General features: G+C 66.8%; 45 protein-coding genes and 1 riboswitch (1 of these 46 cut by a window edge). Of the genes, 26 read left to right on the forward strand and 19 right to left on the reverse strand.

Annotation, left to right across the window (positions count from 1 at the left end):
* Positions 1 to 107: the 5' portion of a HypC/HybG/HupF family hydrogenase formation chaperone gene (locus EYB42_RS10120; protein WP_135449981.1), read on the reverse strand. The gene continues 214 nt to the left of window position 1, outside the view; only the first 107 of its 321 coding nucleotides appear in the window; the start codon lies at positions 105 to 107; its stop codon lies beyond the left edge, outside the window.
* A 235-nt stretch (positions 108 to 342) separates the two neighbouring features.
* A complete protein-coding gene (locus EYB42_RS10125) occupies positions 343 to 954 on the reverse strand; it encodes a HyaD/HybD family hydrogenase maturation endopeptidase (RefSeq protein ID WP_240784078.1) in 612 nt (203 codons plus the stop codon).
* Positions 955 to 1,240: 286 nt separating this feature from the next.
* Between EYB42_RS10125 and EYB42_RS10130 the strand changes: the two genes are divergently transcribed.
* The 9 genes from EYB42_RS10130 to EYB42_RS10170 all read left to right on the forward strand — a co-directional run bounded on the left by EYB42_RS10130 (position 1,241) and on the right by EYB42_RS10170 (position 13,423).
* Positions 1,241 to 2,569 (forward strand): sensor histidine kinase, encoded by a 1,329-nt coding sequence (locus tag EYB42_RS10130; protein ID WP_135449983.1) that lies wholly within the window; start codon positions 1,241 to 1,243, stop codon positions 2,567 to 2,569.
* On the forward strand, positions 2,566 to 3,552 hold the full coding sequence (locus tag EYB42_RS10135; protein ID WP_135449984.1) for an NADH-quinone oxidoreductase subunit B family protein: 987 nt from the start codon (positions 2,566 to 2,568) through the stop codon (positions 3,550 to 3,552). The genes EYB42_RS10130 and EYB42_RS10135 overlap by 4 nt, the downstream gene beginning before the upstream one ends.
* Positions 3,549 to 4,961: a nickel-dependent hydrogenase large subunit gene (locus tag EYB42_RS10140; RefSeq protein WP_135449985.1), complete on the forward strand. Its 1,413-nt coding sequence runs from the start codon at positions 3,549 to 3,551 to the stop codon at positions 4,959 to 4,961. The genes EYB42_RS10135 and EYB42_RS10140 overlap by 4 nt, the downstream gene beginning before the upstream one ends.
* A 63-nt stretch (positions 4,962 to 5,024) precedes the next feature.
* A complete protein-coding gene (gene hypF / locus EYB42_RS10145; RefSeq protein ID WP_135449986.1) occupies positions 5,025 to 7,259 on the forward strand; it encodes a carbamoyltransferase HypF in 2,235 nt (744 codons plus the stop codon).
* A gap of 190 nt (positions 7,260 to 7,449) precedes the next feature.
* Positions 7,450 to 8,535, forward strand: coding sequence for a hydrogenase small subunit (locus tag EYB42_RS10150; RefSeq protein WP_135449987.1), 1,086 nt, complete (start codon positions 7,450 to 7,452; stop codon positions 8,533 to 8,535).
* 3 nt (positions 8,536 to 8,538) lie between these two features.
* Positions 8,539 to 10,332: a nickel-dependent hydrogenase large subunit gene (locus tag EYB42_RS10155; protein ID WP_135449988.1), complete on the forward strand. Its 1,794-nt coding sequence runs from the start codon at positions 8,539 to 8,541 to the stop codon at positions 10,330 to 10,332.
* 15 nt (positions 10,333 to 10,347) lie between these two features.
* A complete protein-coding gene (locus EYB42_RS10160; RefSeq protein ID WP_135449989.1) occupies positions 10,348 to 10,920 on the forward strand; it encodes a HupE/UreJ family protein in 573 nt (190 codons plus the stop codon).
* A 4-nt stretch (positions 10,921 to 10,924) separates the two neighbouring features.
* Positions 10,925 to 11,665, forward strand: a complete 741-nt coding sequence (gene cybH / locus EYB42_RS10165) for a Ni/Fe-hydrogenase, b-type cytochrome subunit (RefSeq protein ID WP_135449990.1) — start codon at positions 10,925 to 10,927, stop codon at positions 11,663 to 11,665.
* 99 nt (positions 11,666 to 11,764) lie between these two features.
* Positions 11,765 to 13,423 carry a thiamine pyrophosphate-dependent enzyme gene (locus EYB42_RS10170; protein WP_135449991.1) on the forward strand — a complete coding sequence of 553 codons (1,659 nt, stop codon included), beginning with the start codon at positions 11,765 to 11,767 and terminating at the stop codon, positions 13,421 to 13,423.
* A gap of 80 nt (positions 13,424 to 13,503) precedes the next feature.
* Here the strand turns inward: EYB42_RS10170 and EYB42_RS10175 are convergent, their stop codons facing one another.
* Genes EYB42_RS10175 through EYB42_RS10185 form a run of 3 tightly spaced genes read right to left on the reverse strand, consistent with a single transcriptional unit; the run spans position 13,504 to position 17,481 of the window.
* Positions 13,504 to 14,919 (reverse strand): FGGY family carbohydrate kinase, encoded by a 1,416-nt coding sequence (locus EYB42_RS10175; RefSeq protein WP_205909973.1) that lies wholly within the window; start codon positions 14,917 to 14,919, stop codon positions 13,504 to 13,506.
* Entirely contained in the window at positions 14,916 to 16,106 is a 1,191-nt protein-coding gene (locus EYB42_RS10180) for an NAD(P)/FAD-dependent oxidoreductase (RefSeq protein WP_135449992.1), read from the reverse strand. The genes EYB42_RS10175 and EYB42_RS10180 overlap by 4 nt, the downstream gene beginning before the upstream one ends.
* Positions 16,099 to 17,481, reverse strand: coding sequence for an NAD(P)/FAD-dependent oxidoreductase (locus EYB42_RS10185; protein WP_167850985.1), 1,383 nt, complete (start codon positions 17,479 to 17,481; stop codon positions 16,099 to 16,101). Before EYB42_RS10185 ends, EYB42_RS10180 begins: the two co-directional genes overlap by 8 nt.
* 156 nt (positions 17,482 to 17,637) lie before the next feature.
* Here EYB42_RS10185 and EYB42_RS10190 point away from each other — a divergent pair, with 156 nt between their 5' ends.
* The 4 genes from EYB42_RS10190 to dctP are packed head-to-tail and all read left to right on the forward strand — an operon-like array spanning position 17,638 to position 21,412.
* A complete protein-coding gene (locus tag EYB42_RS10190) occupies positions 17,638 to 18,396 on the forward strand; it encodes a DeoR/GlpR family DNA-binding transcription regulator (protein ID WP_135449994.1) in 759 nt (252 codons plus the stop codon).
* A gap of 25 nt (positions 18,397 to 18,421) precedes the next feature.
* Positions 18,422 to 18,931, forward strand: coding sequence for a TRAP transporter small permease subunit (locus EYB42_RS10195; protein ID WP_135449995.1), 510 nt, complete (start codon positions 18,422 to 18,424; stop codon positions 18,929 to 18,931).
* Positions 18,932 to 20,269, forward strand: a complete 1,338-nt coding sequence (locus EYB42_RS10200; protein WP_135449996.1) for a TRAP transporter large permease — start codon at positions 18,932 to 18,934, stop codon at positions 20,267 to 20,269. It abuts the gene before it with no gap.
* A gap of 54 nt (positions 20,270 to 20,323) precedes the next feature.
* Positions 20,324 to 21,412, forward strand: a complete 1,089-nt coding sequence (gene dctP / locus EYB42_RS10205) for a TRAP transporter substrate-binding protein DctP (RefSeq protein WP_135449997.1) — start codon at positions 20,324 to 20,326, stop codon at positions 21,410 to 21,412.
* A 53-nt stretch (positions 21,413 to 21,465) separates the two neighbouring features.
* Here dctP and EYB42_RS10210 read toward each other — a convergent pair whose 3' ends face one another.
* Positions 21,466 to 22,035, reverse strand: a complete 570-nt coding sequence (locus EYB42_RS10210) for a flavin reductase family protein (protein ID WP_135449998.1) — start codon at positions 22,033 to 22,035, stop codon at positions 21,466 to 21,468.
* 83 nt (positions 22,036 to 22,118) lie between these two features.
* Between EYB42_RS10210 and EYB42_RS10215 the strand changes: the two genes are divergently transcribed.
* The 3 genes from EYB42_RS10215 to EYB42_RS10225 all read left to right on the forward strand — a co-directional run bounded on the left by EYB42_RS10215 (position 22,119) and on the right by EYB42_RS10225 (position 24,957).
* Positions 22,119 to 22,604, forward strand: a complete 486-nt coding sequence (locus EYB42_RS10215) for a GNAT family N-acetyltransferase (RefSeq protein ID WP_135450033.1) — start codon at positions 22,119 to 22,121, stop codon at positions 22,602 to 22,604.
* A gap of 57 nt (positions 22,605 to 22,661) precedes the next feature.
* On the forward strand, positions 22,662 to 23,396 hold the full coding sequence (locus EYB42_RS10220) for an EcsC family protein (protein WP_240784079.1): 735 nt from the start codon (positions 22,662 to 22,664) through the stop codon (positions 23,394 to 23,396).
* Positions 23,397 to 23,481: 85 nt separating this feature from the next.
* Positions 23,482 to 24,957, forward strand: coding sequence for an AMP-binding protein (locus EYB42_RS10225; RefSeq protein WP_135450000.1), 1,476 nt, complete (start codon positions 23,482 to 23,484; stop codon positions 24,955 to 24,957).
* Positions 24,958 to 25,214: 257 nt separating this feature from the next.
* On the opposite strand, the gene EYB42_RS17730 is transcribed toward EYB42_RS10225, so the two are convergent.
* Positions 25,215 to 25,343, reverse strand: a complete 129-nt coding sequence (locus EYB42_RS17730; protein WP_276605858.1) for a hypothetical protein — start codon at positions 25,341 to 25,343, stop codon at positions 25,215 to 25,217.
* A 112-nt stretch (positions 25,344 to 25,455) separates the two neighbouring features.
* Here EYB42_RS17730 and EYB42_RS10230 point away from each other — a divergent pair, with 112 nt between their 5' ends.
* Positions 25,456 to 26,646: a PqqD family peptide modification chaperone gene (locus EYB42_RS10230; protein ID WP_135450001.1), complete on the forward strand. Its 1,191-nt coding sequence runs from the start codon at positions 25,456 to 25,458 to the stop codon at positions 26,644 to 26,646.
* Between the two features lie 6 nt (positions 26,647 to 26,652).
* Here the strand turns inward: EYB42_RS10230 and ptsP are convergent, their stop codons facing one another.
* The 3 genes from ptsP to purD form a co-directional block, all read right to left on the reverse strand.
* Positions 26,653 to 28,899, reverse strand: a complete 2,247-nt coding sequence (ptsP, locus tag EYB42_RS10235) for a phosphoenolpyruvate--protein phosphotransferase (RefSeq protein WP_135450002.1) — start codon at positions 28,897 to 28,899, stop codon at positions 26,653 to 26,655.
* A gap of 306 nt (positions 28,900 to 29,205) precedes the next feature.
* Entirely contained in the window at positions 29,206 to 30,462 is a 1,257-nt protein-coding gene (locus EYB42_RS10240) for an aspartate kinase (RefSeq protein ID WP_135450003.1), read from the reverse strand.
* Between the two features lie 306 nt (positions 30,463 to 30,768).
* On the reverse strand, positions 30,769 to 32,037 hold the full coding sequence (purD, locus tag EYB42_RS10245; protein WP_135450034.1) for a phosphoribosylamine--glycine ligase: 1,269 nt from the start codon (positions 32,035 to 32,037) through the stop codon (positions 30,769 to 30,771).
* 64 nt (positions 32,038 to 32,101) lie between these two features.
* Here purD and xseA point away from each other — a divergent pair, with 64 nt between their 5' ends.
* Positions 32,102 to 33,664, forward strand: a complete 1,563-nt coding sequence (gene xseA / locus EYB42_RS10250; RefSeq protein WP_135450004.1) for an exodeoxyribonuclease VII large subunit — start codon at positions 32,102 to 32,104, stop codon at positions 33,662 to 33,664.
* Positions 33,665 to 34,011: 347 nt separating this feature from the next.
* On the opposite strand, the gene EYB42_RS10255 is transcribed toward xseA, so the two are convergent.
* Genes EYB42_RS10255 through EYB42_RS10270 form a run of 4 tightly spaced genes read right to left on the reverse strand, consistent with a single transcriptional unit; the run spans position 34,012 to position 36,322 of the window.
* Complete coding sequence (locus tag EYB42_RS10255) at positions 34,012 to 34,401, reverse strand: hypothetical protein (RefSeq protein ID WP_135450005.1); 390 nt, start codon at positions 34,399 to 34,401, stop codon at positions 34,012 to 34,014.
* A gap of 1 nt (position 34,402) precedes the next feature.
* Entirely contained in the window at positions 34,403 to 34,795 is a 393-nt protein-coding gene (locus EYB42_RS10260) for a hypothetical protein (protein ID WP_135450006.1), read from the reverse strand.
* A gap of 4 nt (positions 34,796 to 34,799) precedes the next feature.
* Entirely contained in the window at positions 34,800 to 35,198 is a 399-nt protein-coding gene (locus tag EYB42_RS10265) for a hypothetical protein (protein WP_135450007.1), read from the reverse strand.
* Positions 35,199 to 35,254: 56 nt separating this feature from the next.
* Positions 35,255 to 36,322: an alkane 1-monooxygenase gene (locus EYB42_RS10270; RefSeq protein ID WP_135450008.1), complete on the reverse strand. Its 1,068-nt coding sequence runs from the start codon at positions 36,320 to 36,322 to the stop codon at positions 35,255 to 35,257.
* A 205-nt stretch (positions 36,323 to 36,527) separates the two neighbouring features.
* Between EYB42_RS10270 and ftsY the strand changes: the two genes are divergently transcribed.
* The 3 genes from ftsY to EYB42_RS10285 all read left to right on the forward strand — a co-directional run bounded on the left by ftsY (position 36,528) and on the right by EYB42_RS10285 (position 39,187).
* Positions 36,528 to 37,592: a signal recognition particle-docking protein FtsY gene (ftsY, locus tag EYB42_RS10275; RefSeq protein WP_135450009.1), complete on the forward strand. Its 1,065-nt coding sequence runs from the start codon at positions 36,528 to 36,530 to the stop codon at positions 37,590 to 37,592.
* A 251-nt stretch (positions 37,593 to 37,843) separates the two neighbouring features.
* Entirely contained in the window at positions 37,844 to 38,452 is a 609-nt protein-coding gene (locus EYB42_RS10280) for an inner membrane-spanning protein YciB (protein WP_135450010.1), read from the forward strand.
* A gap of 66 nt (positions 38,453 to 38,518) precedes the next feature.
* Positions 38,519 to 39,187 carry a hypothetical protein gene (locus EYB42_RS10285; RefSeq protein ID WP_135450011.1) on the forward strand — a complete coding sequence of 223 codons (669 nt, stop codon included), beginning with the start codon at positions 38,519 to 38,521 and terminating at the stop codon, positions 39,185 to 39,187.
* Between the two features lie 16 nt (positions 39,188 to 39,203).
* On the opposite strand, the gene EYB42_RS17350 is transcribed toward EYB42_RS10285, so the two are convergent.
* Genes EYB42_RS17350 through EYB42_RS10295 form a run of 3 tightly spaced genes read right to left on the reverse strand, consistent with a single transcriptional unit; the run spans position 39,204 to position 41,292 of the window.
* The gene (locus tag EYB42_RS17350) at positions 39,204 to 39,353 is read right to left on the reverse strand and encodes a hypothetical protein (RefSeq protein ID WP_167850986.1); all 150 of its coding nucleotides are present in this window, start codon (positions 39,351 to 39,353) and stop codon (positions 39,204 to 39,206) included.
* A gap of 18 nt (positions 39,354 to 39,371) precedes the next feature.
* On the reverse strand, positions 39,372 to 40,325 hold the full coding sequence (locus EYB42_RS10290) for a tetratricopeptide repeat protein (protein WP_167850987.1): 954 nt from the start codon (positions 40,323 to 40,325) through the stop codon (positions 39,372 to 39,374).
* Positions 40,326 to 40,383: 58 nt separating this feature from the next.
* Positions 40,384 to 41,292: an alpha/beta hydrolase gene (locus tag EYB42_RS10295; protein WP_135450013.1), complete on the reverse strand. Its 909-nt coding sequence runs from the start codon at positions 41,290 to 41,292 to the stop codon at positions 40,384 to 40,386.
* A gap of 128 nt (positions 41,293 to 41,420) precedes the next feature.
* Positions 41,421 to 41,498: riboswitch (SAM riboswitch) on the forward strand.
* A 62-nt stretch (positions 41,499 to 41,560) separates the two neighbouring features.
* On the opposite strand from EYB42_RS10295, the gene metZ reads away from it, so the two are divergent.
* From metZ to EYB42_RS10310, 3 genes are all read left to right on the forward strand, one after another.
* Positions 41,561 to 42,742 carry an O-succinylhomoserine sulfhydrylase gene (gene metZ, locus EYB42_RS10300; protein WP_135450014.1) on the forward strand — a complete coding sequence of 394 codons (1,182 nt, stop codon included), beginning with the start codon at positions 41,561 to 41,563 and terminating at the stop codon, positions 42,740 to 42,742.
* 153 nt (positions 42,743 to 42,895) lie between these two features.
* A complete protein-coding gene (folE2, locus tag EYB42_RS10305) occupies positions 42,896 to 43,981 on the forward strand; it encodes a GTP cyclohydrolase FolE2 (protein ID WP_135450015.1) in 1,086 nt (361 codons plus the stop codon).
* Between the two features lie 34 nt (positions 43,982 to 44,015).
* The gene (locus EYB42_RS10310) at positions 44,016 to 45,464 is read left to right on the forward strand and encodes a TrkH family potassium uptake protein (protein WP_135450016.1); all 1,449 of its coding nucleotides are present in this window, start codon (positions 44,016 to 44,018) and stop codon (positions 45,462 to 45,464) included.
* Between the two features lie 12 nt (positions 45,465 to 45,476).
* On the opposite strand, the gene EYB42_RS10315 is transcribed toward EYB42_RS10310, so the two are convergent.
* Together EYB42_RS10315 and EYB42_RS10320 are read right to left on the reverse strand one after the other, a co-directional pair.
* The gene (locus tag EYB42_RS10315) at positions 45,477 to 46,259 is read right to left on the reverse strand and encodes an enoyl-CoA hydratase (RefSeq protein WP_135450017.1); all 783 of its coding nucleotides are present in this window, start codon (positions 46,257 to 46,259) and stop codon (positions 45,477 to 45,479) included.
* Between the two features lies 1 nt (position 46,260).
* Positions 46,261 to 46,650: a bactofilin family protein gene (locus EYB42_RS10320; protein WP_135450018.1), complete on the reverse strand. Its 390-nt coding sequence runs from the start codon at positions 46,648 to 46,650 to the stop codon at positions 46,261 to 46,263.
* 164 nt (positions 46,651 to 46,814) lie between these two features.
* Here EYB42_RS10320 and EYB42_RS10325 point away from each other — a divergent pair, with 164 nt between their 5' ends.
* Together EYB42_RS10325 and EYB42_RS10330 are read left to right on the forward strand one after the other, a co-directional pair.
* On the forward strand, positions 46,815 to 47,780 hold the full coding sequence (locus tag EYB42_RS10325) for an agmatinase (protein ID WP_135450019.1): 966 nt from the start codon (positions 46,815 to 46,817) through the stop codon (positions 47,778 to 47,780).
* 50 nt (positions 47,781 to 47,830) lie between these two features.
* Positions 47,831 to 49,507 (forward strand): amidohydrolase, encoded by a 1,677-nt coding sequence (locus EYB42_RS10330; RefSeq protein ID WP_135450020.1) that lies wholly within the window; start codon positions 47,831 to 47,833, stop codon positions 49,505 to 49,507.
* The last annotated feature ends 184 nt before the right edge of the window (positions 49,508 to 49,691 follow it).

Raw genomic sequence — 49,691 nt, forward strand, 5'->3', positions numbered from 1 at the left:
GCCTCGGGGATGAGGGAGAGATCGACGGTTTCCACCCTTTCGCCGTCCAGGGTGGTGCCGACGATGCCGTCGCGCGCGGCGAGGCGCAGGGGAAGGCCGACACACATCAGCCGGTTTCCCTGTGGCAGCCATGCGGAGCCTCGCCGGGAATGCTTTCTTCGCATCCCTTCCGCACGCGGGTGAAAGGCGCAGCCACGCGCCGGTAGGTGCGCGCATCGGGCGGTATCTCGGATAGTGCGCCTTGCGGTGCGAGCCGGTGTCTCGCCTCTGCGCCCGCGGCGCAACCGGCTCGGTCCTGCCTCCGGTGGGGATACTTGGGCAGAGAGAAAGCGGCGCGGCGCGTCACGGCCGCTGCCCCGGAAAGAAGCGGGCGTCGCCGGTTCGGCAGGCTTCGGCCGCCGAGGGGCGACCCTGTTCGTAAGCGGCCTGGCGGATCGCGGGGTTGGCCAGAAGGTCGCTGGTGGTGCGACCGTCCGAAACCGTCACGCCCCAGCGGGCAAGCGTTTCGCGGGCGAGGCACAGGGCCTCGGGGATCCGTGCGGCGATTTCCGGGCGCAGGCCGCCGCCGTAATCGTCCAGCTCCGCCGGCTGGCAGCCGATCAGCACCATGTCGCGCGGGCGGTAGCCCATCAGCGTGGCTGTGGCGATCACGTCCTGAAAGCCGGTCTGATGCAGGCTCATCTTCTTGGCGCCCATGAAGGCGGGAACCTCGTCGTTCGTGACCACCTTCAGAGTGCCCGGGGGCAGGCCATAGTCGATGGCGTCGAAGACCAGAAGCGCGTCGGTGTCTTCCAGGAAGGGTAGGAGGTAGAGGCCCTGGGTGCCGCCGTCGAGAAGCCGCACGTTCGGGGGCAGTGCGTGGGTTTCGGCCATGGCCTCCACGCAGCGGACGCCGAAGCCCTCATCCGCCCACAGGACATTGCCGATACCGAGAATCAGGATGCGGATCGACACTGGCTTCCCCCCTCTTGGCTGGTCGAATGGCTTGCAGTTGTCTTTCCAAGTGAAAGCAGGGTTTGCAGGGCTTGACGCGGGGAAAGCCAGATCTGGGCAAAATTGGCGGTAAACGGTTGGAATTGCAGGCGAAAGCAGGGGTATGGCTTGCCTGGGTCCGGAAAAAATTGGAAAGAAGATGTCCATTCTGGCTGGAAGTCGGAAGGCTTGCTTCCGTTCGGCCCTGTGGGCCTGGACTGTGCCATTCCTGCTTCTCAGGATGCGGCAGCAAGACTAGATTCGTTTCATGGCCACTCATCCGCACCCCCCGGGTTCCGACAGCCCCGCGAAATTCTCGGACGACGCCTGGGTCGAGGTGTTGTCCGCGATGGACCGGACCTATGCCGATCTGGTCAGCTATCAGGAGCAACTGGAACGCCAGAATGCCGAGTTGCAGGAGATGCGGACCTTCCTCACGGCGATCCTATCCTCGGTGTCCGATGTGCTGATCGTGGCAGACCGCGGGGCGCGGGTCGCGCGGGTCAGCCGGTCGGTCGAGGCGCTGACCGGGGCGGGCGAGGCGGCGCTGGGCGGGCGGCCGCTGGTGGGGCTGTTCGCCGAAGCGGCCCGCGAGGCGGTGGAGGCGACGCTGGCGCGCGTGCGCGACAGCCGCAAGAGGGCGCAGGTCGAGGCCGAGCTGCTTACTGCGGGCGGAGTGGAGCCGCTGGACCTTTGGGTCGCGCCCAGGCTGGACGACCGTGGCCGGGTGGATGGGTTCGTGCTGTCCGGCCGACTCTTGGGCGCCTTGCGCAAGGCCTATGCCGAACTGTCAGAAAGCCATGACGCGCTGAAGACGGCGCAGGCCCAACTGGTGCGCAACGAGAAGCTGGCCAGCCTCGGGCGGCTTCTGGCCGGAGTGGCGCATGAACTGAACAACCCGATCAGCTTTGTCTATGCCAATGCGCATGCGCTGGAGCGCTATGCAGGCAAGTTCGAGACCTACTTCGCGCGTGTGCAGGAGGGGGCGAGCCGCGAGGAACTGATCGCGCTACGGCAGGAGTTGCGCCTTGACCGCGAGGTGGCGAACCTGCGCACGGCCATCGAAGGCGCAAGGGAAGGCGCCGAGCGGGTGCGCGATATCGTGGAGGATCTGCGGCGGCTCTCTTCGGACGGGTCGGGGGTGGCGGTGGTCTTTGACCTCGCGCAGACCGCGCGCACGGCGGCGGAATGGGTGATGCGGGGGATGAAACAGCCTGTGGTGCTGACGATCGAGACCGAGCCGGTGCAGGTGCTGGGCCGGCCCGGGCATGTGCAGCAGGTGGTGATGAACCTGGTTCAGAACGCGGTCGATGCGCTGGAAGGTCAGGCGGGCGCAGCGATCCGCCTGACCGTGCGTCCCGACGGCGACCGCGCGGTTCTGACCGTTTCCGACAACGGACCCGGTGTGCCAGAGGCGCTGCGGCCGGCGATCTTTGACCCCTTCTTCACCACCAAGCCGGTCGGGCGTGGCACCGGACTGGGCCTGTCGATCAGCCACAAGATCTCCGAGGAACATGGCGGCACGCTGACCCTGTGCGATGCGGGTCCTGGCGCTTGTTTCCGTCTGTACCTGCCGCGGGCCGAGGGGGGCGCATGACCAACGTCCTTTGGCTTCAGGCCTCGGGCTGCGGCGGCTGCACAATGTCGCTGCTGTGCGCCGAAAGCCCCGACCTGATCGAAACGCTGGAGGATGCCGGGATCCGGCTGTTGTGGCACCCGGCGCTGTCGGTGGAGACGGGGGCCGAGGCGCGGGCGCTGCTGGAGGATGTGGCGGCAGGAAGGGTTCTCCTGGACATCCTGTGTGTCGAGGGCGCGATTGCCCGAGGCCCGGCAGGAACCGGGCGGTTCCAGATGCTTTCGGTGACGGGCGAAAGCGTCATGGCCTGGGTCGCCCGACTGGCGCCGGTCGCGGGCCATGTGGTGGCTGTGGGATCATGCGCGGCCTATGGCGGGGTGACTGCGGCGGGGGGCAATCCGACCGATGCGGTGGGGCTGCAATATGATGGTGCCCATCCCGGGGGGCTGTTGGCCGAGGGCTGGCGGTCGCGCGCGGGTAGGCCGGTCATCAATGTCGCGGGCTGCCCCACGCATCCGGGCTGGGTGCTGGAGACGCTGATGCTGCTTGCTTCGGGTGAGGCGGTGGCGCTGGACGGGATGGGGCGGCCCCGGTTCTTTGCCGACCATCTGGTACATCACGGCTGCCCGAAGAACGAGTTCTACGAATACAAGGCCAGCGCGCGCGAACTGTCGGAAATCGGCTGCATGATGGAGAACCTGGGCTGCATCGGCACGCAGGCCGTGGGCGACTGCAACATCCGGCCGTGGAACGGGGAAGGATCCTGCACCCGGGGCGGATACCCGTGCATCAACTGCACCGCGCCGCGCTTCGAGGATCCGGCGCATGCCTTCGTGGAAACCCCGAAGATCGCAGGCATCCCGGTTGGCCTGCCAACCGACATGCCCAAGGCCTGGTTCATGGCGCTGGCCTCGCTGTCGAAGGCTGCCACGCCCGAGCGGATCGGGCGGAACGCGCGGGCCGACCGGGTGGTGGTGCCGCCCACCTTGCGCAGGCCGAAATGACGCGGCTGGTGATGGGCCCGTTCAACCGGGTCGAGGGCGATCTGGAAGTGACGCTGGACGTGGTAGATGGCCGGGTGGCCGAGGCGCGGGTCAATGCGCCGCTCTTTCGCGGGTTCGAGCGGATGCTGGAGGGGCGCGATCCGCGCGATGCGCTGGTGATAACGCCGCGCATCTGCGGCATCTGTTCAGTCAGCCAGTCGGCGGCGGCGGCGCAGGCACTGGCCGCGGCGATGGGGCTGGTGCCCGCGCCCGCCGGTGCGGCGATGGCAGCCTTGATCCATGCGGCCGAGAACGTGGCGGATCACCTGACGCATTTCCACCTGTTCTTCATGCCGGATTTCGCCCGCCCCGAATATGCCGGACGCCCATGGCACGAGCGGGCGGTCGAGCGGTTCACGGCAATGGAGGGTAGTGCACAGCGCCGTGCGGTGCAGGCGCGTGCCGAGCTGCTGCACGTCATGGGGCTTCTGGCCGGGAAATGGCCGCATACGCTGGCGATCCAGCCCGGGGGGGTGACGCGCGCGCCGGGGGTGCGGGAAAAGGCACGGCTGGCGGCAACCTTGCGCGCCTTCCGCCGCTATCTTGAGGAGGTGCTGTTCGGTGGCTCGCTGGGCGCTTTCGCGGCGCTGGCGACTGTTGATGACCTGCTGGCCTGGGGGCGGGGCGACGTGGGCCTTTTCCTGGAAATCGCCGCCGATCTGGGGCTGGAGCGGATGGGCGGCGGGTCGGGGCGCTACATGTCCTTCGGGGCCTATCCGCTGGCGACCGGGCCAGTCCTTGCGCGCGGCGTCTGGGACGGGAAGCTGCGCCCCCTGGACGAAGCCGCGATCGCCGAGGATCTGAGCCATGCCTGGATGAAGGGCGCCACGGCGCATCCGCGTGAAGGCCGGACCGAGCCGGACGAGTCGATGGCATCCCCGGCCTACAGCTGGTGCAAGGCGCCGCGACTGGCCGGCCAGACTGTCGAAGTCGGCGCACTTGCGCGGCAAGTGGTGGACGGACATCCCCTGGCGCGGGCTCTGTCCGGCGGCGGTGTGCTGGCGCGGGTGACGGGGCGGCTGCTGGAAATCGCACGGACACAGGAGGTGATGGAACGACTGATCGCCGGGATCGTGCCGGGGGCGGAATACATGGCGCGGGGCCACCTTCCCCGGCAGGGAGAGGGCGCGGGGCTGGTCGAGGCTGCGCGCGGGTCGCTGGGCCACTGGCTGCGGATCGAGGGGGGCCGCATCGCGGGCTATCAGATCATCGCACCAACGACATGGAATTTTTCGCCGCGCGATGGCTCGGGCGTGCCCGGGCCGCTGGAGGCGGCGCTGGTGGGGCTGGAGGTGGCGGGCGATGTGCCGCTGTCGGTGCAGCATGTGGTGCGCAGCTTCGATCCCTGCATGGTCTGCACGGTGCATTGACAGGAAGCCACGGACCGGGGGGCACACCCCCGGACCCCCGTGGAGTATTTGGGTAAGGAGCAAGTGCCAGAGGCGGTTGCGGTCAGGGTTCGGGGACAGGTGCAGGGGGTCGGGTTCCGGCCCTTCATCTGGCAGCTCGCGCACGAGTTCGGGTTGCGCGGTCGGGTCTGGAACGATGCACAGGGCGTCGGGATCGAAGCCGCCGGGACGGGCATTGATGCCTTCGTCGCGGCGATTTCCGCCCGGGCGCCGAAACTCGCCCGGGTCGATGCGGTGGAGGTGTCCCCCTTCGCGGGCGACCTGCCCGAGGGGTTCGAGATTGCCGAAAGCCGGGGCAAGGGGGCCGAGACCCGGGTGACGCCGGATGCCGCGACCTGCCCCGACTGTGCTGCCGAAATCCGGGCTGATGGGCGGCGACGTTCCTATGCCTTCACCAACTGCACCCATTGCGGGCCGCGTTTCACCATCCTGAAGGATTTGCCCTACGACCGCGCGCAAACCACGATGGCGGCCTTCCCGATGTGCCCCGAGTGCCGGGCTGAATATGTCGATCCTGCCGACCGCCGCTTTCACGCGCAGCCGGTGGCCTGTCCGGCCTGCGGCCCCCGCCTCTGGCTGGAGGTGGCAGGCGCCGAAGTGCCGGGCGATCCGGTGGCGCTGGCGGTTGCGCGGCTGAGGGCGGGCGAGGTGCTGGCGGTCAAGGGTCTGGGCGGGTTCCATCTGGCCTGCGATGCGGCCGATACGGCGGCGTTGGCGCGGCTGCGGGCGCGCAAGCACCGGCCGACGAAACCTTTTGCGCTGATGGGGCACGTGGCGGCCTTGGACCGGGTGGCGGTGCTGTCCGAGCCCGATCTGGACCTGTTGTGCGACGCGGCTGCGCCGATCGTGCTTGTGCCGTCACGTCGGGTGCTGCCGGAAGACGTCGCTCCGGGCATGGCCAACCTTGGGGTGATGCTGCCCTATACACCTTTGCATCACCTTTTGTGCGATGCCTTCGGGGGCGTGCTGGTGATGACCAGTGGCAACCTGTCGGGCGAGCCGCAGGTGGTGGACAACGACGAGGCGCGGGCCAAGCTTTCGGCCTTTGCGGATGCCTTCCTCATGCACGACCGGGCGATCGCCCGCCGTCTGGACGACAGCGTAGAGCGCTCAAGTCCTCCCATGGTCCTGCGCCGGGCGCGGGGACGCGTGCCTGGCACGCTGCCCCTGCCGGCCGGCTTCGAGGGCTGCCCGCAGGTGCTGGCGCTGGGTGGGCAGATGAAAGGGGCGATCTGCCTGGTCAAGAATGGCGAGGCACTGCTTGGCCACCATCTGGGCGATCTGGACGATGCCCTGTGTGCCGAGGAATTCGGCAAGGCGGTAGCCGACTACACTGCGCTGTTCGATCATCGCCCCGCCCTGGTGGCGGTGGATGCCCATCCCGGCTATCGCGCCTCGCAGGAAGGTCGTGCCATGGGTATGCCGGTCGCAGAGGTGTTCCATCACCATGCCCATCTGGCGGCCTGCCTTGCCGAAAACCTCTGGCCGCTTGACGGCGGACGGGTGGCGGGCATCGTGTTGGACGGTGCCGGTCTAGGCCCCGACGGCACGATCTGGGGCGGCGAACTTCTGCTGGGCGATTACCGGGGTTTCGAGCGGCGGGCCTCGCTTGTGCCGGCACCTCTGCCGGGAGGCGACCGGGCGGCGCGCGAGCCGTGGCGGAATGCGCTTGTGCGGCTGGATCAGGCGGGGCTTTCCTCCTGGGCGGATGCGCTGTTTCCCGGCCAGCCGCGCGATCTGTTGCGGCAGGCGGTGGCGGCTGGGGTGAACGCGCCCATGTCGACCAGTGCCGGGCGGCTGTTCGATGCCTTCGCGGCGGTGCTGGGGATCTGTCCGGGCGGCATCAGCCACGAGGGCGAGGCAGCGATGCGGCTGGAGGCAACTGCCGATGAGGCGGGCGATGGTCTGCCATTCGCCCTTGTGGACGGGAAGATCGACCCTGCGGCGATCTGGGCCCCGGTGCAGGCGGCACTGGCGGCCGGCACGACGCGGGCCGTGTTGGCCTGGCGTTTTCATGCGGGCCTTGCGCGGGCCTTCGCGCGGGCCGCGCGCGCGTTGGTGGAAACAGGAGAAGCGCGGGCCGTCGCGCTGTCGGGCGGTTGTTTCCAGAATGCGTTGTTGCTGGATCTGACGCGTCGTGCGCTGGGCGAGGTGCCGGTGCTGACCCACCGGCTGACGCCCGCGAATGACGGCGGGCTTGCGCTGGGGCAGGCGGTGATCGCCGCGGCACAGGCGCTTGCCGAGGCGGAAAGCATCTGACCGGCATCGGCGCCCGCCGGAAAGGCCGCAACCGGCCCGATTGATGCGAGCCGCCCGCAAGGTGCTGAAAATCAACAGGGAAAAGAAGGCACCTGCTACGGGAAGTTTCCTTTGTATGCCGCAGCACACCCTGCTTCCCTGAGACAGGATAGGGGCGCGTGCCCCCGAAAAGACAAGGGAGGTGCCAGTCTTGAGCCAGATCGAAACCTTCTACGAGGTCATGCGCCGGCAGGGGATCACCCGGCGCAGTTTCCTGAAATACTGTGCGCTGACGGCAAGCGCGCTGGGCCTTGGCCCGGCCTTCGTTCCGAAGATCGCTCATGCGATGGAAACGAAGCCGCGCACTCCCGTCATCTGGGTCAACGGGCTGGAATGTACCTGCTGTTCGGAAAGCTTCATCCGCGGCGCGCATCCCTTGGCCAAGGATGTGGTGCTGTCGATGATCAGCCTGGATTACAGCCATGTCCTGATGGCGGCAGCGGGCCATGCGGCCGAGGCCGCGATGGAAGAGGCGATGGAGACGCACCGGGGCAATTACATTCTTGCCGTCGAGGGGAACCCGCCCCTGAACGAGGACGGGATGTTCTGCATCGTCGGCGGCAAGCCCTTCGTGGACAAGCTGAAGCGCGCCGCAGAAGGCGCGAAGGCGGTGATCGCCTGGGGCGCCTGCGCCTCTTACGGCTGCGTGCAGGCGGCCAAACCCAACCCGACGCAGGCCACGCCGGTCCACAAGGTCATCACGGACAAGCCGATCATCAAGATCCCCGGCTGCCCGCCGATTGCCGAGGTGATGACCGGAGTCATCACCTACATGCTGACTTTCGACCGCCTGCCCGAACTGGACCGCCAAGGCCGTCCGGCAATGTTCTACGGCCAGCGCATCCATGACAAATGCTATCGTCGCCCGCATTTCGACGCCGGCCAGTTCGTCGAGCACTGGGACGACGAAAACGCGCGCAAGGGTTTCTGCCTGTACAAGATGGGCTGCAAGGGGCCGACGACCTACAACGCCTGTTCGACCGTCGGATGGAACGAGGGCGTCAGCTTCCCGATCCAGTCGGGCCACGGCTGCATCGGCTGTTCCGAGGACGGGTTCTGGGATCAGGGGACGTTCTACGACCGGCTGACCAACATCAAGCAGTTCGGGATCGAGGCCAATGCCGACAAGGTCGGCATGACCGCCGCCGGCGTGGTCGGTGGCGCGGTGGCCGTGCATGCGGCGATTTCCGCGCTGAAGCGGGCGCAGAAGAAGACCCAGGACAAGGTGGAGGGCTAGGCCATGACGATCAACACGCCGAACGGCTTCAGCCTCGATACCTCGGGCAAGCGCATCGTGGTCGATCCGGTCACCCGGATCGAGGGCCACATGCGCTGCGAGGTCAACGTGGACGATCAGGGGGTGATCCGCAACGCGGTCTCGACCGGGACGATGTGGCGCGGGCTGGAGGTGATCCTGAAGGGCCGCGACCCGCGCGACGCCTGGGCCTTCACCGAGCGGATCTGCGGCGTCTGCACCGGGACCCATGCGCTGACATCGGTTCGCGCGGTCGAGGATGCCCTGGGGATCACCATCCCCGAGAACGCGAACTCGATCCGCAACATGATGCAGCTGAACCTGCAAATCCATGACCATGTCGTGCATTTCTACCACCTGCACGCGCTGGATTGGGTGAACCCTGTCAATGCCTTGCGGGCCGATCCCAAGGCGACGTCCGAACTTCAGCAGGCGGTCAGCCCTGCGCATCCGCTGTCCAGCCCCGGCTATTTCCGCGACGTGCAGAACCGGCTGAAGGCCTTCGTGGAGTCGGGGCAACTCGGCATCTTCAAGAACGGCTACTGGGACAACCCGGCCTACAAGCTGCCGCCCGAGGCCGACCTTATGGCCACGACCCACTATCTTGAGGCGCTGGATCTGCAGAAGGAGATTGTGAAGATCCACACGATCTTCGGCGGCAAGAACCCGCATCCGAACTGGCTGGTGGGGGGGGTGCCGTGCCCGATCAACGTCCATTCCACCGGCGCGGTGGGCGCGATCAACATGGAGCGGCTGAACCATGTCAGCAGCATCATCGACCAGTGCCTGACCTTCGTCCGCAACGTCTATCTGCCCGACGTGGTGGCGATCGGCGGCTTCTACAAGGATTGGCTCTATGGCGGGGGCCTGAGCGGCAAGTCGGTGCTGGCCTATGGCGACATTCCCGAAAACGCCAATGATTTCAGCCCGGAGCAGCTGTATCTTCCGCGCGGGGCGATCATCAACGGCAACCTGAACGAGGTGCAGGACGTCGATGTCCGCGACCCGGAGCAGGTGCAGGAATTCGTTGATCATTCGTGGTACGACTATGGCGAGCCGGGCAAGGGGCTGCACCCGTGGGACGGGGTCACAAGCCCTAAGTTCGAGCTTGGCGCCGCGACCAAGGGCAGTCGCACCGACATTCAGGAAATCGACGAGGCGGCGAAATACAGCTGGATCAAGGCGCCGCGCTGGCGGGGTCACGCGATGGAGGTGGGCCCCCTGGCCCGCTATGTCGTGGGCTATGCCAAGGGGCATGAGGACATCCGGAACCAGGTCGAGGGCCTTCTGCGGACGATGAACCTGCCGGTCTCGGCGCTGTTCTCGACGCTGGGCCGCACGGCGGCACGGGCGCTGGAGGCGGAATACTGTGCGCGATTGCAGAAGCACTTCTTCGACAAGCTCGTGCAGAACATCAAGAACGGCGACGAAAGCACGGCAAACATTGCAAAATGGGACCCGTCCACCTGGCCGAAAGAGGCGAAGGGCGTCGGCATGACCGAGGCCCCGCGCGGGGCGCTGGGCCATTGGGTCAAGATCAAGGATGGCCGGATCGACAATTACCAATGCGTCGTGCCGACCACCTGGAACGGCTCGCCGCGTGACTCTGCCGGAAATATAGGCGCTTTCGAGGCCAGCCTGATGGAAACCCGGATGGAGCGCCCCGAAGAGCCGGTCGAGATCCTGCGCACGCTTCACAGCTTCGATCCCTGTCTGGCATGTTCGACCCATGTCATGTCGCCCGACGGTCAGGAACTGACCCGGGTCAAGGTCCGCTAACGGAGGAACCCCCAGATGAAGAAACTCGCAACTGCCGCCGTCCTTGCCACCCTTGCCGGACCGGCGCTGGCCCATACCGGGCATGGAGACGCGAACGGGTTCCTGCACGGGCTGGAGCATCCGATCCTGGGCATGGATCACCTTCTGGCCATGCTGGCCGTGGGCCTCTGGTCGGGCTTCGTGCTGCCCGCCCGCTTCTGGGCGGGGGCCGCGGCCTTTCTGGGCGCCATGGGGATCGGCGCGGGCGCCAGCTGGGCCGGGGTCGGCTATCCGATGGTGGAAGGGGTGATCGTCGCCTCGGTTCTGGCCTTCGGGCTGCTGACGCTGGTCAGCCGCCGGGGGCAGGCGGGCTGGATCACCGGCGCGTCGCTGGCCGCCATCGCGGTCTTTGCCAGCGCCCATGGCCATGCCCATGCGACGGAAGCGGCGGGCAATGCCTTCGCCTATCTGGCTGGCTTCCTGATCTCGACCGCCGCCCTGCATCTGGCCGGGGTCGGGATCGCCCGCGCGGTCGCGGCGCGGCCGGTGGTGCAGCAGGCCATGGGGGCGGGGATTGCCCTCTCGGGCCTCTGGCTGATGGCGGGGTGAGGTCATGTCCAGCCCCACGACCAACGTCCCAGCGCATGACGTGGCACCCGAGGATCTGGCCACGGTCGCGCGTCAGACTAGCGTCTATGTCTACGAGGCGCCGGTGCGCATCTGGCACTGGGTCAACGCCGCCGCGATCCTGGTGCTGATCGTCACCGGCTATTTCATCGGCTCGCCGCCGCCCACGATGATGATCGGCGAGGCCTACGAGCAGTTCGTCTTCGGCTACATCCGGTTTGCCCATTTTGCGGCCGGCTGGGTGCTGGCGATCGGGTTCCTTGGCCGGATCTACTGGGCCTTCTTCGGCAACCACCACTCGCGCCAGCTGTTCTATGTGCCCTTCTGGTCCGCGACCTTCTGGGCCGAGGTCTGGTTCGAGATCCGCTGGTATCTGCTCCTGGCGAAGGAGCCGAAGAAGTATGTCGGCCACAATCCCTTGGCGCAGCTTGCGATGTTTTTCTTCATCACGCTGGGCGTGAGTTTCATGATCGTCACCGGCTTTGCGCTTTATGCCGAGGGTGCGCAGGAAGGCAGCCTGACGCATGACCTCTTCGGCTGGGTGCATGGCCTGACCTGGAACAGCCAGCGTCTGCACACGCTGCACCATCTGGGGATGTGGTGGATCGTGATCTTCATGGTCATCCACATCTACGTGGCGATCCGCGAGGATATCATGAGCCGCCAGTCGATTGTTTCGACGATGATTTCCGGCACCCGGACCTTCAAGGACGACCGGCCGGACTGATCCTGCGGGACAGGGTGAAGGGGCGCGGGCCGGGCCTTGCGCCCCTTTCGCTTTGGCGGTTCCCGGTGCATGGTGCGGCCCGGAAGACGGGAGGCGGCGATGCGCAACGGTGGACAGCTTCTGGTGCAGAGCCTGGTGGGGCTGGGGGCGACCAAGGCCTTCGGCGTGCCGGGGGAAAGCTATCTGGCGGTGCTGGATGCGCTGCATGACACGCGGGGCGTGCTGGACTATGTGCTCTGCCGGCACGAGGGGGGCGCGGCCTTCATGGCGGCGGCCTGGGGCAAGCTGACGGGTAGCCCCGGCATCTGCATGGTCACCCGCGGGCCGGGGGCGACGAACGCCTCGATCGGGGTGCATACGGCGATGCAGGATTCGGCGCCGATGATCCTGTTCGTGGGCCAGGTCGGGACCGACATGCGCGGGCGCGAGGCGTTTCAGGAACTCGACTACCGGGCGGTCTTCGGCACCATGGCGAAATGGGTGGTGGAGATCGACCGGGCCGAGCGCATCCCCGAGCTTCTGTCGCGGGCCTGGGTGACGGCGGTTTCCGGGCGGCCGGGGCCGGTGGTGGTGGCGCTGCCCGAGGACATGCTGACCAGCCTGACCGATATGACGCCGCTGCCGGGGCCAGTTGTCGTGCATGAGCCGGCGCCGACCGCGGCGGCGGTCGAAGCGGCGCTGGCGGTGCTGGCGGGGGCCGAGCGGCCGCTGATCCTGCTTGGCGGCTGCAACTGGACGGCTGCGGGCCGGGCGGCGCTGGAAAGGTTCGCAGGGGCCTCGGACATACCGGTGGTCGCGGCCTTCCGCTATCAGGATCGGTTCGACAACCATGCCGAAGTCTATGCAGGCGAGGCCGGGGTGGGAATGCCCACCCATGTGAAGGATCTGATCCGTCGGGCAGACACGATACTGGCGGTGAATGTGCGCTTCGGCGAGATGACGACCGACGGCTATACGCTGCTGGAAGTGCCGACCCCGCATCAGCGATTGATCCATGTGCATGGCGAAGCGGGCGAGCTGGGCAAGATCTATCGGCCCGAGGTGGCGATCCAGGCGGGACCGAATGCCTTTGCCGAAGCCCTCCGCCCGGTTCAGGGGGGCTGGGCCGACTGGCGGGCGTGGGCGCGGGCGGGATATCTGGCGTCGCTGAAACTGGGGCCCTTGCCCTCTCCGGTCGATATGGGGGTGGTCACGGCGCATCTGCGGCAGGTGCTGCCGGGGGATGCAATCGTCACCAACGGGGCGGGGAATTTCGCGGTCTGGCCGAACAAGTTCCTGCAATACGGGCCACTTGGCCGGTTGCTGGCGCCGCAGTCGGGTGCCATGGGCTATGGCGTGCCGGCCGCGATCGCTGCGAAGGTGGCGCATCCCGATAGGCTTGTGGTCTGCTTTGCGGGCGACGGCGATTTCCAGATGACGGCGCAGGAGCTGGCCACTGCCCGGCAGGAGGGTGCGCAGCCGGTGATCCTGATCCTCAACAACGGCATCTATGGAACGATCCGAGCGCATCAGGAACGGGAATACCCGGCGCGGGTGTCGGGGACGGAAATGATCAACCCCGATTTCGTGTTGCTGGCGCGTGCCCATGGCTTTCACGCCGAGCGGGTGGAGACGACCGAAGCCTTCGCTGGGGCCTTTGCCCGTGCCGTCGCCTCGCCCACGGGCGCGGTGCTGGATCTGGCGATCTCGCCAGAGGCACTGACCCCGCGTGCGTCACTGAGCGCGATCCGTGCGGCGGCGCTGGCACGGCAGGGCTGAACCCGTGGCAGATCATCGATGACTTTGTCACGCCTCGCGGTCGGCACGCTGACGAAAAGACGCAGTCGGACGAGAGGGCGTCACGACAGCGCGGCGTAGCCTTCCACGGCGCGGCGGGCCTCGGCGAAGCGGGCAAGGCGGGAAGGGCCGGGGCGTGCGGGGCCGGCGGCGATGGTGCGTCCCGGTTGGTGGTCGGGGACGGCGATCCCCGCTGCCTTCGCGGCCATGCGGGCAAGGCCCATGGCGGTCAGTTCCGGCTCGTCGGAAAGATGCAGGTCGCGGCCCAGCGTCTCGGCCAGGAAGGCGGTGAAGTAGGGGTTGCGCGAAAGCCCGCCATCGACCGAGACCGGGCCTGCCGGCGGCTGCACGCTGGCCATGGCGTCCAGCACCTCGGCGGCGCGCAGCGCGATGCCTTCCAGCAGCGCCTGCATAAGGTCGCGGGGCCCATGGGCGAGGTCGAGGCCCAGCCAGGCCCCGCGCGCGGCGCGGTTCCAGTGCGGCGCGCCAAGGCCGACGAGCGCGGGCACGAAGGCGAGGCCTCGGTCGATGGCGGTGCCTTCGAACCTGGAAATCTGGGCGTAGTCGGCGAACAGGCCCAGCTTCCGCGCCCAGTTCACCGCCGAGGCCGCGGCATAGACCCCGCCATCCAGGGCATAGGTGACCGCGGCGCTGCCCTCGGCCCATGCCACGGTGGGCAGGATGCCGCTGTCGGGCCGCACGAGGCCCCCGGTCACGCATTGTGCGAAGGCCCCGGTGCCGAAGGTGATCTTGGTCTGACCCGGCGCGCGGCAGCCGTGGCCGTAGAGCGCGGCCTGCTGATCGACGATCGACGCCATCAGCAGCGCGCCGCCGGGCAGGGGGCCCAGGTCGCCCGAGGTGGGGGTGATCGTGGGCAACGCCGCCATCGGAACACCAAAAAGGCGGCAAAGTTCTGCATCCCAATCGCCCGAGGCGAGGTTCAGCAGCGAGGTGCGCGAGGCGGTGGCGATATCGGTCTGGAACCGCCCGGTCAGCCGGTCACGGAAGAAGGCGTCAGTGGTGCCAAGGCGCAGACGACCCTGTCGGGCAAGCTCGGCGGCTGCGGGGATGTGCCTGACGATCCAGCCAAGTTTCGAGGCTGAGAAATAGGGGTCGAGAGGCAGACCCGCACGCTCCATCACCATGTGCGCTGCGCCGTCACGCTCCAACGCGGCGGTGACATCGGTGGTGCGGTCGTCCTGCCAGCTGATCACCGGGCCGATGGGGCGACCGTCGCGGGCATCCCAGGCGAGGCAGCTTTCGCCCTGGTTTGACAGGCCCACGACCTGCGCATCCGATGCCTGAAGGCAGCGCAGGACGTTGGCCAGAAGCTCCTCGCCATCCTGTTCGACATGCCCGGGCGCGGGGGTGGCCTGCGCATGGGGCAGCGAAAGGATCGGGGTCAGGCGGCCATCGGCTCCGAGGACCAGCGCGCGGGTCGAGGTGGTGCCCTGATCGATGGCGGCGATGCGCATCATTCTTCCACCGTCACCAGAATGTCGCCTGTGCCGCGCGGCTGGGGCAGGGGCAGGGTGATGCGGCGTTCAGGCAGACTGTCGATGCGCCTTTCCAGAAGCGTTGCGCCGTCCTGCGCCAGCCGCAAGCGGCCCCGGACCGGGCGGGCGAGGCGCAGTTGCAGCCGGCCTTGGGCGCCCGCGACGATCACCTGCGGCAGGGCGAGTTTCACCGCATCCGAGGCGATGCGCAGGCGGGCACCGCCGGGGGGGGGAAGTTGGCCCTTCAGCGCGGCATGGATCGCGCCGGCCACATGCTGGCCTTCGGCCCAGCACCAGCCGGCTGTTTCCACCCCGCGCAAGAGGTTCCCGGCGGCGAAATAGGCCGGGTCGGTCAGGCGACCCCAGGGATCGACCACCGGGCCGCCGGAGGCGGGGTCAAGCTCCATGTGGCTTGCGCGGACCAGGGGGGCGTCGGGCCGGAAGCCGCCGGTGATGATGACGCCGTCTGTCTCGATCTCGTCGGGGCCGTCAGGGGTATCGACCAGGATGCGTTCCACCCGGCTGCGACCGAGGATCTGGGTGATCCGCGTTTTGAGGCGCAGGGGCACGCCCAGCGCCCAGGGTAGCCAGCCGGCGGGTGCGCGGGCGGTGATGCGGGGGCCGGGTTCCAGCATGGCGACCGGCTTGATCCCGGCCTCGCGGCAGGTAAGCAGGGCCGAGAAGGCAACGAGTTCGGTGCCAAGGATCACCGGGCGACGGAAGGGGCGCTGATGATTCAGGTGGACGATGCCCTGCAGCGCGCCGGTGTTCAGGACGCCAGCCTGTTTCTCGCCGCCGATCAGGCGTGCGGCGCGGCTGGTTTCGCGCACGCCAGTGGCCAGCAGGACGGCGGGGGCGGTCAGGGTTTCGCTGCCTTCGGGCGAGGTGATCTCGATCCGCCCGCCGGGGTGCAGTGCGGTGACAGTTGTCAGCGTGCGGATCTCGGCGCCGGCGGCAAGGGCCTCGGCCGCCAGCCGGCGGGCATAGGCCGGGCCGAACATCGGACGGTGGAATTCGCGGAAGCCGTAGGGCGAATGGGCGCAGTGCCGGGGGATGCCGCCGGGTTCGGGTTCCCGGTCCAGGACAAGCGTGCGGACGCCCCCGCGCGCAAGGCTCATGGCGGCGGAAAGGCCCGCAGGACCGGCGCCGATGATGATGACCTCAGTCATCCTCGCCCCCGAGCATCGGCTGGGCAAGGCGGCCTTCGGTGATACGCGCCAGTTCGGCAGAGCAGTAGAAGCCCTGGCAGCGGCCCATGGTGACGCGGGTGCGGCGCTTGAGCCCGCCCATGTTGCCCGCAGTGAGGGGGCCAGTCAGGGCGGCCTCGACCTCGCGGCGGGTGACGAGTTCGCAATGGCAGAGGATGCCGCCGTGGCCGGGCGCCTGCCAGTCGCGCGGGCCCTCGGTCGAAAGGTTGGGCATGCGTGGCCAGACGGGATCGGTCAGCGGCGTCCAGTTGCCCTTCGCAAGGCCAAGGACATGATCGGCGATGCCAAGGGCAGCGGAGAGGCCGGTGGAGCGGATGCCGCCGACGCAGATGTAGCCCTCGGCCAGGTCGTCGCGGATGCGGTATTCCTTCTCCTCAGTGGCCGGGCGCAGACCGGCATAGGTGGCTGTGACCTCGTGCCTCGCCAGGGCGGGCAGGATCTCGCAGCCGCGCCGGATCAGCGCCTGAAGCGTTGCGGTGTCCAGCGTGGCATGTTCGCGGTCGTCCTGCTCTTCTGCCGTGGGGCCGACCAGCAGATTGCCGAAGGCGGTGCGGCAGACGACGATGCCCTTGGTGATCTTCGTGGGCACCGGCAGGAGGATATGGCCGGCAAGCGCGGCGGCGGATTTGTCGAAGACCACGAACTGGCCCTTGCGCGGGCGGATCTCGAACCAGCTTTCGCCGATCAGGCGGCGGTCCACCTCATCCCCCCAGAGGCCGGCAGCGTTGATGACGAGGCCCGCCTCGACCGCGCCTGCCGTGGTGGCAAGATGCCAGATGCCCTGTGATCGGCGCCCGGCCAGCACCTCGGCCTGTCGCATCAGGATCGCGCCGTTATCGAGCGCCTGCAGCAGATAGCCATGCGCGGCCGACCAGGGGTCGATCAGGTGTTCGCCGGGGACACGGAAGCCCGCCAGCACGCGGTCGGAGAGCGCCGGTTCCAAGGCGCGCGCTTCGGCAGTGGAGAGGGGCGAGACATCGGTGACACCGTTCGCCACCGCCTGCGCCATAAGGGCGGGCAGGCTGGCGACCTCTTCCTCGGTCCAGGCCAGCACCATGGCGCCGGAGCGAATCACCGGCAGGCCGAGCCGGTCACGGATCTCGTGGTACATTCGGTAACCTTCACGCACGCAGGCCAGCTCAAGGCTGCCTTCGGGCGCGTCGAACCCGGTATGGAGGATCGCCGAGTTGCCCTTGGAGGCGCCGTCCAGGACATCCACCGCCTTTTCCAGAACCACGACGCGCGCGCCCGCAAGGGTAAAGGCGCGCGCCAAGGCACAGCCCACCACCCCGGCACCGATCACCGCCACGTCATAGTTGGGCAGGAGGTCGGGCAAGGCGCTCATCCTTGGATTGTGGCTTTCAACAGGAATTGACTAAGCGGGCAATCCTGTCAAGCTGAGGTAGGCCGGCGTGGCAGAATTTTCACCGTCCGGTCAAGAAATCTGTTGACCTTGGCCGGCGCGCTTGGTCGGCTGCGGTTGAGGAAGGTCATGAAGCCGCACGAACGACAGCCTCAGATCGAGGCGATCATCCGGCGCGAAGGGGAAGCCTCGGTCGAAATGCTGGCAGCACGCTTCGACGTATCGGCCGAGACGATCCGGCGCGACCTGTCGCTGCTTGCCGAACGGGGCCGTGTGCAGAAGGTGCATGGCGGGGCCAGGCGTCCGCTTCTGGTCGCCGAGCCCAGCCACGAGGTGCGCGAGGTCGTTTCGGCGGCGGAAAAGGCGCAGATCGGGCGGCGTCTGGCGGATGCAGTCGGCCCGGGCGAGACGCTGTTCATCGACACCGGATCGACCACGCTGGCCGCGGCCGAACCGCTGGCGGCGGTTCCCGGGTTGACGGTGATCACCAATTCCTGCCGGCTGGCAGAAAGGCTGGCGCAGGCCGGCTCGGATGCGGTGATTCACCTTCTGGGGGGGCGCTACGGGGCGGACAATGCCCAGACCACGGGCAGCGCCGTGATCGAGCAGATTGCCCTTTTTCGCGCCGACCGGGCGGTGCTGACGGTGGCAGCCTTCGATCCGGCGGTGGGGGCGATGGACGCAAGTCTTGACGAGGCCCAGGTCGCCCGGGCCATGATCCGCAACGCGCGCAGCGTCACGCTGCTGGCCGATGCCACGAAATTCGGTCGTTACGCGGCCTATGCGGTCTGCGGGACCGCGGATGCGGATCTTGTGATCAGTGACGGACGTTTGAACAGGGCGCACCGCGAGGCGCTGAAGGACAGGGGAGTGGAGCTTTGGACATGACGATGCAGCCAGATGCGGGGGCATCATGCCGCGCGTGATACGGTCCTATGTGCGGATCGTGGACAAGGTGTCGGACTGGGTGGGATACCTGGCCGCATCGCTGATCTTCATGATGGTGGCGACGCTTCTGTTCGATGCGCTGACGCGCAACGTGATCCGGGTGCCCGTCCACTGGGCGATCGAACTGACGCAGTTCACGCTGGCCGCCTATTACTTCATGGGGGGGGCGATCACGCTGAAGAACAACAGCCATGTTCGGATGGATCTCTGGTATGCCAACCTTTCGGACCGCGCCAAGGCGAAGCTGGATCTGGTCACGGTCTTCTGCCTGATCTTCTATCTGGTCGTGATGCTGATCGGTTCGATCTCGTCGCTGCAATACGCGATTGCAACGGGGGAACGGCGGTTTTCCATCTGGAACCCCTCGACGATCCCGATCAAGTCGCTGCTGACGGTGTGTCTGGTGCTGATGCTGTTGCAGGCGGTGTCGCTGGTATTCAAGCACATCGCCACCCTGCGTGGGGAGCAGCTGTAAATGTCGTACGAGATGATTGCACTGCTGATGTTCGCCTCGATGGCGCTGCTGCTGGTGACCGGCCAGCGGGTCTTTGCTGCCATCGGCTTTGTGGCGGCAGGGGCGGCGCTGCTGCTTTATGGCAACGGGGCGATCGAACTGCCCTACAACCAGGTCTTCAAGCTGTTCAACTGGTATGCGCTGCTGACGCTGCCGATGTTCATCTACATGGGCTACATCCTGGCGGAATCGGGGATCGCCGAAGACCTCTACAAGATGATGCATGTCTGGTTCGGCCGGGTGCCGGGGGGGCTGGCCATCGGGACGATCCTGGTCATGGTCATCATCTCGGCGATGAACGGGCTGTCGGTCGCGGGCATGGCCATCGGCGCGACTATCGCCCTGCCCGAGATGCTGCGGCGGGGTTACGACAAGGTGCTGATTTCCGGTGTGGTGCAGGGCGGGTCGTCCCTGGGCATCCTGATCCCGCCTTCGGTCGTGCTGGTGCTTTACGGCATGATCGCGCGGCAGCCGGTATCGAAGCTGTGGTTCGCGGGCCTGGTGCCGGGGCTGATCATGGCGGCGATGTTCATTGTCTACATCCTGATCCGCGCCAAGCTGAACCCCAAGCTCGCCCCACCGGTTCCCAGGGAAGAGCTGGAGATGCCCTTCCTGCAAAAGCTGGCGCTGGCGCGGGCCGGGATCATCCCGTTCCTGATCTTCTTCCTGATGACCGGGCTGTTCGTCTTCGGCTACACGAGCCTGGTGGAAAGTTCGGCCGTGGGGGCGACGGCGGCGACGCTGGCGGCGGTACTCAAGGGTCGCTTCACCTGGCGGCTGATCCGCGAGACGTCGATGAAGACGCTTGCGGTGTCCAGCATGTTCCTGTGGCTGATCCTGGCCGCGCTGGCCTTCGGATCCGTCTTCGACGGGCTGGGCGCAGTCAAGGCGGTCGAGCGGCTTTTCCTGACGCAGTGGGATCTGTCGCCCTGGACGATCATAATAATGATGCAGCTCAGCTTCCTGCTTCTGGGAATGTTCCTTGACGACACGGCCATGCTGGTGATCGTGGCGCCGCTTTACATTCCGCTGGTCGCCAGCCTGGATCTGGGCTTCGACAATCAGCTGATCTGGTACGGCGTTCTTTACACGATCACCTGCCAGATCGCCTACATCACGCCGCCCTTCGGCTACAACCTGTTCCTCATGCGCTCGCTCGCCCCGCGCGAGATCACCCTGCCGGACATCTACCGCTCGATCTGGCCCTTCGCAGCCATGATGGCGCTGACCATCGTGCTGTTGATGATGTTTCCGCAGATCGCGCTCTGGCTGCCCGAGCACATGAACGTCAGGGGTTGACCCACCCATCACCCACCGGGGCCGACAGAGCCCGCAACAACAGAGGAGACGACGATGACCGACCAGAAACCGCAAAGCCCGTCCGAGGCGATCCTTGCCTCGCGCCGCAGCTTCCTGCGCAAGTCCGTCATGGGCGCGGGCGCCGTGGCCGGGGCGACGCTGGCCGCACCTGCCGTGATTGCCCAGACGGGCCCGATCAAGTGGCGCCTGCAGACCTACTCCGGCGCACCCTTGGGCGCGCATGTGATCAAGCCACAGATCGACGCCTTCAATGCCGCCGCCAATGGCGAGATGGAGATCGAGCTTTACTACGCCGATCAGCTTGTACCTACCGCCGACCTGTTCCGCGCGCTGCAGAACGGTACGCTCGACGCCGTGCAGTCGGACGAGGCGACCATGGCCTCGCCGGTCGATATCTCGGTCTTCGGCGGCTACTTCCCGTTTGCCACCCGCTACAGCCTGGATGTGCCGGCGCTGTTCCGCTACTACGGACTGCAGGAAATCTGGGAAGAGGCCTACAGCGAGGTCGAGGGCGTGACCTGGCTTTCCTGCGGTGCCTGGGATCCGCTGCACATCTTCACGGTGAACAAGCCGATCCGCAGCCTGGCCGACATGAACGGCCTGCGCGTGTTCGGCGTGCCCACCGCCGGGCGCTTCCTGGCCCGCTATGGCCTGATCCCGGTGACGATCCCGTGGGATAACGTCGAGGTCGCGATGCAGACCGGCGAGATTGACGGCGTGGCCTGGTGCGGCTTCACCGAGGCCTACGAAGTCGGCTGGGCCGATGTCTGCAAGTATGCCCTGACGAACTCGGTCACCGGTGCCTGGTTCGGCAGCTATTTCGCCAACACCGCCAGCTGGCAGAAGGTCCCGCCGCACCTGCAGGAGCTGTTCAAGATCACCATCGACCAGTCGCACTACTACCGGGCGGTCTGGTACTGGGGCGGCGAGGCCAAGCTGCGCGTCGAGGGCGAGAAGATGGAGCTGACCTCGCTGCCTGACGAGGAATGGGCGCAGGTGGTCAAGGACGCCGAAGGCTTCTGGGACGAGATCGCCGCCCAGTCGCCGCGGTCTGCCAAGGTGGTCGAGGCGTTCAAGAAATACGCCGAGACGATGGAGAAGGCGGGCTATCCCTACCGCTAGGTTCGGCTGCCCGACGAGCAACGGAAAGGCAGGGGTGGGCAGCGATGCCCACCCTACGGTCGGCGAAGTTCGACGACCTCGCGCACGAAGGTATAGTCGTGGTAGCCCAGCCGCGCCGCCGGGGCATAGCGGGTATAGTCCAGCCTGCCGTTCACGATGCAGTCGTCGCGCAGGTGCACGCCTACCACCTCGCCGATCACCAGATGATCGTCTACCGGCAGGTCGATGATCTGCATCACCCGGCATTCCAGCGTTGCGGGCGCATCCGCCACGCGCGGGCAGTCGATCACCTGGCATTCCGCCTTGGCTACGCCCACGGTCTGGAACTCGTCGGTCCCGCGGGGAAAGCGGGCCGAGGTCGCGTTCATCGCCTGCAGCGCGGACTCGGCCACGATGTTCACTGCAAAGACCCCAGTTTCGCGCACGTTCGCCACCGTATCCAGCGGATCGCCGGAGAACATTACCTTGGGCGGCGTGTAGCCCACCGCGTTGAAGAAGGAATAGGGTGCCAGATTGTCGCCTGCCCCGGCTCGCGTGGATATCCATGCGATGGGGCGCGGCGCGACGATGGCGGAAAACGGGTTGTGGCGCAGGCCGTGGCCTTCGGCGGGGCGGTAGAACATTGGGCTGCCTTTCGCGATTTGATCCTGACATGTCGGCATGTTACGGCGCGGCTCACAAGCAGATTCGGGAACGGGGCGCGGGCGTGTATCGGCTGGAGGAAGAGACCGAAGCCGACTGGTGGGAGGTCGAGGCGCTTTACGATCTTTGCTTCGCGCCGGGGCGGACGGCACTGTCGTCCTACCGTCTGCGTGAAGGGGTGCCGACCGTCGCCCCCCTGTGCCTGACCTTGCGCGACGAGGATGGCACCCTTGCCGCGGCAATCCGCTATTGGCCCGTGCGCGTCGGCGGGCATGACACGCTGCTTCTGGGCCCCGTCGCGGTTCATCCGACCCGACAGGGTGAAGGGCTGGGCGCGCTCTTGATCAACGAAAGCCTGGCCGAGGCACGGCGGCTGGGATGGGAGCGCGTGCTGCTGGTGGGGGATGCCCCCTATTACGGTCGATTCGGGTTTCGCAAGCTGGAGGGGGTTGAGATGCCGCCACCCACCAACCCGGATCGCGTGCTGGGGCTGGAACTGAAGGCCGGCTCGTGGAAGGGCGTGACGGGACAGGTCGTCAAAGCGACCTGAGATCATTGCGACGTCGCGCGCCGGGGCCATATTCAGGGCATGGATCAGAACCTGCCCATGCCCCTTGCCCCCGACCTGTCGGCGGAAATCGCCGAACTTGCCCGCTGCCACGTCCGGGCAAACGGTCCGTTCATGCGGCTGGTGACGCGCCTGGGCGGCAAGCTGGAAGATCAGCTGAAGCTTGTTCCCGAATCCTTCCGCGATCAGCTGGACCGGGCAACGGCGCGGGCCCTTGAAGTGTCATATGGTCTTGCTTCACGGGCACCCGACATGGGGGGGCGCGCGCCTCTGGCGGCAGTGGTCGCCTCGGGTGCGGCGGGGGGCGCAGGGGGCATCGCCTCGGCGTTGGCGGAACTGCCGGTAACGGTGACGCTGATCCTGACCGCGATCAGGGCCGAGGCGCGCGCGGCAGGGTTCGACCCGGACGATCCGGCGATTCGGGCCGAATGCCTGCGTGTCTTCGGGGCGGGCAGTCCGCTGGCACAGGACGATGGGGTGAACACGTCGTTCTTCACAGCCCGGCTGACGCTGACCGGGCAGGCGGTGCAGAACCTGATCGCCTCTGTCGCGCCCCGTCTGGCCGCCGTACTGGGCCAGAAGCTGGCGGCGCAGGCGGTGCCGGTACTGGGCGCGCTATCAGGTGCGGCGCTGAACGCGGCCTTCCTGAACTATTACCGCGAAATTGCCCGTATCCGCTTTGCGCTTCTGCGCCTGGCCGGGGTGCATGGGGCCGAGACCGTGCTCGCGGCCTTCCGTGCTGCGGTCGAGCCGCCGCGGATCAGGCGGGCCTGAGCGCGGCGGCCACGAATTTTCTGCGAAAATTCTTGGGTTTCCCCAAGGGCGGCGCTACACCCCGCCCAAAACGGGGAGGCATGTGATGAGCGTGGATGTCATCGACAGGCTGCGAGACATGGCGGCGCGGGCGGACCGGGTCTGGATCCAGGGAAGCACAAGCTATGGCGACCTTCTGGCCGAGACCGGGCGCATGGCCCATGCCTTGGGCGCGCTGGGGCTGGCCAAGGGCGATCGGCTGCTGGTGCAGGTCGAAAAATGCCCCGAGGTGCTGTCACTGTATCTGGCTTGCCTTCGTGCGGGGGTGATCTTCCTGCCGGTAAACCCCGGATACACGGTGGCCGAGACGCAGCATTTCCTGACCGATGCCGAACCGGCGCTGGCCCTGGTCGAGCAGGCCCGGGTGGCTGCGGTCGAGGAGCTTGGTGCGCGCGCGATGAGTTTTGTCGATTTCCTGGCGCTCGCCGCGGGGCAGGGCGCCGATTTCCCCGACCCGCCCCATGCACCGGGCGATCTGGCGGCGATCCTTTACACCTCGGGCACCACCGGGCGGTCGAAGGGCGTGATGCTGAGCCGCGAGAACCTGGCATCGAACGCCGAGGCGCTGGTGGATCTGTGGAAGTTCACGGAAACCGATGTGCTTTTGCACGCATTGCCGGTCTTTCATACCCACGGACTGTTCGTGGCCACCAACTGCGCGCTGTACGCGGGCGCCTCGCTGGTCTTCCAGCGCTCGTTCCAGCCCGACGCAGTGCTTGCCGACCTTCCGAAGGCCACGGTGATGATGGGGGTGCCCACCTTCTACAGCCGGCTTCTGGCTGACCCGCGCCTGACGCCAGAGCTGTGCCGGGGGATGCGGCTGTTCATCTCGGGCTCTGCCCCCCTGTCGCCGGCGACCCATGCCGAATGGCGGGCGCGGACAGGGCACGTGATCCTGGAACGCTACGGGATGACCGAAACCAACATGATCACCTCGAACCCCTGTGACGGCGAACGGCGGGCAGGGACGGTCGGGATGCCCCTGCCGGGGGTGGAGGTGCGCGTCACCGGCCCGGACGGGGCCGTGCTGGCGCCGGGCGAGGCGGGGTCGATCGAGGTGAGGGGGCCGAATGTGTTCGGGGGCTATTGGCGCCTGCCGGAAAAGACTGCGGAAGAATTCCGCCCCGGCGGCTGGTTCGTGACCGGCGATCTGGGGGCCTTCGATGCAGAGGGGTATCTGTCGATTCTGGGCCGGGCAAAGGATCTGGTCATTACCGGGGGGCTCAACGTCTATCCGGCCGAGGTCGAGGCGGCGCTGGATGACCTGCCGGGCATTGCGGCGTCGGCGGTGATCGGCGTGCCGCATCCCGATTTTGGCGAGGCGGTGGTGGCCTGCGTGATCCCCGCGGCCGGGGCAAAGCTGGACGAAGCCACGATTCGCGCCGCGCTGCGCGATCGGCTGGCGGCTTTCAAGATTCCGAAGCGGGTGCTGGTTCTGTCCGAATTTCCGCGCAACGCCATGGGCAAGGTGCAGAAGGCAGATCTTCGGCGGCTGCATGCCGGGCTTTTTGCCGACGATTGACGGGATCCCGCCTATACCTGCGGTTTATGGTGGCGCGATAAACCTTTGGTGACTGGTCGATGCGGCACCGGTGCCGCAGGCTGTCTGACCCGTGCAACCCGGATCCGTCTGCAACTTGGCAGCGGACCAAACTGTAAAGGACAGTCGATGACCAGGAAACAGGATCCCGTCCACACCCGCCGCCGCGCGCTTGCCCGCCTTGGGGCGCTGGCACTTGCCGCCTATGCGACCCCGGCGATGACCACACTTAGCGTCGCTCAGGCCAAGAGTTCCAGCGGGTCGAGTGGCGCCAGCGGGTCGAGCAATCCCTCGCCAGCCAGCCCGCCGACCGCCCCCTCGCCTGCAAGCCCTCCCAGCAAGTCAAGCGCGCCGACCTCGCCCAGCACCTGTTCGGGCCCGACGGACGACGACGTCGGCTGTGCCGCTCCGCAGCCCTGAGGAAAAAGGTGATGCCTCTGGCGCCCTGGTTGCGCCAGAGGTATCGCCCGTGCAAGCGTGATGATGCTGGATGTGCATTTCCGGGGCCTTGCCGCCCCTCTGCGCCTGACCGCAGCCGAGGCCCTGCTGCCAGTGCTGGCCGAGGTCGATTCGGGCTGGCCCCATGCGGCCCGCACTGCTGATCCCGTGGCATGTCCGTTCTTTTCCATTGCCGGACAGGGTAGCCTCTATCGCTGCGAGAACCATGTCGAGGGGCGGCCAGCACGGCTGCTGGACGCGGTCAATGCAGTCTGTGATGCGGTCACGGGACTGGCGCTGGCCCTGCCGGCCCAGGACGACCGCCTGCTTTGCCTGCATGCGGCGGGGGTCGAGATGGGCGGGACACTGGTAGTTTTTCCGAATGTCCGACGTGCCGGGAAAAGCATGCTGGCGGCGGCGCTGGCGCGGGCCGGGCATCGGGTGTTCAGTGATGATGTGCTGCCCGTTGTCTTTCCGCCTGGTCAGCGTGCAGTGGCGCAGTCGATGGGGATAGCCCCGCGCTTGCGCCTGCCCTTGCCGGATACCTTGCCGCAGGGGTTCCGAGACTGGTCCGAACGGATTGCCGGGCCTCGGAACCGCCAGTATCGCTACCTGTCACTGCCCAACCCGCCACGGCGCGGTGAAAGCCTGCCCATCGGTGCCTTCGTGATCCTGGATCGCCGCGATGCCCCGGTGCCTGCGCGGCTGGAGGAGGCGGCGCCGGATGAGGCGATGGATGCGCTTCTGCACCAGAACTTCACGCGCGACCGCCATTCCGGGGATGTGCTGGCCGTGATGGCTGCCGCGCTGGAAGGGGTGCCTGTCCGGCGCCTGACCTATTCGGCGGCTGACGATGCCGCGGCCTGTCTGCACGGGGGGCTGGCGGTTCAGGCGCCTTCGCACCGGGCCGATGGCGCCGTCCTGCGCTTCCGACCGGCCGAGGCCGGGCCAGCGCCGGCCTCGCCAGATACCGGGGCAGTCTTGCGCCAGCGTCCGGGCACGGTTGCGCGGATCATTGGCGGCGCGCTTTACCTTGCCGATGCCGAGGGGCGCGCGATTCACCGGATGGACCCGCTGGCCGCCGCGATCTGGGAAATTCTGGAGGCCCCCACCATGCCCGCCGAGATCGAGCACATCCTTGCCGGGGCTTTCCCGGATGTTGACCGCATACGGCTGCGGTCCGATCTTGCGGGTCTGCTGGGAAACCTTAGCGCAGCCGGCCTGATCGAATGACCCGGCTCAGCCCGGCCCCTGGTTGGCCAGCCATTCCATCAGCAGGGGGCGTGCGCTTTCGGCGCCTTCTGTCCTGGCCCGTTCGATCACGGCGCGCACCTCGGCCAGGTTGACGCGACGGATCAGGGCCTTGACCGGGCCGACCGACGCCGGCCGCATCGACAGCGTGCGAAAGCCGATGGCGGCGAGTGCCAGCGCCTCGACCGGACGACCGGCATCCTCGCCACAGAAGGACAGGGGCGTGCCGGTTTCGGCGCAACGGGCGACTATGCCTTCGAGGAAGGTCAGGAAGGACAGGTTCAGCGTGTCGTAACGGCGGCGCACCAGTTCGTTTTCGCGGTCGGCGGCGAAGAAGAACTGCTTCAGGTCGTTGCCCCCGACCGAGACGAAATCGGCCAGCTCGAAGAAGGCGCGAGGCGCGAAGGCGAGCGAGGGGGTTTCCAGCATCGCGCCGATTTCGAGCCGGTCCGGGACCGGATGGCCCAGCGAGCGTTCCCGGTGCACCTCGCGCAGGACATGGGCACGGGCCTGCTGGAATTCGCTGTGTTCCGAAATCAGCGGAAACATGATCGTCAGCGGCCGCCCCTTCGCAGCCCGGATCAGGGCCTGAAGCTGCATCCGCAACACGCCCGGCTTGTCTAGCCCCACGCGCACGGCGCGCCAGCCCATGGCGGGGTTGGGCTCGTCCTGCGGCTTCATGTAGGGCAATACCTTGTCCGACCCGATGTCGAGCGTGCGGAAGGCCACGCGCTTGCCCTTGGCCGCATCCATGACACGGGCGTAGAGCGCGGCCAGTTCCGCCCTCTGCGGCATCCGCGACCGTATCAGGAATTGCAACTCGGTGCGGAACAGGCCCACCCCGTCTGCTCCCGAGCCTTCAAGGCTGGGCAGGTCGGCCATCAGGCCGGCGTTCATGTGCAGCGAGATGGTCGTGCCGCAAAGTGCCGTCGCGGGCAGATTGCGCAGGGACGCATAGCGCTTCTGTGCCTCGGCCTGCATGGCGATCTTGTCGCGGAAGGCGCGGGCGACCGTTTCCTCGGGCCGCAGATGGACGACGCCCTGGTCACCGTCCACAAGGATCGGGTCGCCGTTCAGGGCCTCGGTCGTGATCCGTTCGGCATTGATCACCAAAGGGATCGCAAGCGCCCGCGCGACGATGGCGGCATGCGATCCGACCGACCCTTCCTCCAACACCACGCCCTTCAGCTTGCGCCCGTAGTCCAGGAGTTCGGCCGGGCCGATGTTGCGCGCGACCAGGACCGGATTGTCTGGCATCTCGGCGCCGGTGTCCTTGCCCTGACCGGTCAGGATGCGCAACAGACGGTTCGACAGATCGTCAAGATCCGAAAGCCGCTCGCGCAGATAGGCGTCGGGCACCTGTTCCATCCGCGCGCGGGCGGCAGACTGTTCCTTTTCCACCGCAGCCTCGGCCGAAAGGCCGCGCATGATGTCTTCCTCCATCCGCCGCAGCCAGCCGCGGGAATGGGCGAACATCCGATAAGCTTCCAGGACCTGCTTCTGCTCCTTGTCCAGATGTTCGGCCGCCAGCAGGTCGTCGATCGAGACGCGCAGCTCGCCCACCGCGGCGCGGATGCGCTCGATCTCGGTCAACGGGTCGTCTGCCACGGGGTTGGTGATGACGACGCGCGGCTCGTGCAGCCACACCCGGCCTTCCGCGGCGCCTTCCTGGCCCGAGCCGCCGCGGAACATCACTGGCTGCTTGTGCAGCGCGCGGATGCCGTTCTCCTCGCTGGTGAAGGCGCCAAGCTCGGTCATCTCGGCCAGCACCATCGCGACGACATCCAGCGCATATATCTCGTCTTCCGAGAACTGCCGTGCGGTCCTCGACTGGACAACCAGCACGCCCAGCTTCTCGCCCACCCGCTGGATGGGCACCCCGAGGAACGAGGAATACAGTTCCTCCCCCGTCTCGGGCATGTAGCGGAAGCCCTTTTCACTGGGTGCGTCGGCGGTATTGACCGGCATGCCGGTGCGCGCGACACGGCCGACCAGACCCTCGCCCAGCTTCATCCGGGTCTTGTGGACAGCAGACTTGTTCAGGCCCTGCGTGGCGCACAGTTCCAGCGTCTCGGAATCACGGAAAAGATAGATCGAGCAGACCTCGGTTCCCATGCTGTCGGCGATCAGATGGGTGATCTGGTCCAGCCGGTCCTGGCCCTTTCCCGGCACGGCCAGCGTGTCGCGCAGGCGGCGCAGAAGCTTGCGGCTGTCGCTTTCACTCCGATCCGGCATCAGGCATCCCTGCGGTTGTTTTCCCCTTCTATAGGGGGACGCCACGCGGAAGGGAACGACTTTGCTCACGGCTCTGGCCGCAGCAGGGTGGGGCGGCATCGGCAAGGGTGACCATGCCTGCGGTTTGGGCAGCCACCACCATCCGCGCCACGCGGACAGTATGCCCTACATGCACGATCATCACAGGATGCCGGACGGTACGGCGGGCGCATCCGCTGCGAATGGTCGCGCCCGGACGGCGACCGCCACCCTGAACGCCGGCCGCACCTTGCTCTGGTACAGGCCCGGTGATGGCCGAAGCGGACCCTAGGCCTTTTCCAGCTCGAAGGCGTCGTGCAGGGCCTGCACGGCCAATTCCATGTATTTCCTGTCGATCAGGACGGAAATCTTGATCTCGGATGTAGTGATGACCTTGATGTTCACGTTCTCTGCCGCAAGTGCCGCGAACATCTTGGCGGCCACGCCCACCTGGCTGCGCATGCCGATGCCGACGACCGAGACCTTGGCAACATCGCTATCCGTCACCAGTTCGGTGAAGACGAACTTGCCCGCAGCGGCGGCATCCTCGATCGCCTTCTTTGCCCGCTCCACCTGGTTGGTGGGCAGGCTGAAGGTCATGTCGGTGAAGGCGCGTTTGTCGGTCGGGTTTTCCAGCTCGCTGATGTTCTGGACGATCATGTCCACGTTCACGCCCGCATCTGCGAGCGCCCCGAAGATCGCCGCGGCCACGCCCGGCCGGTCCTCGACCTTCAGAAGCGTCATCTTCGCCTCGTCGCGGGAATAGGCGACGCCGGAAACTACCTTGGATTCCATGATTTCATCCTCGTCGCAGACCAGGGTTCCAGAGGTTTCGGTGGCGTCCTCGAACGAGGACAGCACCCGCAGCCGCACCTTGTAGCGCATCGCCAGTTCGACCGAGCGTGTCTGAAGCACCTTCGCACCCAGCGAGGCAAGCTCCAGCATCTCCTCGAAGGCGATCTTGTCCAGCTTGCGCGCCTTGGGGCTGATGCGGGGGTCGGTGGTGTAGACGCCGTCGACATCGGTGTAGATGTCGCAACGTTCGGCGCCGAAGGCGGCGGCGAAGGCGACGGCGGTGGTGTCGCTGCCGCCGCGGCCGAGCGTGGTGATCCGCCCCTCGGGCGACAGGCCCTGGAAGCCCGCGACGACCGCGACCTTGAAGCCTTCGCGGAACTTGGCGTCGATGTTGTCGCGCGGGATCGAGACGAAGCGCGCCGCGCCATGGGCCGAGGTGGTGTTGATCGGCACCTGCCAACCCTGCCAGGACCGCGCGGGAATGCCCATCTCCTGCAGGCGCAATGCCATGAGGCCGGCGGTCACGTTCTCGCCCGAGGAGACCACGGCGTCATATTCGCGCGCGTCGTACAGCTTCGAGGTCTGCTCGACCCAGCCCACCAGTTCGTTGGTCTTGCCGGACATGGCACTGACGATCACGATCACGTCATAGCCGCGCTCGACCTCGGCCTTTACCTTCCGGGCGGCATTCTCGATCCGCGCCAGGTCGGCGACCGAGGTTCCCCCGAATTTCATCACCAGAAGCGGCATGGTCCCTCCCAAGGGCCGGATCAATCCGCGGGTCTCTTATGCAAGGCCCGTTCCGGGTGCAAGTGGCGGCGCATGGCAAATCGCGCGCCTTGGCAGGCGCGCCTCGGGTCTCGTCTCTGAGCCGGCAACCCAACCGGTTCCGGCAATGGGGGGTTCACCCCAAAAACCCCAGAGTATTTGTGCAAGGAGCAAGTGCATTCGCTCCTTCGGAAATACCCTCGGCTGATGGGGCAGGATGCCCCCATCAGCCGAGGAGGAGGGCGCAAGGCGCGACGACGAGAGGAAAGGCCTGCGGCGCAAGCCGCGCTATTCTGCAAGCGCGCGCCAGCCGATGTCTCGGCGGCAGAAGCCGCCGGGCCAGTCGATTGCATCGACCATGGCATAGGCCGCGTCGCGCGCCTCGCGCAAGGTTCCGCCGCGCGCAGTCACATTCAGCACACGGCCCCCGGCTGCGATGATCTGCCCGTCGCGCGCGGCCGTCCCGGCGTGAAACACCATGTGCCTGCTGTCCTCGGGCAGTTCCTCGAGGCCGCGGATCTGGCTGCCTTTTGCGTAGGCTCCCGGATAACCCCGTGCAGCCATGACGACAGTCAGCGCATGGTCGTCGGCCCAGTTCACCCGCACCTCGTCCAGACGGTGCTCGGCGCAGGCCAGCATGAGGTCCAGCGCCTGCGCGCCGAGGCGCATCATCAGAACCTGACACTCCGGGTCGCCGAAGCGGCAGTTGTATTCCACCAGGCGGGCGCGGCCCTGGTCGATCATAAGCCCGGCATAGAGCACCCCCTCGTAGGGCGTGCCGCGCCGGGCCATCTCGCGGATGGTGGGCAGGACGATTTCCTCCATCGCCTGCTTCTGGATGGCATCGGTCAGGACCGGGGCGGGGGAATAGGCGCCCATGCCGCCGGTGTTCGGTCCCGTATCGCCATCGCCCACGCGCTTGTGGTCCTGGGCGGTGCCGACGGGCAGGGCGTGCGTGCCATCGGAAAGGACGAAGAAGCTGGCCTCTTCGCCATGCATGAATTCCTCGATCACCACCTCGGCACCTGCGGCGCCGAATTCGCCGCCGAACATGTCGTCGATGGCCGCCAGCGCCTCGGCCTCGGTCATCGCCACGATGACACCCTTGCCGGCAGCAAGGCCATCGGCCTTGACCACGATGGGGGTGCCTTGTGCGCGGACATGTTCCTTCGCGGGCTCGGCAGAGGTGAAGCGTGCCCAGGCTGCGGTGGGGGCGCCGCAGGCCGCGCAGATTTCCTTGGTAAAGGACTTCGATGCTTCAAGCCGGGCTGCCGCCGCCGATGGGCCGAAGGTCAGGATGCCGGCAGCACGTGTGGCATCCGCCACACCGGCGGCCAGCGGGGCCTCGGGGCCGATGATCACGAAGTCGATGGCGTTCTCCTCGCAGAAGCCGACCACCGTCGCACCGTCGAGGATGTTCAGGTCGGCACATTCGGCGAGCATCGCGATCCCGGCATTGCCCGGGGCCACGATCAGCCGGTCGCATTTGGGGTTCTGCTTCACCGCCCAGGCCAGCGCATGTTCCCGCCCGCCCGAGCCCAGGATCAGGATGTTCATCGCCGCGCCCCCGCTTGGAAGTTCCGTCGCCGCGTCATAGGGTCGGGGGCGACGGAGGGCAAGCATGGACCTTTTCGACAACGGCCCGACAGCGCAGGGCAACCAGCCGGAATACACCGTTTCCGAGCTTTCGGGTGCGGTGAAGCGGGTGATCGAGGGCGAATTCGGCTTCGTCCGGGTCAGGGGCGAGGTGGGGCGGGTCAGCCGGCCGGCCTCGGGGCATTTGTATTTCGACCTGAAGGACGACCGTGCCGTGATCGCGGCGGTCAGCTGGAAAGGCCAGGTGGCGCGGATGCAGGTGCGCCCGGAAGAGGGGATGGAGGTCGTGGCCACGGGCCGGATGACCACCTTTCCGGGCCAGTCGAAATATCAACTGATCGTCGAGGATGTGGTCCCGGCCGGCGCGGGCGCGCTGATGGCGATGCTGGAAAAGCGCAAGGCCGCACTGGCGGCCGAGGGGCTGTTCGACCAGGGAAGGAAGAAGCCGATCCCCTATCTGCCGCGGGTGATCGGGGTCGTGACCTCTCCCAGCGGGGCGGTGATCCGGGACATCCTGCACCGTCTGCGCGACCGCTTTCCGCGGCATGTGCTGGTCTGGCCGGTGGCGGTGCAGGGCCAGTCCTGCGCGGCCGAGGTGGCCGCCGCGATCCGGGGGTTCAACGCGATCGAGCCCGGGGGGCCGATCCCGCGCCCCGATGTGCTGATCGTGGCGCGGGGCGGAGGGTCGCTGGAGGACCTCTGGGGCTTCAACGAGGAGGTGGTGGTGCGCGCGGCGGCGGCCTCGCGCATTCCGCTGATCAGCGCCGTGGGGCACGAGACGGACACCACGCTGATCGACTACGCCGCCGACCTGCGCGCGCCCACGCCCACTGCGGCGGCGGAGCTGGCGGTGCCAGTGCGGCTGGAGCTGGTGGCGGCGCTGGAGGCCCTGGGTGCGCGGCTGGTGCGCGGGGCGGTGCAGGGGGTGACGTTGCGCGGCCAGCGGCTGCGTGATCTGTCACGCGCGCTGCCCCGGCCAGAGGCATTGCTGGCGACGCCCCGGCAACGGCTGGACACAGCGGCGATGCGGCTTTCGGCGGGGCTGGGGCTGGCCGCGGCGGTGAAGCACCGCGCTTTCGATCGCGTGGCGGGGCGGTTGCAGCCGGGGGCACTGCGGGCTGGGCTGGCGCGGCAGCGCGACCAGCTGGCGGCCAGGGCCGACAGGTTGCACCGTGCCGTTGCCCAGCGGCTGGACCGGCGGGGCGAGCGGCTGACTGGCCTGGCTGCCCGGCTGACCCCGGCCCTCGTCCGGCTTCTGGGCGAGGCAGCGCGACGGGCGGCCGAGGGGCGGGCGCGGCTTTCGGTGCTGGCTGACCGGCTGGAGGCGGCCCCGACGGCGCGGCTGGCCCGGCTTCGCGACCGACTGGAGGCCCTGGACCGGACCCGGACGACGCTGGGCTATCACGCGACCCTGAAGCGGGGCTATGCGGTGGTGCGCGGCGACGGGGCAGTGGTAACGACGAAGGCAAGGGCGGCGGCAGCGGCGGCCCTGGAGATCGAGTTCCACGATGGTCGGCTGGCGCTGGGGGCAGGTCCAGCGCGACAGGGCAGGGATGGGGGCGAAGGCGGACAGGGAAGCCTTTTCTGAAACGGCGTGCCGCCCGTGGGGCATCGAGCCCCCCTACGCGGCCTTAGGCGTATGAAACGGTGGCCGGGGTCGCCGGGATCACCGCAGGCTCGTCTTGAGGGTCTGCTGCGCAAGCCTGGGGCGAATCCCCGGATGCGGCCGAGTGAAGACCTGTCGCTCAATCCGTTTGGCGGGAACCGCAAGATACGAGTTGAAAGGCGCACCGCGTCATGCGGCGCAAGTCCGTGGACGCTGCGGCACCTTGACCGGGTCACCACCGCAGGCGCGTCGTGTCCGTCACCGCGGCACTGTCACGGTAGCCGCAGGCACCCAGGGTTGTCCCGGGGAAAGGCACAATGGGCTGGCGCTCATGACCCCAGGTCGGGGCCGGGACAGGCAAGCGGCTGGTGAGAGATGGTCACCTCTGCCACAGGCGAGTCCGGGTTTCCGGCGATCCTTGCAAGGACACGGTCGCCATCGCGCCAGAAGCTCCAGCAGTGCGGCCCGGGACCGGTTTCGTAGTGAAAGCAGATATCGCCGCCCTGGGGATACCACTGGCCTGCGACGCATGCCCCGCCGGCATCGGCATCAAGCGTCCGCCGATCCGGGAAATGCTGTTCACTGCCCCAGAGCTGTCCGTCGATGCGATAGTCGAGTGTGCGACCGTTGGACCAGGACTCGAACTCTTCCGGCGTCATCCGTGTCTGGGCCTCGACGGTGGCGCCGGAAAGGGCAAGAATCAGGGCCGGGCGCAGCATCTCAGGCCCCCACGTCCGGGCCGGGGCAGGAGAGCGGCGTCGCGCTGCGCTCGGTCTCGTGAAGCTCGGCCCCTGGCTCTGCCTCGGTGGACAGGGCTGCCAGCGCGCCAGCTTCCATCCAGAAGGTCCAGCAGTGCGGGGTCGGATCACTTTCGTAAACGAAGCAGATCGCCTGACCTTCGGGATACCAGGTGCCATGCTGGCAGATGCCGGGTGCCACCGACCAGCGGACCTTGCGGCCCGGCAGGTATTCCTCGATGCCGAACACCTGGTCCTGCTGGCGGTAGGTGATTGTCTGGCCAGTCACATGTGCCTCGAAGGCCTCGGCGGTCAGCGGCGGGTTCGCATGGGCGAGGCCGGGCATCAGGCCCAGCATGAGAATGGCCAGCCGCATCGGCTCAGACCCCCACATCGGGACCGGCACAGGGCAGCGGGCCGCCGTCACGCGAGGATTCCAGAATCTCCCAGCCGCCACCTTCGCCCATGTAACGGCCACGAATGCGACCGTCTTCCAGGAAATACAGCCAGCAGGCAGGAGTGGGGTCGTCTTCGTAAGCGAAACAGATCTGGTCGTCCTTTTCATACCAGATGCCGTAGATGCAAAGCTCGCCCTCGAAAGCCCAGCGGACGCGGCGTCCGGGCAGATATTCCTCGGTGCCGAACAGGCCGTTGCCGTAGTCGTAGGTGATGGTCTCGTTCGTGGTATTTGCCTCGAACTCGGCACCCGTCATGGGGGTTTCAGCCAGAGCCGGCAGGGCTGCGACGAAAAGGGAAAGGCCGGCAAGAACAGGTCGCATCAATCGCTCCGGGAACTTCGGGGCGGAAGGTGCCAGAGAGTGGCGCTGATTTCCAGTCAAGCCCGCGTGTCCTGCGCCGGTGTGGGGGGCCGGTGCCAGCGCACGAGATGGGGACGAATCGCGCGACGCCAAAGACGGGGCATCAGCGCCAGCGTGCAGGCGACGGGAAGGGGCCAGGGCAGGCGGGGGGCTTCTTCGGGCGGTGGCAGGCGCAGGGCGGGGAAGGGGCGCCCGGGACTGGTGTGATGGTCGGAGTGGCGCGGGGCGTTCAGCATCAGCGCCGAGGTGAACCAATGTGCGGTGTTCCAGCTGTGACGGGGGCCGACGGGTTCCAGCCTGCCATCTGCGCGCTGGCTTCGGGTCAGGCCATAGTGCTGGACGTAGTCGGACAGCAGGATCTGCATCTGGGCATGGAGTGACAGCAGTACCCAGACCAGAACCCCGGCCGGGCCGGCCACCAGCAGGGCGGTGGCAAGGGCCAGGGCGCTTCCGGCCAGGTAGCCGGCATAGGGGTGCAGGCCTTTCCACGGGCTGCGGGCGCGCAACTCGGCTTCGGCCTGGTAGCCCTGGACGAAGCTGCCATGCCAGGCGCGCAGGGCGAAGCGATAGAAGCTTTCGCCTGCGCGAGCTGTGTTGGGATCCAGGGCGCTGGCGACATGACGGTGATGTACCAGCCGGTGGGCGCTGGCATGATGACCGAACAGCAGGGCGGAATAGACCGCAGCCCCCAGCCGGAAAAGTTGGCGCCGGGGGCGGTGGATCAATTCGTGCGCGGCGGGATGCGCGACCTGACCCAGCCAGAGACCTGTGGCGAAGAACACAAGCACCCGTTCGCCCGCCGCAAGGCCGCTTTCGCCCGCAATGGCCCAGGTCGCGACCGGCAGGGCAGTCAGCGCACCGATCGCCACGCTGACGAGGAGCAGGTCGGCAGCAGGGAATTCTTCCCCCTCGGCACTGCCAGCGGTCAGCGGGATCAGCTGGTCCAGCATGACGGTGAGTATGGCCATGTACAGAAACGCGGCCCAAAGCCATATCCCGCCCACCAGCGCCCCCAGCGCAAGAAGCGGCAGGGGCAGAAGGGCGGCCAACGCAAAGGAGGCCAAGGGCAGGGGGCGGCCAGTCATGGGCTGGAAAGTAACATCCCCGCGCGGCCCTGCCAGTCGCGAGATTGCCGCAGGCAGGACGCAGTCCGTTTGTCGCCCCACCACGCCAGCCTCGCTTCTGTGGGAAAGACAGGGCAGCGATCGTCGAGCTCGGTCAGTCGGCGGGACTTTCCACGCGCGGCCAAAGCGATTAGGTGGAAGAAAACGGCAGGAAAGGCGGTGGGCCATGTCCTTTTTCAAGAAGCTGAAGGACCGTCTGTTCCGTTCCTCGGACAAGATTGGCGAGGGGCTGGAGGCGCTGGTCGCCGAAGGGGGGCCAGGGGACGAGGCTGGCGCGGCCCCTGCCCCGGCTGCACCCTCGACGGCGCCCGACACCGGATCTGTCGCGTCGCCCGCTCCGGCCGAATCCGCGAAACCAGGCCTGCTGGGGCGCATCCTGGGCCGGGGCGAGGAAAGCCGCCGTGTCCTGGACGATGCCATGCTGGAAAGCCTGGAGGAACTGCTGATCCAGGCCGACATGGGGGTTGAGACGGCGGTGCGCGTGACGGCGAACATCGCCGAGAGGCGCTTCGGCAAACGGGTCTCGGCAGCCGAGCTGCGCGCGGCGCTGGCGGCCGAGGTGGCGCGGATCATGCAGCCGGTGGCGCGGCCGATGCCCCTTTATCCGCAGAAGCCGCAGGTCGTGCTGGTGGTAGGGGTGAACGGGTCGGGCAAGACCACGACGATCGGCAAGCTGGCCAGCCAGTTCAAGGCCGCCGGCAAGCAGGTGGTGATCGCAGCCGGCGATACCTTCCGCGCGGCTGCGGTGGATCAGCTGAAGATCTGGGGCGAACGGGCGGGCGTCCCCGTGCTGACCGCCCCCGAAGGCTCGGACCCCGCAAGCCTCGCCTTTGATGCGCTGACGAAGGCCAAGGCCGAGGGCGCGGACCTGCTGCTGATCGACACGGCAGGCCGCTTGCAGAACCGGGCCGACCTGATGGAGGAACTGGCCAAGATCTTCCGCGTGATCCGAAAGGTCGATCCGACCGCGCCGCACAACACGCTGCTGGTGCTGGACGCGACCACCGGCCAGAACGCGCTGACCCAGGTGGAGATCTTCCGCAGGATCGCCGATGTCTCGGGCCTCGTGATGACCAAACTGGACGGCACCGCCAAGGGCGGCGTGTTGGTGGCGCTGGCCGACCGCTTCGGCCTGCCGATCCATGCCATCGGCGTGGGCGAACAGATCGACGACCTCGCCCCGTTTGACCCCGATGATTTTGCCCGTGCGCTGGTGGGATCTGAAGGTTGAGGGGCCATTCGACGGCCCCTTTTGCGCCAGAGCGGATCGGGCCTTGCGTGGCCGGCCCGGTCCCTTCCGCCCAAGGGACGTCCCCCTGGTGCCTGTCGGGCGGTGACGCGATTGTGCCTCGACAGCGGGATGCGGGGGCCGGGCTTGCCACCTGTCTCGGCCGCCCGTGGCATCCTGCCATGCGCCGCCGCCCTTGAACCGCTGACCGATCCGGGCCAGATAGGCGGAACAAGGAACGGGAAGGGCCCAGGATGGCTGAGCGGAAGATCAATCCGGTGCTGAAGCAAGTGCTGGAACTGGGGCCGACGCTGGCCTTTTTCGTGATCTACATGTGGATCAAGGATGACTCGTTCCTGATCGCCGGAACCGAATATTCGGGCTTCATTGTGGCGGCGGTCATTCTGGTGCCGCTGCTTCTGGCCTCGATTGCGGCCCTGTGGTGGCTGACGGGCGCCTTGTCGCGCATGCAGATCTTTGTTGCCGTGATGGTCGTGTTCTTTGGTGGGCTGACCGCCTGGTTTAACGATGAGAGTTTCTTCAAGATGAAGACGACGATCGTCTATGGCACCTTCGCGCTGATCCTTGGCGCGGGCCTGCTGCGTGGGGTCAGCCTGCTGCAATGGGTAATGTCCGAAGCTTTGCCAATGAAACCAGAGGGCTGGATGATCCTGACCCGGCGGCTGGCGCTGATGTTTGCGGCCTTGGCCATTGCGAACGAAGGGATCTGGCGCACGCAATCGACAGAGCTTTGGGTGAAGCTTGAAACGTTCGCCATGCCCGCCGCGCTGTTCCTGTTCCTGATGGCGCAGTTCGCGATGCTGGCGCGCTACATGGAAGAGCCGCCCGAAGACAAGCCCTGACAGAGTGCACAGGAATGCCGCCTGAAGGTCAGCTTCCTGCCGCAGACCTGCCTTGATGCGCGGATAATGAGAACGGCGAAGCTGTGGGAGTTCGCCGCCATGCACCGCCAGCCGTTCGACGTGATCCGCCTGTTCCTGAGCCTGTTCCAGGATCTGCCGCCGATCTCGCGCAGCATGTACATTCCCGGCGCAGTGCTCTTGCTGGGCTACCCGGCCCTGTCAGTGCTTCTTGGCGCCGACCACGAAGGTCAGGCCTTCGTTACGGCCTTCCTGCTGGCGCTGGCGGTTCGTATCGCGCTGGGGTTCGAGGGCATGGTCCTGCGGATGCGGACGCGCTATTCGCCCGCTCGCACGGCCTTGCTGGCGCTCAGCTTTGCGGGGCTGCCGCTTCTGGTGCTGGCCGCAGTCGATGCGCCGATCTGGTGCCAGAGGATGCAGAGCGTGTTCTATGTTGTCATCGGTGCCATCTTCCTGATGGATGTCCTGAAGAACCGCAACGACACCGCCGCCAGCTTCTGGCCTGACGCGGAAATGCGCGGCCACCTGCCGAACCTTACCCGGATGATGGTGGTATACAACTTCGCCTTCCTGCTGCTGAACGAAACGCTGATCCAGGTGATGGATGCCTCGCACTGGTTGCTGTTCTGGGCGGTCCTGCCGGTAATCGGCCAGATGGTCCTGCGCGCCATGGTGCTGACGGTGATCAATCTGGACGATGACGGCCAACCGGTCTGAGGGGTGGCGTTCGGCTTCAGGCCTTCGCGAGACATGTATTCTTCTTCACATCAAGGCAGCGTCTGAGCGCCGTCAGCACCGCTGCCGGCGTGTTCGACAGCGGAAGGAAGCCAAGGCCCGACAGGCTGCGAGCGTAGGTGCGGGACAGGCCGGGTTCAAGGCGCATGGCCTCGGAATAGCTGGCTTAGACGTCGTCAAGCCGGTCCAGCGCCACGTCGATCCGCGCCAGGGTGTCGTGAAAGATCGCCGCCATCTGCTTGTCGTCGGGGTTGCTGCGCAAGATCTGCGTTGCAGCATCGGCCTCGGCCGCCTTGCCCGCATCCAGAAGGGCACGGCCCAGGATGTGCAATGCCGTAAGGTTGTCCGGATAGCGGGCGAGCAGGGCCAGCGCCCCGGCGGTGACGGTTTCGGGGGACTCCATCTGTGCCACAGCCATCAGCCGGCGGGACAGGATGTCTACCTCGATCACCGGATTGGGGTTTGGCACGACATCCGGGCTCATTGCCTTGTCGGCGGTGGTGATCACCTCCTGATGGCGGCCCAGCACGGCCAGCGCGGCCAGCTTGTTCCAGTAGGCGTTCTGGTAGCCGGGCGCCAGTGCGATGGCCATGTCGAAATAGCTGATCGCCTCTTGCGCGCGGCCGAGTACGGTCACGCAGCGGCCCTTCATCTCGTTCGCAAAGGCATGTTCGGGATCAAGACGCAGTGCGTTGTCGGCATCGTCGGAACACCGCTGATCCATTCGGAATTGCCACCAGGCCTCTGCCCCGTTGGCCCAGGCGTCTGCATGGTCTTCGACTGCCAGCGCCGCGGAATAATGCGCGAGGGCCCCGGCCAGATCGCCCTGATCATGGCGGACATTGCCCAGTTCGACCCAGACCCAGGAATTGTCCAGAGTCACCTCCAGCGCCTGTTGCAGGGTTGCCGCCGCAGCTTCGTAGTCGCCCAGCATCCGCTGCGCCTCGCCCTTCATCGCCAGGGCAAAGGCCGCGTCGCCGGGATTGTCCGACGCATCTAACGCCTGATCGCAGAGCGAGATACGGGCGGTGTAGTTGCCGCTGCGGTCGGCGCAGGTTTGCGACCAGGCCGGGATTGCGGGCAGCAGGACGGCAAGGATGAGGACGAGTGGGTGCCGCATCAGGGGCTGCGGAAAACCGGGTGCCAGGTCACGACTGTCGCGCGGGTTCCGGCGAAAATCAAGTGTGGCAGGCATCGGGTCCGGGTTGCCAGCCGCGCCCTCCCAGAAGCAGCCGCGACCAGCGCCGACCGGGGCGATTCAGTGGCAGGTCGCGCACGGCAAGCCGCCCCTCGATCAGCGCGCGGTAAAGCGCGATGGTGCCGGGGCGCAGATAGGGGGACCAGTGACAAATACGCCGGGGCGGGGCGGTCAGCGGGTGGCCGAGTGCGGCCAGCGCCTGCAGCGTCTGTGCCTGATCAATCCAAAGATCGTGCCAGTTTGGCAGCCGGCGCCCGAGGCCCTGACCGATCGAAGTGCGCAGGCCAAGGTGGATTCCCCATTCGAAGCAGGCGTCGAACAAGTCGTTCTCGCGGGTGGTGACATTGATCACCTCCACCGATCGGCCCGCAGGCGTGCCCATTGCAGCCAGCGCCCGACCGCGCGTTTCGGCCGGTGCCAGCAGGATCATCCGGGTGATATGATCTGTCGCGCTCTGCGACAGGGCGGCAAGTGCCACCCGCGCGCCCAAGGAATGGGCGATGACCTGGACCCCGCGCCCGGTCCGGGCATGGACCAGTCCTGCGATCTCGGCCAGTGCAGCGCCGGTCCGGCCGGCGCGCCAGTGCGCGCGCCAGGGATCGCATTTCGCGTTCCAGCCCAGCGCGATGCCAAGGCCGGCCGTTCCATTCAGCCCCAGGTGCCGTGGCCAGCTGACCGCGCGCCGGTCGTCCGGCCGCGGGTCGAGCGACAGGATCGAGCCATGCGGACAGTCGCGCGCAAAATCCGGGGCATAGCGCCAGCCGTGGATCATCACCACCACGGGCGCGGTCGGGGGGAGCAGGTCGAGCTTGCGCCCCAGCCGTTCACGGTCAAGCTTCAGGCCGTCGGGGCCCATGTCGGCGCGGATCGGACGGGAATCGTCGGTCATGGCCTGCCTCGTGCTGCTGGGTTGCACGCCTTCTGGCGTGCGGCAGCGACGGCGGGGTGACGCGGCGATGACCGGCGCATGACAGGGCCGGGGTGTGGCGCCTTGACCACGGTCGGGTCGGGGCGTATGAGGCGGTTCGTGGTGCTTTGTGACCGGATTGCGGGCCACGTTAAACAAGCCGCTAAAGAGGTGAAGGGCTCGCACCCCGGCACCTTTCAGGGTCCGGGGCTTTTTCATGGTCGCAAGGCCAGCAAGGAAAGATCGGGCGATGACGAAGGACTGGAAGACCCGCACGCAGCTGGTGCATGAAGGCAGCCGCCGCAGCCAGTACGGCGAGATGGCCGAGGCGATCTTCCTGACGCAGGGCTTCGTCTATCCCTCCGCCGAGGCCGCCGAGGCGCGGTTCCTGAAGGCGGGCGAGGACGAGTTCATCTATGCCCGCTACGGCAACCCCACGACGCGGATGTTCGAGGAGCGCATCGCCGCACTGGAAGGAACCGAGGACGCCTTCGCCACCGCCAGCGGCATGGCGGCCGTCAGCGGCGCGTTGATGTCAGTGGTCCGGGCGGGCGATCAGGTCGTCTCGTCGCGCGCGCTGTTCGGGTCGTGCCTGTATGTGCTGGAAGAGGTGCTGGGCAAGTTCGGTGTGCATGTGACCTTTGTCGATGGCGCCGACCTGAACCAGTGGCGCGCGGCGGTTACGCCCGGCACGAAGGCGGTTTTCTTCGAATCGATGTCGAACCCCACGCTCGAACTGGTGGACATCCGCGCGGTGAGCGAGATCGCCCACGCGGCGGGGGCGATCGTGATCTGCGACAACGTCTTTGCCACCCCGATCTTTTCGCGGGCGGTCGAGCAGGGCGCGGATGTCGTGGTCTATTCCTCGACCAAGCATATCGACGGTCAGGGCCGCGCGCTTGGCGGCGTGGTCTGCGGAAGCCGCGAATTCGTTCGCAAGACGCTGGAACCCTACATGAAGCATACGGGTGGGTCGATGAGCCCCTTCACCGCCTGGTTGCATCTGAACGGCTTGGCCACGCTCGACCTGCGCTGCCGCGCCATGGCGGATACCGCGTTGCAGGTGGCAAGGGCGCTGGAAGCACATCCGAAAGTGACCAGGGTGATCTATCCGGGCTTGCCGGGCCATCCGCAGCACACGCTGGCCATGGCGCAGATGGGGTCCGGGGGCACGCTTGTGACCTTCGAGGTCAAGGGCGGCAAGGAAGCGGCGTTCCGCTTCCTGGATGCGCTGGAGATCGCGAAGATTTCGAACAATCTGGGCGATGCCAGGACCATCGCGACACACCCGGCCACCACCACCCACCAGCGCCTGCCGCAGAACCAGAAGGACGCGCTGGGGATCACCCCAGGCCTGATCCGGCTGTCGCTGGGGCTGGAGGATGCGGGTGACCTGATCGCCGACCTGACCGGGGCGCTTTCCGCCGCGTGACGGTCGCAAACCCCGCTTGTGCGGGCGGCTGAAATGCCTATCTGATGAAGGCCTGCCACGGACCAGGGTGATCCGGCGGCGGTCATCATCCGTAAGACTCTCCGGAAATTGACGGCAGGCTCTTGCCTTGCCCGAACCGAAAGGACCCTTCCCATGAACATCCACACCCCCGAGATCGACCGTCTGCCCACCCGTGACGAGGCCGAGGCTGCGTTGGCCGTACTGCGGCAATGGGCGGGGAAGGTCTCGGACGAGGAGATCTCGAGTCTGGATGCGGCGGTGGGGTATCTGCTGCCAGGGCAAGGCTATCCGGCCCTGTCGCGTGATTATCCGGGCGATTTCCGCCCCGATGCGGCCTATCTGCGCGCCATGCCCGACCTTCAGAACGGGCCGTCCAGCCTGATCCGTGGCGCGAAGGCGCGCATTCAGCATGTGGGCATATCGAATTTCCGACTGCCGATCCGCTATGCCACTCGCGATGGTGGCGCCGTGGTGCTGGAAACCAGCGTGACCGGCACTGTCAGCCTTGAGGCGGAAAAGAAGGGCATCAACATGAGCCGCATCATGCGGTCGTTCTATGCCCATGCGGAACGAGAGTTCTCCTTCGGCGTGATAGAGGCGGCGCTGGACGATTACATGCGGGATCTGGGCTCATTCGATGCGCGCATCCAGATGCGCGCGTCGTTCCCGATGCAGTTGTCCTCGCTGCGGTCGGGCCTTTCCGGCTGGCAGTACTACGACATCGCGCTGGAACTGGTTGAGACCGCCGGTGTGCGCAAGCGGATCCTGCATCTGGACTACGTCTATTCCTCGACCTGCCCGTGCAGCCTGGAACTTTCGGAACATGCGCGCATGACGCGAGGTCAGCTTGCGACTCCGCATTCGCAGCGGTCGGTTGCGCGGCTGTCGGTGGAACTGACGGCCGAGATGGCGATCGAGGATCTGATCGACCTGGCCCGCAGTGCCGTGGTCACTGAAACACAGGTGATGGTCAAGCGCGAGGACGAGCAGGCCTTTGCCGAACTGAACGCGGCGAATCCGGTCTTCGTGGAAGACGCAGCGCGGCTGTTCTGCGAGGCGCTGCGGGCTGATCCCCGGATCGGCGATTTCCGGGTGATTGCCAGCCATCAGGAAAGTCTGCACAGCCACGATGCGATCAGCCTGCTGACCGAAGGCGAAACCTTTGCCGCGACCAGCCTTGACCCGCGGCTGTTCGCAAGCCTCATCCACGCCGGTTGACGCAACCGGCGGGGCCGCGTAGCCATGGCCCACCATGGTTGACTTCCGCCCCGTCGCCTATGTCATCGGCCGCATCCTGATCGTTCTGGCGATCCTGATGCTTGCGCCGGCGATCATCGACTGGCGAGCCGGGCTGGAGAACGGCACGGCTTTCCTTGTATCTGCGACGATCACCGGGGTCGTGGGCGGGGCGCTGACGCTTTCCACCGGCAATGCGCTGGGCCGTGCGCTGGACACGCGGCAGGCTTATCTGCTGACCGCAGGGATATGGTTCCTGGTACCATTCTTCGGCGCGTTGCCCTTCTGGATCGGTGCGCCGGGGTTAAGCCTTCTGAATGCCTATTTCGAGGCGGTGTCGGGCATCACGACAACCGGTGCCTCGGTGATTTCGGGTCTGGCGGATCTGCCCACGGGCATGAACCTGTGGCGGGGAATGCTGAACTGGCTGGGAGGGCTGGGCATCGCCTTCATCGCCATGATCTTCCTGCCGCTGATGCGGATCGGGGGTATGCAGTTCTTCCGCACCGAAGGCTTCGACACCTTCGGCAAGGCGCTGCCACGCGCAACCGACATCGCCCGGCAGCTTCTGCTGGTCTATTCCGGGCTGACGGTGATCATCATGCTAACCTACGCCGTTCTTGGCATGCCGGCGGTCGATGCGGTGATCCACGGCATGACCACTGTGGCGACCGGGGGATTTTCGTCCAAGGATACCTCGTTCAGCGGCTACAGCCCGGCAATACAGTATGCTGCATCGGTATCGATGTTCGCAGCCAGCCTGCCTTACATCCGTTATGTTCAGCTGATGAACGGAACCCCCGGCCCCCTATGGCGCGATGCCCAGGCACGGGCCTATTTCCGCTGGCTGATGAGCGCGGTGATCGGGCTGGCTGTGCTACGGGTCTGGCAAAGCAACACGGGTATCGAGACCGCCTTCCGCGAAAGTCTGTTCAATCTGAGCTCGATCATGTCCTCGACCGGCTACGGGGCAGGCAGCTTCCCCAGCTGGGGTGGCGCGATGCTGGTCGTCAGCTTTGTTCTGGGCGTGGTCGGCGCCTGTTCGGGATCTTCGGCGGCGGGCCTGTCGGTTTTCCGGGTTCAACTGTCGCTGGCCGTGCTGCGGCGCGAGATCCGGCGCATCGGCAGTCCATCAAGCGTGGACCCGATCCGCTATGACGGGCGGACGGTGGAAGAGGACGTCCTGAACGCGCTGATCCTGTTCGTGTCGAGCTTCATCCTGATCCTGGGCGTGATGAGCGTGGCGATGACGCTGCTGGGGGTCGATACCGTGTCGGCGCTCTTCGCTGTCTGGACGACACTGGGCAATGTGGGCTACGGCTTCGGGCCGATGGTCGAGCGCACGGGCACCTTCATTGACTTCCCGCCGGGGGCCATCGCGATCATGACGCTGTGCATGATCCTGGGTCGGCTGGGCCTGCTGGCGGTGTTGGTGCTGGTGCTGCCCAGCTTCTGGCGACGCTAGGACCGCGGGTCTTCATCCCCTGTGCGCGCTGCGGTCCAGGAAGGCCTGGATACCCTGGGCGGTCGCCGCCAGAAGCGCGTTCTCGACCATGACATCGGTGGCCACGCGGTAGGCCTGATCCAGTGGCAGGCCGATCTGTGCGCGGAAACCGGCCTTTCCGATGCGGATGGCATCGGGATCCTTCGCGGCGATGCTTGCGGCAAGCGCCAGGGTTTCGGCCTGCAGCCGGTCGGGAGTGGCCAGGCGGTTGACCAGCCCAAGGTCATGCGCGCGGGGGGCGGCAAGGAACTCGCCCGTCGCCAGCAGCTCGAAGGCAATGGCAGGGGCAAGCCGACGGGTCAGGGCAACGGCGGGGGTGGAACAGAACAGACCGAGGTTGATGCCGTTCACGCCGAACCGTGCCGTTTCGGAGGCCACGATCAGGTCGCAGGAACAGGCCAGTTGGCAACCCGCCGCGGTGGCCACGCCCTGCACTTGCGCGATCACGGGCTGGGGCAGGGCGGCAATCTGCTGCATCAGCAGGGCGCAGCGGTCGAACAGCGCCGTCAGGGCCGAGCGCCCCTTGTCGTTCGCAGTCCGGCAGCCCTGCATTTCCTTCAGGTCATGACCGGCTGAAAACGCCTTGCCCTCGGCCGCCAGGATCACGACGCGGATGCTGTCGTCTGACCCGATCGCGCCAAAGGTTTCCGCAAGCTTCTCCAGCATTGCCGAAGACAGGGCATTCAGCGTCTGCGGCGAAGACAGGGTCACGGTGGCGATGCCGCCATCATCCGTCCGGGTCAGAAGTCCGGACATCTCAGCCCTTGGGTTTGAGGAACCGGCCTTCCATCGAGGCGCCGCTTTCGATCACGATGCCCGCGGTCGTGACATCCGCCTTGACCTCGGCGGTCGAGCGGAGGGTGAAGCTGTCGCAGGTCACCTTGCCATCGAACCGGCCCTTCACCTCGACCGTGTCGGCCTTGACCGAGCCGGTCACCCGACCCTCTTGCCCGATGATCAGTCCGTGGGCGGTGATGTTGCCGTCGATCTCGCCCAGAACCTCGACCGACCCGGTGGTGCTGATCTCGCCGGTGATCTTCAGGTCGGCACCAAGGACCGAGCGGCTGACATTCGTCCCGGCGGTCGAGGGGCGCGACACCGAAGGCGCCACGGGGGCGGAGGTCGGATCGGAAGTCTTGGAAAACATCGGGGGCATCCTTGAAAGGGGTTGCACCGATAAGGCGGGATCGGAGCCAAGGGGTCAAGGGGCCGAGTGACCCGCTGGCGGCTTTCCCCCGATTGTGATGTCGCAACGGGGGCTGACAAGGGGTCATGCGGGTGCTCAGATGCGACGGGAATCAGGGGGGCACAATGACGGATGACTTTTTCGCGCCGGTTTCGGGTTTCGATCTGCCGCGCTTTGCGGGGGTGCCTACCTTCATGCGCCTGCCGCATGTGCCCTTCGACCATCCGCGCTTTGCCGAGGTGCAGATCGGCCTGATCGGGGCGCCCTGGGACGGTGGAACGACGAACCGGCCCGGTCCGCGCCATGGGCCGCGGCAGTTGCGCGACCTGTCCACAATGATCCGGGCGGTGAACGGGGCAACCTGGGTGGCGCCGTTCAGGCTGGCGCGCTGCGCCGACCTTGGCGACGTTGCGCCGAACCCCGGCGACCTGATGGATTCGATGGCGCGTATGGAGGCCTTCTATGCGAAAGTGGTGGCTGCAGGCATCCGGCCGCTGACCGGTGGCGGTGATCATCTGTGCAGCCTGCCGATCCTGCGAGCCCTCGCCAGGCAGCGCCCCGTCGGGATGATACAGTTCGACAGCCATACCGATCTGAACGACGTCTATTTCGGCACCTCGCGCTACAACCACGGCACGCCCTTCCGTCGCGCGGTGGAGGAGGGGCTGATCGACCCCCGGCGCTATTGCCTGATCGGCATCCGCGGCACGGCCTACGGGCGCGAGGACTGGGACTTCGCCCAGGCCAACGGGATCCGCATCATCCCGATCGCCGAGTTCCACGCGCGGGGGGCCGAAGACGTGATGGCCGAGGCACGCGAGATAGTCGGGCCAGGGCCGGTCTATGTGACCTACGACATCGACTTCGTGGATCCCACCTTCGCGCCTGGCACCGGGACGCCGGAGGTGGGCGGTCCGAACAGCTGGCAGGCCCTGCAGGTGGCACGGGGGCTGCGCGGGCTTGACGTCGTGGGGGCGGATCTGGTCGAGGTCTCGCCACCCTTCGACCCCTCTGGCGGGACGGCCTGGCTGGGGATCAGCCTGATGTTCGAGATGCTCTGCGTCATGGCCGAGCAGATCGCGGGGCAATAGTCGCGGCGCGCGCCCCATCCGGAAGAAAGCAAGCAGCAAGCGAGGAAGCCATGTCTGGCCCCGAAATGATAATCACCAACGCAAAGGTCCTGACGATGGACGAGGACAACCCGCGGGCCGAGGCGGTGGCCCTGTCGGGCGGGCGGATCCTTGCAGTGGGAAGTCGCGAAGAGGTAGAGGCCCTGGCGGGACCGGGGACGCGCCTGTTGGACGCGGGCGGACGGACGCTGTTGCCGGGCTTCGTGGAAAGCCACCTGCATCTGGTCCTTGGGGGGAACGAACTGTCCCAGCTGCAACTGGGCGGCGTGCATGGGTTCGACGATCTGGCGCGTCTGTTCCGGGACTATGCGGCGAAGAACCCGGAACTGCCGCTGTTGATGGCACAGGGGGCGGCCTACGAGATCCTGGATCATCCGGTGACGCGGCAGGATCTGGACCAGGTGATCGCCGACCGTCCCATTGCAATGATGGCGCCGGATCACCACACGGTATGGGCCAATACGGCGGCTCTCAAGGCGGCCGGCATCCTGCACGGGGCGGCGATGCCGCCCGGCCACGTGGTCGTCATGGGGTCGGACGGAACCGCGACCGGCGAACTGCTGGAGTTCGAGGCCTTTTCACCGGTTCTGGCGCTGACGGGCGATCTGCATCTGCAACTGGGCATTGCGACGGGCGGCGAGCCCGATCCCTGGCCTGACGCCGCCCAGCGGGCGAAGGACAAGCAGAAGGTGGCCGCAGGGCTTGCCCACTGCGCCATGCATGGGATCACCAGCATGGTGAACATGGATGGCAACCGCTACACCTGCGTCCTTCTGAAAGAGATGGAGCAAGAAGGGCGTCTGACGGCGCGGGTGAAGGTGCCCTTCCACTTCAAGCCACACATGGATCTGACCGAGCTGGACCGCGCGAGCGCCATGGCGGCAGAGTTCCAGGGCGAATGGGTGACAAGCGGCTTCGTCAAGATGTTCATGGACGGGGTGGTGGACAGCCGCACCGCCTTCATGCTGCATGACTATCCCGGTACGACGGAACGCGGGGCGCCGCTTTTCGAGGCGGAACGGTTCAAGGACATCTGCACCGAGATCGACCGGCGGGGTCTGCAGATCGCGGTCCATGCCATCGGCGATGGCGCGGTGCGGCAGACGATCGACGGATACGAGGCCGCACGGCTGCGCAACGGTCCGCGCGACAGCCGGCACCGGATCGAGCACATCGAGCTGATCGACCGTGCCGACGTGCCCAGGCTGGGGGCGCTGGGAATCACCGCATCGGTCCAGCCGCCGCATCCGCCCGGCGCGATGGACTTCCCGATGTCCACGATGGACCATGTCTTCCATCGCCACCGCTGGAAGGATGCCTACCTGACGCGGACACTGGCCGAGCACGGCGCGCATCTGGCCTTTGCTTCGGACTGGCCGGTGACGGATGTCAGCGTGATGCGCGGGATCCAGGCGGCGCTGACACGCAAGCCCTACGAAGGCTGCCAGGACGAACGGGTGGGGCTGATGGAGGTGCTCAAGGCCTATACCGCCGGCGGGGCCTGGGCGGCGCATATGGAAGGTCTGACGGGAAAGCTGCGCAAGGGTCTGGCGGCCGATCTGGTGCTGATCGACGGCGATATCGAGTCGATTCCGGCCGAACAGGTGGGCCGGACCGGAATCGCCCTGACCGTGGCCGGGGGCCGGGTGACGCACGACCCGTCCGGCATGGCGGAAGGTGCAGAGTAAGATATTGATTTATAAGGGGAAGATGGTGGTTTGAAAAAAATCGTCATCTTCCCGTCATTTTCCCTCTTGCGGCTGGTGTGTGGTCTCCGTAAATACCGGCTCACCGAAGCGGCAGCGTGACGGTGACGGGCGGAAGCGGCGGATGAAGCTGTGGAAGTCTGGAAAATCTGAAGACAAGGCGCGA

It is taken from the genome of Tabrizicola caldifontis (assembly GCF_004762095.1).
GTDB classification, from domain to species: domain Bacteria; phylum Pseudomonadota; class Alphaproteobacteria; order Rhodobacterales; family Rhodobacteraceae; genus Tabrizicola; species Tabrizicola caldifontis.

Excerpts from the sequence above, each read along its gene's own strand:
- EYB42_RS10325 (WP_135450019.1), top strand. The coding sequence starts at position 46,815 with ATGACGGATGACTTTTTCGCGCCGGTTTCGGGTTTCGATCTGCCGCGC.
- EYB42_RS10285 (WP_135450011.1), top strand. The coding sequence starts at position 38,519 with ATGAGAACGGCGAAGCTGTGGGAGTTCGCCGCCATGCACCGCCAGCCG.
- EYB42_RS10220 (WP_240784079.1), top strand. The coding sequence starts at position 22,662 with ATGCCCCTTGCCCCCGACCTGTCGGCGGAAATCGCCGAACTTGCCCGC.
- EYB42_RS10230 (WP_135450001.1), top strand. The coding sequence starts at position 25,456 with ATGATGCTGGATGTGCATTTCCGGGGCCTTGCCGCCCCTCTGCGCCTG.
- EYB42_RS17350 (WP_167850986.1), bottom strand. The coding sequence starts at position 39,353 with ATGCGCCTTGAACCCGGCCTGTCCCGCACCTACGCTCGCAGCCTGTCG.
- EYB42_RS10140 (WP_135449985.1), top strand. The coding sequence starts at position 3,549 with ATGACGCGGCTGGTGATGGGCCCGTTCAACCGGGTCGAGGGCGATCTG.
- EYB42_RS10210 (WP_135449998.1), bottom strand. The coding sequence starts at position 22,035 with ATGTTCTACCGCCCCGCCGAAGGCCACGGCCTGCGCCACAACCCGTTT.
- ftsY (WP_135450009.1), top strand. The coding sequence starts at position 36,528 with ATGTCCTTTTTCAAGAAGCTGAAGGACCGTCTGTTCCGTTCCTCGGAC.
- EYB42_RS10130 (WP_135449983.1), top strand. The coding sequence starts at position 1,241 with ATGGCCACTCATCCGCACCCCCCGGGTTCCGACAGCCCCGCGAAATTC.
- EYB42_RS10255 (WP_135450005.1), bottom strand. The coding sequence starts at position 34,401 with ATGCTGCGCCCGGCCCTGATTCTTGCCCTTTCCGGCGCCACCGTCGAG.
- ptsP (WP_135450002.1), bottom strand. The coding sequence starts at position 28,899 with ATGCCGGATCGGAGTGAAAGCGACAGCCGCAAGCTTCTGCGCCGCCTG.
- EYB42_RS10190 (WP_135449994.1), top strand. The coding sequence starts at position 17,638 with ATGAAGCCGCACGAACGACAGCCTCAGATCGAGGCGATCATCCGGCGC.
- EYB42_RS10270 (WP_135450008.1), bottom strand. The coding sequence starts at position 36,322 with ATGACTGGCCGCCCCCTGCCCTTGGCCTCCTTTGCGTTGGCCGCCCTT.
- EYB42_RS10195 (WP_135449995.1), top strand. The coding sequence starts at position 18,422 with ATGCCGCGCGTGATACGGTCCTATGTGCGGATCGTGGACAAGGTGTCG.
- EYB42_RS10310 (WP_135450016.1), top strand. The coding sequence starts at position 44,016 with ATGGTTGACTTCCGCCCCGTCGCCTATGTCATCGGCCGCATCCTGATC.
- EYB42_RS10320 (WP_135450018.1), bottom strand. The coding sequence starts at position 46,650 with ATGTTTTCCAAGACTTCCGATCCGACCTCCGCCCCCGTGGCGCCTTCG.
- EYB42_RS10225 (WP_135450000.1), top strand. The coding sequence starts at position 23,482 with ATGAGCGTGGATGTCATCGACAGGCTGCGAGACATGGCGGCGCGGGCG.
- xseA (WP_135450004.1), top strand. The coding sequence starts at position 32,102 with ATGGACCTTTTCGACAACGGCCCGACAGCGCAGGGCAACCAGCCGGAA.
- purD (WP_135450034.1), bottom strand. The coding sequence starts at position 32,037 with ATGAACATCCTGATCCTGGGCTCGGGCGGGCGGGAACATGCGCTGGCC.
- EYB42_RS10180 (WP_135449992.1), bottom strand. The coding sequence starts at position 16,106 with ATGACTGAGGTCATCATCATCGGCGCCGGTCCTGCGGGCCTTTCCGCC.
- EYB42_RS10240 (WP_135450003.1), bottom strand. The coding sequence starts at position 30,462 with ATGCCGCTTCTGGTGATGAAATTCGGGGGAACCTCGGTCGCCGACCTG.
- EYB42_RS10155 (WP_135449988.1), top strand. The coding sequence starts at position 8,539 with ATGACGATCAACACGCCGAACGGCTTCAGCCTCGATACCTCGGGCAAG.
- EYB42_RS10170 (WP_135449991.1), top strand. The coding sequence starts at position 11,765 with ATGCGCAACGGTGGACAGCTTCTGGTGCAGAGCCTGGTGGGGCTGGGG.
- metZ (WP_135450014.1), top strand. The coding sequence starts at position 41,561 with ATGACGAAGGACTGGAAGACCCGCACGCAGCTGGTGCATGAAGGCAGC.
- EYB42_RS10295 (WP_135450013.1), bottom strand. The coding sequence starts at position 41,292 with ATGACCGACGATTCCCGTCCGATCCGCGCCGACATGGGCCCCGACGGC.
- EYB42_RS10280 (WP_135450010.1), top strand. The coding sequence starts at position 37,844 with ATGGCTGAGCGGAAGATCAATCCGGTGCTGAAGCAAGTGCTGGAACTG.
- EYB42_RS10135 (WP_135449984.1), top strand. The coding sequence starts at position 2,566 with ATGACCAACGTCCTTTGGCTTCAGGCCTCGGGCTGCGGCGGCTGCACA.
- cybH (WP_135449990.1), top strand. The coding sequence starts at position 10,925 with ATGTCCAGCCCCACGACCAACGTCCCAGCGCATGACGTGGCACCCGAG.
- EYB42_RS10160 (WP_135449989.1), top strand. The coding sequence starts at position 10,348 with ATGAAGAAACTCGCAACTGCCGCCGTCCTTGCCACCCTTGCCGGACCG.
- dctP (WP_135449997.1), top strand. The coding sequence starts at position 20,324 with ATGACCGACCAGAAACCGCAAAGCCCGTCCGAGGCGATCCTTGCCTCG.
- EYB42_RS10175 (WP_205909973.1), bottom strand. The coding sequence starts at position 14,919 with ATGATGCGCATCGCCGCCATCGATCAGGGCACCACCTCGACCCGCGCG.
- EYB42_RS10315 (WP_135450017.1), bottom strand. The coding sequence starts at position 46,259 with ATGTCCGGACTTCTGACCCGGACGGATGATGGCGGCATCGCCACCGTG.
- EYB42_RS10290 (WP_167850987.1), bottom strand. The coding sequence starts at position 40,325 with ATGCGGCACCCACTCGTCCTCATCCTTGCCGTCCTGCTGCCCGCAATC.
- EYB42_RS10260 (WP_135450006.1), bottom strand. The coding sequence starts at position 34,795 with ATGCGGCTGGCCATTCTCATGCTGGGCCTGATGCCCGGCCTCGCCCAT.
- EYB42_RS10330 (WP_135450020.1), top strand. The coding sequence starts at position 47,831 with ATGTCTGGCCCCGAAATGATAATCACCAACGCAAAGGTCCTGACGATG.
- folE2 (WP_135450015.1), top strand. The coding sequence starts at position 42,896 with ATGAACATCCACACCCCCGAGATCGACCGTCTGCCCACCCGTGACGAG.
- EYB42_RS10265 (WP_135450007.1), bottom strand. The coding sequence starts at position 35,198 with ATGCGACCTGTTCTTGCCGGCCTTTCCCTTTTCGTCGCAGCCCTGCCG.
- EYB42_RS10200 (WP_135449996.1), top strand. The coding sequence starts at position 18,932 with ATGTCGTACGAGATGATTGCACTGCTGATGTTCGCCTCGATGGCGCTG.